60 protein-coding genes and 1 other RNA gene (1 of these 61 running past the window's edge) are annotated in these 57,671 nt (G+C 50.0%); 42 read left to right on the forward strand and 19 right to left on the reverse strand.

The genetic code is table 11. The annotated features are described in order from the left end of the window. Window positions 1–919 precede the first annotated feature (919 nt). From HPT30_RS26630 to HPT30_RS30520, 6 genes are all read left to right on the forward strand, one after another. Window positions 920–1,627, forward strand: a complete 708-nt coding sequence (locus tag HPT30_RS26630; RefSeq protein ID WP_175374318.1) for a metal ABC transporter ATP-binding protein — start codon at window positions 920–922, stop codon at window positions 1,625–1,627. Beyond that, entirely contained in the window at window positions 1,573–2,397 is an 825-nt protein-coding gene (locus tag HPT30_RS26635; protein WP_066371985.1) for a metal ABC transporter permease, read from the forward strand. Before HPT30_RS26630 ends, HPT30_RS26635 begins: the two co-directional genes overlap by 55 nt. A 77-nt stretch (window positions 2,398–2,474) precedes the next feature. Then, a complete protein-coding gene (locus HPT30_RS26640; protein ID WP_175374319.1) occupies window positions 2,475–3,509 on the forward strand; it encodes a metal ABC transporter substrate-binding protein in 1,035 nt (344 codons plus the stop codon). A 35-nt stretch (window positions 3,510–3,544) separates the two neighbouring features. Then, window positions 3,545–3,814, forward strand: a complete 270-nt coding sequence (gene rpsN / locus HPT30_RS26645; RefSeq protein WP_066371979.1) for a 30S ribosomal protein S14 — start codon at window positions 3,545–3,547, stop codon at window positions 3,812–3,814. Between the two features lie 151 nt (window positions 3,815–3,965). After that, on the forward strand, window positions 3,966–4,244 hold the full coding sequence (locus HPT30_RS30515; RefSeq protein ID WP_281364544.1) for a DUF6157 family protein: 279 nt from the start codon (window positions 3,966–3,968) through the stop codon (window positions 4,242–4,244). Beyond that, window positions 4,234–4,395, forward strand: coding sequence for a DUF6157 family protein (locus HPT30_RS30520; protein ID WP_281364545.1), 162 nt, complete (start codon window positions 4,234–4,236; stop codon window positions 4,393–4,395). The genes HPT30_RS30515 and HPT30_RS30520 overlap by 11 nt, the downstream gene beginning before the upstream one ends. Before the next feature lie 203 nt (window positions 4,396–4,598). On the opposite strand, the gene HPT30_RS26655 is transcribed toward HPT30_RS30520, so the two are convergent. Together HPT30_RS26655 and HPT30_RS26660 are read right to left on the reverse strand one after the other, a co-directional pair. After that, window positions 4,599–5,402 carry an MBL fold metallo-hydrolase gene (locus tag HPT30_RS26655; protein ID WP_175374320.1) on the reverse strand — a complete coding sequence of 268 codons (804 nt, stop codon included), beginning with the start codon at window positions 5,400–5,402 and terminating at the stop codon, window positions 4,599–4,601. A gap of 173 nt (window positions 5,403–5,575) precedes the next feature. Further along, window positions 5,576–6,160 (reverse strand): helix-turn-helix domain-containing protein, encoded by a 585-nt coding sequence (locus HPT30_RS26660; protein ID WP_175374321.1) that lies wholly within the window; start codon window positions 6,158–6,160, stop codon window positions 5,576–5,578. 372 nt (window positions 6,161–6,532) lie between these two features. Here HPT30_RS26660 and HPT30_RS26665 point away from each other — a divergent pair, with 372 nt between their 5' ends. From HPT30_RS26665 to HPT30_RS26710, 10 genes are all read left to right on the forward strand, one after another. Continuing rightward, window positions 6,533–6,820, forward strand: coding sequence for a Dabb family protein (locus HPT30_RS26665; protein ID WP_066371957.1), 288 nt, complete (start codon window positions 6,533–6,535; stop codon window positions 6,818–6,820). Between the two features lie 359 nt (window positions 6,821–7,179). Then, a complete protein-coding gene (locus tag HPT30_RS26670) occupies window positions 7,180–7,620 on the forward strand; it encodes a DUF86 domain-containing protein (protein ID WP_175374322.1) in 441 nt (146 codons plus the stop codon). A 97-nt stretch (window positions 7,621–7,717) separates the two neighbouring features. Beyond that, window positions 7,718–8,143, forward strand: coding sequence for a hypothetical protein (locus tag HPT30_RS26675; protein WP_175374323.1), 426 nt, complete (start codon window positions 7,718–7,720; stop codon window positions 8,141–8,143). Window positions 8,144–8,202: 59 nt separating this feature from the next. Next, window positions 8,203–8,793, forward strand: a complete 591-nt coding sequence (locus HPT30_RS26680) for a YtxH domain-containing protein (RefSeq protein ID WP_175374324.1) — start codon at window positions 8,203–8,205, stop codon at window positions 8,791–8,793. Window positions 8,794–9,047: 254 nt separating this feature from the next. Further along, entirely contained in the window at window positions 9,048–9,854 is an 807-nt protein-coding gene (gene racE, locus HPT30_RS26685) for a glutamate racemase (RefSeq protein ID WP_312876378.1), read from the forward strand. Window positions 9,855–10,124: 270 nt separating this feature from the next. Continuing rightward, entirely contained in the window at window positions 10,125–11,339 is a 1,215-nt protein-coding gene (locus tag HPT30_RS26690; protein WP_175374326.1) for a M14 family metallopeptidase, read from the forward strand. Between the two features lie 111 nt (window positions 11,340–11,450). After that, window positions 11,451–11,693, forward strand: coding sequence for a hypothetical protein (locus HPT30_RS26695; RefSeq protein WP_175374327.1), 243 nt, complete (start codon window positions 11,451–11,453; stop codon window positions 11,691–11,693). 137 nt (window positions 11,694–11,830) lie between these two features. Continuing rightward, window positions 11,831–12,133, forward strand: coding sequence for a HesB/IscA family protein (locus HPT30_RS26700; RefSeq protein ID WP_175374328.1), 303 nt, complete (start codon window positions 11,831–11,833; stop codon window positions 12,131–12,133). Window positions 12,134–12,174: 41 nt separating this feature from the next. Further along, a complete protein-coding gene (locus HPT30_RS26705) occupies window positions 12,175–12,414 on the forward strand; it encodes a YuzB family protein (RefSeq protein WP_066371926.1) in 240 nt (79 codons plus the stop codon). A gap of 219 nt (window positions 12,415–12,633) precedes the next feature. Continuing rightward, window positions 12,634–13,458: an aldo/keto reductase gene (locus tag HPT30_RS26710; protein WP_175374329.1), complete on the forward strand. Its 825-nt coding sequence runs from the start codon at window positions 12,634–12,636 to the stop codon at window positions 13,456–13,458. A gap of 156 nt (window positions 13,459–13,614) precedes the next feature. Here HPT30_RS26710 and HPT30_RS26715 read toward each other — a convergent pair whose 3' ends face one another. Then, the gene (locus tag HPT30_RS26715; RefSeq protein ID WP_175374330.1) at window positions 13,615–14,754 is read right to left on the reverse strand and encodes a THUMP domain-containing class I SAM-dependent RNA methyltransferase; all 1,140 of its coding nucleotides are present in this window, start codon (window positions 14,752–14,754) and stop codon (window positions 13,615–13,617) included. Between the two features lie 168 nt (window positions 14,755–14,922). Between HPT30_RS26715 and HPT30_RS26720 the strand changes: the two genes are divergently transcribed. Further along, entirely contained in the window at window positions 14,923–15,555 is a 633-nt protein-coding gene (locus tag HPT30_RS26720; RefSeq protein WP_175374331.1) for an O-methyltransferase, read from the forward strand. Between the two features lie 2 nt (window positions 15,556–15,557). On the opposite strand, the gene HPT30_RS26725 is transcribed toward HPT30_RS26720, so the two are convergent. Then, window positions 15,558–16,778, reverse strand: coding sequence for an MFS transporter (locus tag HPT30_RS26725; RefSeq protein ID WP_175374332.1), 1,221 nt, complete (start codon window positions 16,776–16,778; stop codon window positions 15,558–15,560). Window positions 16,779–17,004: 226 nt separating this feature from the next. Here HPT30_RS26725 and hemE point away from each other — a divergent pair, with 226 nt between their 5' ends. From hemE to HPT30_RS26775, 10 genes are all read left to right on the forward strand, one after another. Continuing rightward, a complete protein-coding gene (hemE, locus tag HPT30_RS26730; protein WP_175374333.1) occupies window positions 17,005–18,057 on the forward strand; it encodes a uroporphyrinogen decarboxylase in 1,053 nt (350 codons plus the stop codon). A gap of 47 nt (window positions 18,058–18,104) precedes the next feature. Further along, the gene (hemH, locus tag HPT30_RS26735) at window positions 18,105–19,061 is read left to right on the forward strand and encodes a ferrochelatase (RefSeq protein WP_175374334.1); all 957 of its coding nucleotides are present in this window, start codon (window positions 18,105–18,107) and stop codon (window positions 19,059–19,061) included. Then, on the forward strand, window positions 19,058–20,485 hold the full coding sequence (gene hemG / locus HPT30_RS26740; RefSeq protein ID WP_175374335.1) for a protoporphyrinogen oxidase: 1,428 nt from the start codon (window positions 19,058–19,060) through the stop codon (window positions 20,483–20,485). Before hemH ends, hemG begins: the two co-directional genes overlap by 4 nt. Before the next feature lie 654 nt (window positions 20,486–21,139). Next, on the forward strand, window positions 21,140–22,657 hold the full coding sequence (locus HPT30_RS26745; RefSeq protein ID WP_175374336.1) for a CapA family protein: 1,518 nt from the start codon (window positions 21,140–21,142) through the stop codon (window positions 22,655–22,657). A 78-nt stretch (window positions 22,658–22,735) separates the two neighbouring features. Beyond that, entirely contained in the window at window positions 22,736–23,467 is a 732-nt protein-coding gene (locus HPT30_RS26750) for a glycerophosphodiester phosphodiesterase (RefSeq protein WP_175374337.1), read from the forward strand. 41 nt (window positions 23,468–23,508) lie between these two features. Then, a complete protein-coding gene (locus HPT30_RS26755; RefSeq protein WP_175374338.1) occupies window positions 23,509–24,132 on the forward strand; it encodes a fumarylacetoacetate hydrolase family protein in 624 nt (207 codons plus the stop codon). Window positions 24,133–24,169: 37 nt separating this feature from the next. Next, on the forward strand, window positions 24,170–24,973 hold the full coding sequence (locus HPT30_RS26760) for a DUF92 domain-containing protein (protein ID WP_175374339.1): 804 nt from the start codon (window positions 24,170–24,172) through the stop codon (window positions 24,971–24,973). Between the two features lie 15 nt (window positions 24,974–24,988). After that, a complete protein-coding gene (locus tag HPT30_RS26765) occupies window positions 24,989–25,600 on the forward strand; it encodes a TetR/AcrR family transcriptional regulator (protein WP_312876379.1) in 612 nt (203 codons plus the stop codon). Window positions 25,601–25,726: 126 nt separating this feature from the next. Beyond that, window positions 25,727–27,679 (forward strand): ABC-F family ATP-binding cassette domain-containing protein, encoded by a 1,953-nt coding sequence (locus HPT30_RS26770; protein ID WP_175374340.1) that lies wholly within the window; start codon window positions 25,727–25,729, stop codon window positions 27,677–27,679. Window positions 27,680–27,732: 53 nt separating this feature from the next. After that, entirely contained in the window at window positions 27,733–28,221 is a 489-nt protein-coding gene (locus HPT30_RS26775) for a tetratricopeptide repeat protein (RefSeq protein ID WP_175374341.1), read from the forward strand. Window positions 28,222–28,891: 670 nt separating this feature from the next. On the opposite strand, the gene HPT30_RS26780 is transcribed toward HPT30_RS26775, so the two are convergent. The 6 genes from HPT30_RS26780 to HPT30_RS26805 all read right to left on the reverse strand — a co-directional run bounded on the left by HPT30_RS26780 (window position 28,892) and on the right by HPT30_RS26805 (window position 33,629). Continuing rightward, on the reverse strand, window positions 28,892–29,719 hold the full coding sequence (locus HPT30_RS26780) for a hypothetical protein (protein WP_175374342.1): 828 nt from the start codon (window positions 29,717–29,719) through the stop codon (window positions 28,892–28,894). Further along, window positions 29,703–30,746 carry a M42 family metallopeptidase gene (locus tag HPT30_RS26785; protein ID WP_175374343.1) on the reverse strand — a complete coding sequence of 348 codons (1,044 nt, stop codon included), beginning with the start codon at window positions 30,744–30,746 and terminating at the stop codon, window positions 29,703–29,705. Before HPT30_RS26785 ends, HPT30_RS26780 begins: the two co-directional genes overlap by 17 nt. A 64-nt stretch (window positions 30,747–30,810) precedes the next feature. Next, window positions 30,811–31,131, reverse strand: coding sequence for a LapA family protein (locus HPT30_RS26790; protein WP_175374344.1), 321 nt, complete (start codon window positions 31,129–31,131; stop codon window positions 30,811–30,813). Between the two features lie 85 nt (window positions 31,132–31,216). Next, the gene (gene pepF / locus HPT30_RS26795) at window positions 31,217–33,007 is read right to left on the reverse strand and encodes an oligoendopeptidase F (protein ID WP_175374345.1); all 1,791 of its coding nucleotides are present in this window, start codon (window positions 33,005–33,007) and stop codon (window positions 31,217–31,219) included. Window positions 33,008–33,219: 212 nt separating this feature from the next. Then, window positions 33,220–33,390: a hypothetical protein gene (locus HPT30_RS26800; protein ID WP_175374346.1), complete on the reverse strand. Its 171-nt coding sequence runs from the start codon at window positions 33,388–33,390 to the stop codon at window positions 33,220–33,222. Window positions 33,391–33,395: 5 nt separating this feature from the next. Then, the gene (locus tag HPT30_RS26805; RefSeq protein WP_066371860.1) at window positions 33,396–33,629 is read right to left on the reverse strand and encodes a hypothetical protein; all 234 of its coding nucleotides are present in this window, start codon (window positions 33,627–33,629) and stop codon (window positions 33,396–33,398) included. A gap of 172 nt (window positions 33,630–33,801) precedes the next feature. Between HPT30_RS26805 and HPT30_RS26810 the strand changes: the two genes are divergently transcribed. After that, on the forward strand, window positions 33,802–33,999 hold the full coding sequence (locus HPT30_RS26810) for a cold shock domain-containing protein (protein WP_019911834.1): 198 nt from the start codon (window positions 33,802–33,804) through the stop codon (window positions 33,997–33,999). Window positions 34,000–34,312: 313 nt separating this feature from the next. On the opposite strand, the gene HPT30_RS26815 is transcribed toward HPT30_RS26810, so the two are convergent. After that, complete coding sequence (locus HPT30_RS26815; protein WP_175374347.1) at window positions 34,313–35,605, reverse strand: MFS transporter; 1,293 nt, start codon at window positions 35,603–35,605, stop codon at window positions 34,313–34,315. Window positions 35,606–35,799: 194 nt separating this feature from the next. Between HPT30_RS26815 and HPT30_RS26820 the strand changes: the two genes are divergently transcribed. The 5 genes from HPT30_RS26820 to HPT30_RS26840 all read left to right on the forward strand — a co-directional run bounded on the left by HPT30_RS26820 (window position 35,800) and on the right by HPT30_RS26840 (window position 42,358). After that, the gene (locus HPT30_RS26820) at window positions 35,800–36,882 is read left to right on the forward strand and encodes a tetraprenyl-beta-curcumene synthase family protein (RefSeq protein WP_175374348.1); all 1,083 of its coding nucleotides are present in this window, start codon (window positions 35,800–35,802) and stop codon (window positions 36,880–36,882) included. Between the two features lie 67 nt (window positions 36,883–36,949). Next, entirely contained in the window at window positions 36,950–37,921 is a 972-nt protein-coding gene (gene pfkA / locus HPT30_RS26825; protein ID WP_175374349.1) for a 6-phosphofructokinase, read from the forward strand. Between the two features lie 264 nt (window positions 37,922–38,185). Beyond that, window positions 38,186–40,717, forward strand: coding sequence for a CoA-disulfide reductase (locus tag HPT30_RS26830; RefSeq protein WP_175374350.1), 2,532 nt, complete (start codon window positions 38,186–38,188; stop codon window positions 40,715–40,717). A 15-nt stretch (window positions 40,718–40,732) separates the two neighbouring features. Beyond that, window positions 40,733–40,993, forward strand: a complete 261-nt coding sequence (locus HPT30_RS26835; RefSeq protein WP_066371850.1) for a metal-sensitive transcriptional regulator — start codon at window positions 40,733–40,735, stop codon at window positions 40,991–40,993. Window positions 40,994–42,031: 1,038 nt separating this feature from the next. Next, entirely contained in the window at window positions 42,032–42,358 is a 327-nt protein-coding gene (locus HPT30_RS26840) for a hypothetical protein (protein ID WP_175374351.1), read from the forward strand. A gap of 80 nt (window positions 42,359–42,438) precedes the next feature. Here the strand turns inward: HPT30_RS26840 and HPT30_RS26845 are convergent, their stop codons facing one another. The 4 genes from HPT30_RS26845 to HPT30_RS26860 form a co-directional block, all read right to left on the reverse strand. Continuing rightward, complete coding sequence (locus HPT30_RS26845) at window positions 42,439–43,806, reverse strand: MATE family efflux transporter (RefSeq protein WP_175374352.1); 1,368 nt, start codon at window positions 43,804–43,806, stop codon at window positions 42,439–42,441. A 195-nt stretch (window positions 43,807–44,001) separates the two neighbouring features. Beyond that, window positions 44,002–45,237, reverse strand: a complete 1,236-nt coding sequence (locus tag HPT30_RS26850; protein ID WP_175374353.1) for a putative glycoside hydrolase — start codon at window positions 45,235–45,237, stop codon at window positions 44,002–44,004. A gap of 235 nt (window positions 45,238–45,472) precedes the next feature. Beyond that, on the reverse strand, window positions 45,473–45,661 hold the full coding sequence (locus HPT30_RS26855; RefSeq protein WP_175374354.1) for a hypothetical protein: 189 nt from the start codon (window positions 45,659–45,661) through the stop codon (window positions 45,473–45,475). 173 nt (window positions 45,662–45,834) lie between these two features. Further along, window positions 45,835–46,656 (reverse strand): YitT family protein, encoded by an 822-nt coding sequence (locus tag HPT30_RS26860; protein ID WP_175374355.1) that lies wholly within the window; start codon window positions 46,654–46,656, stop codon window positions 45,835–45,837. A gap of 318 nt (window positions 46,657–46,974) precedes the next feature. On the opposite strand from HPT30_RS26860, the gene cshA reads away from it, so the two are divergent. Continuing rightward, window positions 46,975–48,636 carry a degradosome RNA helicase CshA gene (cshA, locus tag HPT30_RS26865; RefSeq protein WP_175374356.1) on the forward strand — a complete coding sequence of 554 codons (1,662 nt, stop codon included), beginning with the start codon at window positions 46,975–46,977 and terminating at the stop codon, window positions 48,634–48,636. 184 nt (window positions 48,637–48,820) lie between these two features. Here the strand turns inward: cshA and HPT30_RS26870 are convergent, their stop codons facing one another. Further along, window positions 48,821–48,916, reverse strand: a complete 96-nt coding sequence (locus HPT30_RS26870; RefSeq protein ID WP_042186834.1) for a hypothetical protein — start codon at window positions 48,914–48,916, stop codon at window positions 48,821–48,823. A 178-nt stretch (window positions 48,917–49,094) separates the two neighbouring features. Here HPT30_RS26870 and HPT30_RS26875 point away from each other — a divergent pair, with 178 nt between their 5' ends. The 3 genes from HPT30_RS26875 to HPT30_RS26885 all read left to right on the forward strand — a co-directional run bounded on the left by HPT30_RS26875 (window position 49,095) and on the right by HPT30_RS26885 (window position 50,757). Then, window positions 49,095–49,913 carry a YesL family protein gene (locus HPT30_RS26875; protein ID WP_175374357.1) on the forward strand — a complete coding sequence of 273 codons (819 nt, stop codon included), beginning with the start codon at window positions 49,095–49,097 and terminating at the stop codon, window positions 49,911–49,913. A gap of 104 nt (window positions 49,914–50,017) precedes the next feature. Beyond that, a non-coding RNA gene (ssrS, locus tag HPT30_RS26880) (6S RNA) lies at window positions 50,018–50,210 on the forward strand. Window positions 50,211–50,367: 157 nt separating this feature from the next. Next, window positions 50,368–50,757, forward strand: a complete 390-nt coding sequence (locus HPT30_RS26885; RefSeq protein ID WP_066371822.1) for a DUF1499 domain-containing protein — start codon at window positions 50,368–50,370, stop codon at window positions 50,755–50,757. Window positions 50,758–50,907: 150 nt separating this feature from the next. On the opposite strand, the gene tpx is transcribed toward HPT30_RS26885, so the two are convergent. Then, window positions 50,908–51,426, reverse strand: a complete 519-nt coding sequence (gene tpx, locus HPT30_RS26890; RefSeq protein WP_175374358.1) for a thiol peroxidase — start codon at window positions 51,424–51,426, stop codon at window positions 50,908–50,910. Between the two features lie 113 nt (window positions 51,427–51,539). Here tpx and HPT30_RS26895 point away from each other — a divergent pair, with 113 nt between their 5' ends. Then, the gene (locus HPT30_RS26895; protein ID WP_175374359.1) at window positions 51,540–52,172 is read left to right on the forward strand and encodes a rhomboid family intramembrane serine protease; all 633 of its coding nucleotides are present in this window, start codon (window positions 51,540–51,542) and stop codon (window positions 52,170–52,172) included. Window positions 52,173–52,177: 5 nt separating this feature from the next. Then, window positions 52,178–53,089 carry a glutamate biosynthesis transcriptional regulator GltC gene (gltC, locus tag HPT30_RS26900; protein ID WP_175374360.1) on the forward strand — a complete coding sequence of 304 codons (912 nt, stop codon included), beginning with the start codon at window positions 52,178–52,180 and terminating at the stop codon, window positions 53,087–53,089. Window positions 53,090–53,262: 173 nt separating this feature from the next. On the opposite strand, the gene HPT30_RS26905 is transcribed toward gltC, so the two are convergent. Both HPT30_RS26905 and HPT30_RS26910 read right to left on the reverse strand, forming a co-directional pair. Further along, on the reverse strand, window positions 53,263–53,934 hold the full coding sequence (locus tag HPT30_RS26905; RefSeq protein ID WP_175374361.1) for a zinc metallopeptidase: 672 nt from the start codon (window positions 53,932–53,934) through the stop codon (window positions 53,263–53,265). A 36-nt stretch (window positions 53,935–53,970) separates the two neighbouring features. Continuing rightward, a complete protein-coding gene (locus tag HPT30_RS26910) occupies window positions 53,971–54,402 on the reverse strand; it encodes a MerR family transcriptional regulator (protein WP_175374362.1) in 432 nt (143 codons plus the stop codon). A 623-nt stretch (window positions 54,403–55,025) separates the two neighbouring features. Here HPT30_RS26910 and HPT30_RS26915 point away from each other — a divergent pair. The 3 genes in view from HPT30_RS26915 to HPT30_RS26925 are tightly spaced (at most 31 nt apart) and all read left to right on the forward strand, a layout consistent with a single transcriptional unit that may run on beyond the window. Next, complete coding sequence (locus HPT30_RS26915) at window positions 55,026–56,417, forward strand: ammonium transporter (RefSeq protein WP_175374363.1); 1,392 nt, start codon at window positions 55,026–55,028, stop codon at window positions 56,415–56,417. A 31-nt stretch (window positions 56,418–56,448) separates the two neighbouring features. Next, window positions 56,449–57,534 carry a DUF294 nucleotidyltransferase-like domain-containing protein gene (locus HPT30_RS26920; protein ID WP_376767067.1) on the forward strand — a complete coding sequence of 362 codons (1,086 nt, stop codon included), beginning with the start codon at window positions 56,449–56,451 and terminating at the stop codon, window positions 57,532–57,534. Continuing rightward, a protein-coding gene (locus tag HPT30_RS26925) for an exonuclease domain-containing protein (protein ID WP_175374364.1) crosses the window boundary here: on the forward strand, window positions 57,531–57,671 show its 5' end (the start). Its footprint extends 609 nt past the window's final position; the window shows 141 of its 750 coding nt (coding positions 1–141); the start codon lies at window positions 57,531–57,533; its stop codon lies beyond the right edge, outside the window. Before HPT30_RS26920 ends, HPT30_RS26925 begins: the two co-directional genes overlap by 4 nt.

Raw genomic sequence — 57,671 nt, forward strand, 5'->3', positions numbered from 1 at the left:
CCCGTAACCCGGTAACCCCGTAACCCCGTAACCCGGTAACCCCGTAACCCCGTAACCCCGTAACCCCGTAACCCCGTAACCCCGTAACCCCGTAACCCCGTAACCCCGTAACCCACCAACCCTGTCCCCGTCTTCGTAACCATGAGAAATAGCTATACCTCATCAATTAAGAGCATTTTTGTACCTTAATTTCCTTAAAAACAGGCAAATGAAGGAAATAAGAGCAATATTGTACCTTATTTTTGGAAAAGTGCCCTGAAAAGCCGATTTTGAGAGATTTAACATACAAAAATGCACTTAATTCCCATTCGCCGTTGATTGCAGAGTATTTAAGGTACAAAAATGCACTTAATTACACTTCGAAAACCCACCATTCTCCAAAATATCATCCTAATTGCATAAAACTCTCATTTTAGGCTTTGCTTTTAATATGTTCTTTAAGTTAAGGCATCATAGTGAGGGGTTAATCGTTGTTTTTACGACTTATTTTATAATAACGGTTTACAAATCGTAATTATTACGATATTATCGTAAAAGTTAAACGTAATAATTACGATTATGTCGGTACAATTGGTATTCAATTCGTTATTCAATTCGTTATTCAATTCGTCAGTTCGATTCGTCAGTTCGATTCGTAGTTCGATTCGTAGTTCGATTCGTAGTTCGATTCGTCAGTTCGATTCGTCAGTTCGATTCGTCAGTTCGATTCGTCAGTTCGATTCGTCAGTTCAATTCGTCAGTTCGATTCGTCAGTTCGATTCGTAGTTCGATTCGTCAGTTCGATTCGTCAGTTCGATTCGTCAGTTCGTTCGTTAGTTCGATTCGTTAGTTTGATTCGTCAGTTCGATTACGTTAGTCCAATATGTCGGCTGCATTTTATTGATTCAGAAAAGCAATTCAGAGGGGAAGTTGCACTACCATGATTTTGTCATCTATGCAGAATGTTGTGTTCGGCTATGGGAATGAGCCTGTGATCGACCATATTTCGCTAGACATTCATAGCGGAGAGTTCATTGGGATTACCGGGCCGAATGGTGCGGCCAAGACGACGCTGCTTAAACTAATGCTCGGTCTGCTCCGTCCCTGGAGCGGTACGGTGACGCTGAATAAAGAATGGGCCGGGAACAGGGGCTTGCGTATCGGCTATGTTCCCCAGCAGGTAGCCTCCTTTAATGCCGGGTTTCCGAGCAAGGTGATCGAACTGGTCCGTTCGGGCTGCTACCAACGATTGGGCCTGTTCCGGCGATTCACTGCTGAGCAGGAAGACATTGTGAAGCGCAGTCTGGAACAGGTGGACATGTGGGAGTATCGGAACCGCCGGATCGGCGAGCTGTCCGGAGGGCAGAAGCAGCGAATCTGCATCGCCCGCGCACTGGCCCAGGAACCACAGGTTCTGGTACTTGATGAACCGGCTACCGGTATGGATTTGGAGAGCCGCATAGGTCTGTACCGGCTCATGCGCCATTATGTCAGCAAGCATGGACGGACGGTGATCATGGTTACGCACGGTCTGGAAGAGACGAGCCCCTACCTGGACACTGTCATCAGCTTGGAGCGAAAGGAGAATGAGGGCTGGAAATGCTTGGTTACGAATTCATGCAGCGCGCATTTTGGGCCGGAGGCCTGATAGGCATCATCGGTCCGCTGCTCGGTGTTTACCTGATGCTCCGTCGTCAGGTGCTGATGGCGGACACGCTATCACATGTCTCCCTGGCGGGGGTTGCGCTGGGCTCAGTGTTACACCTTAATCCGGCACTTAGCGGCTTTGCCGTGGCCGTCATTGGCGGCCTTGTCATTGAGCAGCTCCGCCGCTCATACCGTACATACAGCGAGCTTCCGGTGGCCATTATTATGACCTCAGGTCTGGCGCTGGCAGTTGTACTAATGAGTCTGAAGCAGAATTTGAGCAAGAGCTTCAGCTCTTATCTATTCGGGTCCATTGTGGCCGTCAGTGACACTCAGCTGCGGATTATTGCGGTGGTGGCGGCTGTGGGTCTTGTATTCTTCATCGTGCTGCGCAGGCCGCTCTATAACCTGACCTTTGATGAGGAGACAGCGGCCATTGGCGGTGTGCATGTTGGTTTGTTATCCTTCTCTTTCGCTGTACTGACTGGAATGACGGTTGCTGCAGCGATGCCGGTGGTTGGCGTTCTGCTGGTCTCTGCATTGATCGTGCTTCCAGCTTCCATTGCGCTCAGAATTGCCTCCGGTTTCACTGCTGCGGTTCTAATTGCGATCGGCACGGGTCTGACCGGTGTTTTCAGCGGTTTGACGGCTTCCTATTATATCAACACTCCGCCCGGCGGCACGATTGCACTGATCTTGCTGGTCTTCCTTCTAATGGCGATTGCTATACAGAAGCTGATCCGGCGCCGGAATCGAAAGAAGCATTCATAGTTCATAGTTCATAGTTCAGAGTTCAGAGTTCATAAATCATAACAATCTTTGTTCAAGAAAAGGAGTCCACGTTCATTATGAAATTTAGTATCCGTCATCTAGCTGTTCTGTCTCTGTCCTCTCTGTTGATTGCTGCGGGCTGCGGCAATAACAATGCTTCTAACAATACAGGGTCTTCTGCTAATGCATCTGCCACGGCTACAGCTGAAGCGCCTACTGCGCCTGCATCCCATAAGCTGAACATTAAAGTCAGCTTCTATCCGATGTATGAGTTCACGAAAAATATTACAGGTGATCTCGCCGATGTAGAAGCCCTCATCCCGCCGGGTATTGAGCCGCATGACTGGGAGCCAACGGCACAGGATATGGCCCAAATCACAAAGGCCGATGTGTTGGTCTATAACGGTGCGGGCATGGAGAACTGGGTGGATCAGGTGCTGGACAGTGCTTCTGGCAGCAAGCTAGTAGCCGTCGAGGCCAGCAAGGGGCTTGATATTATGGAGGGGGCAGCAGAGGAAGAAGATGAGCATGAACATTCCCATGAGCATGCCAATAAAGAAGGAGAAGATCATCATCATGATCATGGCGGGCTAGATCCTCACGTTTGGCTGGACCCAGCTTTGGCGGTCAAAGAAGTGCGGAACATTGAAGCCGCGCTGGCAGCTGCTGCCCCGGAGCACGCGGAAGCTTTTAAAGCCAATGCCGATGTCTACATCTCTAAGCTGGAAGCCTTGGACCAGGAATTCCGGGAAGCTACCAAAGAGGTCAAGCGCAAGGACTTCATCACCCAGCATGCGGCCTTTGGTTATCTTGCTAAGGAATACGGCCTAACCCAGGTGCCGATTGCCGGACTGTCCCCTGAAGAAGAGCCTTCTGCGGCAAAAATGGCCGAGATCGTGGAATTTGCCAAAACGCATAACGTGAAGACGATCTTTTTTGAAACCTTAGTGTCCTCTAGTGTAGCAGATACCATTGCTAAAGAAATTGGAGCCAAAACTGCGGTGCTCAATCCGATTGAAGGTCTCACTGAAGAGGACCGCAGCCATAATCTCGATTATCTGGGCATCATGCGCCAGAACCTGGAAGCGCTGAAAATAGCGCTGAACGAATAAGGAAGATAAACAACTATTGAAAGGGTGAACGATACATGGCGAAAAAATCGAAAGTAGTTAAAGAGTTGAAACGACAGGAAATCGTGGCTAAATACGCGGAGAAACGAAGAGAGCTGAAGGCTAAAGGTGATTATCTGGGCCTGCAAAAGCTGCCGCGTGATTCCTCTGCCACCCGCCTCAAGAACAGATGTGAGGTCTCCGGCAGACCGCGTGGTTATTTGAGCAAATTCAAAGTCTCGCGGATTGTCTTCCGCGAACTGGCACTGAAGGGCCAAATCCCCGGCATAACCAAATCAAGTTGGTAACTAGTTGTTACCTCCGAAATTAAGGTATATTCTTATCAGAAATGGCGGTTCCCTGAAAGGGGGATGCGCCTTTTTGCTATGGTTTGAAGGAAGTGTGAATTATATAATAGAAGAAATATGATTGCATGTCATATTCAAAAGGCGTTCAAGTTTGAGCTATACCGATACGTTCATCTGTGTTGCCGAAGATTGTCCAGTGGAGACCGGCATTCCTCCCGTATCTTCCCGTCTGCTGCCGTCAGCGCATGTAATCCAGTACGAGCTTCTCTCCAGTGAGCCCTATGCCTATACTCATGAGGAGCTGCTTTATGAGGTTCACGTACGTCACGAACAGGTTCCTTTGGAAGATCGCACAGATCGTCGTGAAGAGATTTGGAAGGAGCTGTTTTCAAAAAAAACACCCATGCCTGCGAGCCTCCATGCTTCCTAAGAAATATGGCTGGGGCGTCCATTTCAATAGCGCGGGCAAAATCGCAATCTACGGCAAGGAATCTCCTGAATACGACGATTTCATCTCCGGCGGGCAGGATGTGAAGTTACTTCTAGCCATGCGCAGCAAACGTTCTTCGGTACGCACTTAAAATGAAGCTAAGCACGAACTTATGAACGAACATGAACACGAAGCTCGCTCCCGTGCCAGCTTGCGCGCGCCCGGCGTAGCCAAGGCCGCGGAGCTGTCACACGCGCTCACAGCTGCGGGCGAAACAAACATAGCCAAGAAAAAACAGGGCAGTCGCCGGCCACTACATAGCGGTCAGATCCTGCCCTGTTTTCTGTCATTCAACTAAACGTACTTCCCTTGCCCTGGCACGGCCAATTCCTTGAAGTAACGGCACAAGTGCGCTATCTGCTGAGAGAGTTCTATGCCATGCATAGGAGCTCCATGTCCGCTCAGCACGATCTGCGGGTCCAGCAGACCCAGTTGACGGACCGACTTCTCGGCGTCTTCCCAGTCTGTAGTGAAATAAGCAGGAGGGCCATGGACCTCCTGATCCTGCTTGATCACGTGAAACGCAGACTCTTGCTTAACAGTCAGAAAAGCATCTCCGGCGATCAGGACCTTGTCGTTGTCACGGAACAGGGAGATATGTCCCGGACTATGGCCGGGACTGTGTACCCATCTCCATTCGCTGGTACCGGGAATGCTGCCATCCGCCGGCAATGGAACCACACGGGTTCCAAGGTCAATGCCGCGGTAAGGATACAGCGGTGCAGCCATGGACATGAGGCCACCTCCAACGGCGGGATCGGCAGGGGGATAGTCCTCTTTTCCCGTCAGATAAGGAAGCTCCAGCGGGTGTGCATAGACCGGAACATCCCATACTTCGAGGAGTTCCTTGAGGCCCCCTACATGATCGAAATGCCCGTGCGTCAAAATAATGGCGCGCGGGGGCTTGCCGAAGCGTTCCATGGCGGTATTGTGAACACTCCCGGCATACATACCAAGGCCTGTATCCACCAGTATCCAGTCCGATGGGTTAAGCTCTATAAAAGCAACATTCACAAACAATGTACGGAGTCCAATAACCCGGGGAGCTACTTCCCAAAGCTCCGTGTGCCCGGAAGCCAGCATACCGCTAAAGTTCATAGTGCGCCTCCTGATTCTTTTTTTCGAGTTAGAGCCGGTACTTTGCCTTAGCATTGCCCTAATGTATCCAAAATAAAGAGAGAACGGCAAAAAAACCTTTCATTGTTCATGCAGGGCATGACAAGAAAGGTCCTGAGTTATTGGTTGTGTCCTTGCCTATGTAAACGGGTTGCTTATTCCGGTTCACAATCGGCGAATAAAATATTCCGGGGAATCCGGAAGAACGCTTCCGCCTTCTCCTGCAGGGCCGGGCTAGGCAGATGACTGAAATGCAGCCATTTGCGGAACGTGCCGGGATGGACACCGATCCAGATGCTGACGTCTGTGACGGAAAGATCATAGACCATGCAAAGTCCGGTCAGAATCGTGTTGCTGGAAGGGGAATGGGACGACGTTCGTTTCATGTACCGGGAAGGTGTTGGCTGGCATAGAATCGGACTTTGCCGCAGCAGAGCTTCGTTGAACAGGACATGGGGCGGATACCCTAGAAAACGGCAGACCTTCTCTAAGTTTTTGCGGGAAGGAATACGGCCTTCGTATACCCAAGCGCTAACGCTGCGCGAAGAAACGGGAAGCTCTTCCGCTAGACGTGACAGCTTGATGTCTTTAGCCATCAGGATGGCGAGCAGGACCCGGTTGCGGATCTGGCTGCGCTGAGGACGACGGAATCTTTTCACCCGAACGCCTTGTCCAAGATATTTGCGGTTGATCAGAGACCACGCCTGGATATTATGAGAGTCTGGTTGATTATTAGGCATACTTCCTCCGATGTTTAAGTTAGCTCCGAAACGCTTGGATTACATTGAAATATCACCGTGTCGGAGGCTATAAGAGTAGTAAAAAATGCATTGAATGGAATGACATACATTTAGCTGTTGAATAGGCCATGCATCGCAGTCCCGCCAAATAATTCCGCTTATGGAATGAACCATAGTGATTCAGCATCTGGAGAGCTTTTTAGCCTTCTATGACTTTAACATTTCAATAATGGTTTCGTCTAGATGAAATGAGGGCATGGAACTTTTTGACTTGATTCCTCTTATCATGACCTCTTTGCTTTCGGAACTACGGGTCTTATGATATATTTTTAATATTCAACGAACAATTAATAGAGACAGGGAGCGAATAGCATGATCAAGCATATTGTGTTTTTTAAATTGAAAGACCGGTCGGCAGAAAGTGTGGAGGCAACAGCTGTCGTATTACGGAATATGGAAGGAAAAATCCCACAGCTGCTTTCAATTGAGGTCGGCACCGATATCATTCATTCCGAACGCTCCTTTGATCTGGCGCTTGTAACGACTGTGGCTTCTCTGGAGGATTTGCAAGCCTATCAAGTTCATCCGGCGCACAAAGAGGTTATTGCCCATATCAATGAGGTTAAAGAACTGTCCATAGCTGTAGATTACGAGCTGTAAGATTAGCAGGTCTGTAAGTGTAACGTACACTACAATCTACCGGAAAGCGGTGAAGGCATGCGTGAGCTGGAATATCCGATGGAAGCGTTAACTTATTTGGTTGTATTTCTTGCGGCTTGCTTTATTATGTTCTTCTGGCTGAAACGCCGCGGCCGGCGGAGCAAGTAGAATACTTGGGGCGTAAGATCTCTGGAAAGACTCCGAAAGGAGTTTTTCTTTTAAAATGAATCAATTTCATCATGCGGATTTATATGTTCTACGCTATACATCATCCTTATATTTCTAGCTGAACGGATACCGTCCCTTAGAGGACGGCAAAGCCGTTTCTACTTGACTATAACCGATATGGAGGGCTTGCTGTGTATTATGTCAACCGAAAACAGATCGAAACCATTCTGGGGCAGATTCCCGATATTAACTTCGGCCTGCGCACGGCCGCAGATTCCTGGGACGGAGGAACACTGCTTGGTCTTGTACAGGAACGCAGTCTTCACCTGGCCATCGAGGTCGTCACAGATGTCGGAAGCTGCTTGATTGACGGATTCATTATGCGCGATGCAGGAAGCTATGAAGATATTATTTCCATTATCCATGAGGAGAAGGTTTTCGGTGAAGACGGGTTGTTCGACACGCTGATCCGGTTGGTTGGGCTGCGTAAACCGCTGGTTCAAGATTATTTTGCTTGGGAACGCAGTGAGCTACACCCGCTGACGCAAGAATTGCCTCAGGCGCTTGAACGGTTCGCAGCAGAGGTACACCAGTATCTGGACCAGGAACTGGGAGCCGAAGTATTGAAGTGAAAAAAAGTTGAGCCAGTCAGTCACAGGACGAACTCCCTCTGCTTATGATAAAGCAGAAATAGGCACTTGCCCGGTAGGGCGGGGAGGAGGAGAAGCCATGGACGGCTGGCTGGCTGCGGTTCTGGTGACTGGGATAGGTATTCTGGCCACTGCTGCCTTGCTATTGACCGTATCTGTCATGAAGACCTTGGTTGCGCTGCGTGAGACGGTGAGCCAACTTGCGCTTGTCGGCACCTCACTTGCTGCTGACACTGCGGAGACTCTGCAGCGTACAGCGGCTACAGCGGAGACTGCCGAAGCAAGACTAAGGGAATTGGAGCCGCTTGCGTCAGGGCTGGCTTGCGTCGGAGAATCTTTGAACGAGGCTGGGGAACAGTTGAAGACGCTCAGCCGCAAGACAGCAGCTTCTGCGAACCATGCACTAGAGCGGGCCCGGGAGCGTAATGAGCCAGGACTGGATCATGCTCTGCGTGCACTAGATGCGGGTCTGACCCTCTGGACAGCCTGGAACAAGCGCAAGTAGCCCGGACACATCTTGTTCGGAACCGGAGGACATCTTAAATTAAAAGGAGAGATCACACGATGAAAAAAGATTCGAAAAACTTGCTGTGGGGTATTGTTGCAGGAAGTGTCATCGGTTCGGTAACCGCCCTGCTCTTTGCCCCTAAGCCAGGGAAAGAGCTGCGGAAGGATATTGCTGATGGCGCATCGGCTACACTGGAGAAGAGTAAAGAACTGGCTACACAGGTAGGCGATAAAAGTACGGAATTGTACGGAAAAGCAAAAGATGCTGTAGGCAATGTGGTGCACGAGGTACGGGAATGGAGTAAACAGTATACCGAAGCGGATGAAGAGGAGAAACTTGCAGTCAGCGAAAGTATTACTGTTATTGAGGATACTAAAGAAGCTGCAGATGCTGTCGGTGGTGTAGATGCCGCAGACGCAATAATTGCTGAAGAAGCAGTAGAAGCAGTAGAAGCAGTAGAAGCAGTAGAAGCAGTAGAAGCAGTAGAAGCAGTAGAAGTTGAAGAGGCTGTAATCACGGCTGTTGTTGCCGATGAAGTTGCCGCAGCTTCAGAGACAGACAGTGTTGCTACAGAGGCTGAAGCTGTCTCCAAGGACGGTAGTGAGTCCACCGTTACCAATGAAACCGGAAACAACGAAGTGGTATAACTAAAGACGGCTTAATAACCTATAGATAGTCTGGAATCAAAAGGTTTATATCTTTAAGCAGAGCCGGTTTCCGCAGGGAGCGGAGAGCGGCTTTTCTGTGTCCGTAGCACGCAGGAATGATCGATTACTTCGATAAACTGTCTTGAACTACAGCAGGAAAAGGAGTAATATCTGCAATTGGGGTAACAGATAGGTACCTTTTGTTTTCGCCTTACATAAGCTACACAAAACAAGTAGAAGGAAGCGGTGTGTTCGTGCAGCAAGCTATTGCAATATTGGATTCAGGTGTGGGAGGATTGACGGTTGCCAAGGAAGTGATGAGACAGCTCCCAAGGGAGAAAATCATTTATTTCGGAGACACTGCCAGAGCCCCGTACGGACCCCGTTCGACCGAGCAAGTGAAGTTGTTCACCGAGCAAATCGTGGACTATTTGATTCAATTCAATCCTAAAATGATCGTCATCGCCTGTAACACAGCCACGGCGGCGGCACTTGATTATATCTCGGCCAAAGTTACCATTCCAGTGATCGGTGTCATTCATCCGGGTGCCCGGGCAGCGATCAGTGTCACCAAGAGCGGTCAGGTCGGTGTAATCGGTACCGTTGGAACGATTGGAAGCGGAGCGTACACGGCTGCGCTGCAGCAGTTGTCTCCGTATGTGCAGGTAGTCAGCCAAGCATGCCCGACTCTGGTCCCGCTTGTGGAGCAGGGGATGTTCCGTTCGAATGAAAGCCAGGAGGTTGTGGGCCAGGCGCTGGAAGGCATTAGGCACAGTAATATTGATACGTTGATTCTAGGCTGCACTCATTATCCTTTTTTAGTGGAACCTATCGGACGGACGATGGGAGCGGGCGTCAAGCTGATCAGCTCAGCCGATGAGACGGCCCGGGAAGTTAGCACCATTCTATATGACAAAGGCAAGCTGGCCAGTGGAGACGAGAGTCCCATCCACCAATTTTTTTGCAGCGGGGATGCAGAGATGTTCCAGAAAATCGCCCGTGACTGGCTGGGAGAGCAGATCAAGCGCACACCGGTCGTATGGCAGGTGTCCACGCTGTAGTTATGTTTGCTGCAGTTTGGAACAGGGACAACCTTCAGGAGGCATGAATCGGTCGACAACTAAAAACGGGTATCGCCTACTTGAGGTGATACCCGTTTTTTCATATCGTATGCCGAAGGCGGCTGCACGAAGTTTCCCGGTGTCCTCATGTGGGACAGCTGGGGCTGCATACAATAGAACAGAGGGCTGTGTCCTGCTGTTATCCAGGCTACGCGCCGGGTGAACACCTTCAGCGGGCAACGGCAAATGATGGCCGAAAGGATGAGGCATATGCAGCAATACATTGCACGCAGGGGAGATACCGTAAGCCGAATTGCCGCCATGCATGGACTAACGCCGGAACATGTCATTCAAGGTAACCCGTGGGCATCCAGACAGCCATACCTGTATCCCGGACAGATTCTGTTTCTCCCTTCCGCACCCCGCAGAAGGTATGCAGTACAGGAAGAGGATCATGAAGAGAAAATATCGACCTTGTTCGGAGTCAGCCCGGAGGCGCTGGAGCAGTTGAATCCCGGCTTCCTATCCGGGCGCTGTTGTATCCCGGGCAAAGTATTGGTGATTCCTGCACCGGAACCGCAGCGCATTGTCTATCTGCGCGGAGAGTACGGCCCAACCGAGTTAGGGGCAGATATTGACCGATTGGTGGAGCGTTATCCCTTCATCGTGAAGGAGACGATCGGTAGCAGTGTGCTGGGCAAGCCTCTGCAGCTGCTCCGGCTCGGAGCAGGGCCTCGCCATCTGCATGTCAATGCGGCACTGCATGCGAATGAATGGCTAACCTCGCCTTGTCTGATGGCATTTCTGGAGGAATATGCGGCCGCTTATGCCGAAGGACGGCAGTGGAACGGCCACCGTCCCGCTGAGTGGTTCAAAGAATGGACGATATGGGCGGTGCCCATGGCTAATCCGGACGGGGTTGAATTAGTGCAAGAGGGGGTCTTACCAAGTCATCCTTATTATGATCAGCTGATGGAATGGAATGGCGGACGGCGCAGCTTCCGCCATTGGAAGGCCAACATCCGGGGGGTGGATCTAGGCGATCAGTTTCCGGCCCACTGGGAAGAGGAAGCGGCGCGCCGGGGTACCTTGGGCCCGGGGCCACGCGATTATGGTGGCAGCGCCCCACTCAGCGAGCCAGAAGCTGTGGCACTGGTGACAGTAGCAGAGCAGGTGCCAGGGCATGCTGCGGTGTCACTCCACAGTCAGGGAGCGGAGATCTACTGGAACTACCGGGGCTATGAGCCCCCGGCCAGCAAGGCCCTCGCAGCTAAGCTGGCTGCAGCCAGCGGTTATCGGGCCGTGCATTTGACGGGCAGCGATGCTGGCTACAAGGACTGGTTCATTCAGCGATTCCGCCGGCCGGGCTTTACGGTGGAACTGGGCATCGGCAAGAATCCGCTGCCGCTGGGTGATTTTGAGGATATGGCACTGGAAACCGGGCTGATCCTGGGAAGTATTTTGTCAGATGTGAAATCATACTGAAACATTTTCAGCAAATTTGAGTAATATATGTTGTAGGGTATGGCCGCTGTTCAAACTACCTGCGGCTGTATCCTTTTTATATGGGATTTGGACAACATGGAGGGACATCCGATGAAATGGAGAAGATGGTTTTCGCTTAAGATGTGGTCCCAGATCTTCCGTGCTTCCTGGCGATACATTGTATCTTCTCGGGTCACATTGGGGGACAAGCTGTTATTTACGATTCCTGTGCTGTTGTATTGGGTGCTACCGGATGTTATGCCATTTGTGCCTATCGATGATATCGGGGTAACGATGCTGCTGGCCGGCTGGTTCGTATCCAGAATGGATCGCAAATATCCTGAACTCCGGTAGCGGAAGATGAATGTTCAGACTATTTCAGCATCCGGAAGACGTGTCTATTTTGTCAATATGGTTGCTTTTAGCAGCTTAGTTCCTTTAAAATAGATTATTGAGTATTTAAACTATAGATGCTGGGAGATGGATTGCAGATGAACGTCAAAATTACCCGCAATGCGGCTAAAGTCATAAAGAAGCAGATTGAGCTGGAAGGCAACAGTGAACTGAAACTGCGCGTTGCGATTACGCATGCCCATGGCGACCATGCCCACTACGGCCTGGATTTGGACACGCCTAAAGAAAATGATGTTGTGGTTTCTACAGACAAGGAAATTGACGTGATTCTGGAAGCAGGACAGCCGCTACTTGACGGCGTTAAGATTGACTATCTGTATTTCCCGGAAGAAGGCTTTGTCATCACTAATCCGTCTAAAGGAAATCACGGCGATCACTAAGCATTCGCCCCGGATTTTCAGACATAAAGAAGGGTTGCTCCATGGCTAACGATATACGAGTATGCGACAAGTGTAATTTTACCAGTCTCAAAAGCATTGTGCCTAAGCTGCAGAAGATGGCGCCAGATGCCGAGATAAAGATCGGCTGCAAGTCCTACTGCGGACCTTGCGGCAAACGGGCATTCGTCTTTATTAACGGACGCTATATCAGCGCTCCGACAGAAGATGAAGTACTGAAGAAAGTGGAATCTTTCGTCAAGCGGCCCGTTGCCCAGCAATAATAATATGACGCACATCCGGCCGCCGCTGCATTTTGCAGGGCGGTTTTTGTGAAAATATAAGAGTGTATATGTTTTACGCTATAAATCATCCTTATTTTCTCGTTGAAACGGATACCGCCCCTTGGAGGGCGGTAAAGCCGTTTCTACTTGAGTGAGATTATGATGCTATAATAGCAGCGTTGTTAGAAATCCGACTATTTCAGAGGGGGGAAGACCGGTATGAAGCATATTACTGATGTAACGATATTGAACAATGGAATAGCGATGCCTTGGTTTGGAATTGGCACTTACAAAGCAGAAGGTGAAGAGGTCGCCAAGGCGGTGACTGCGGCGCTGGAGCTGGGTTACCGGAGTATTGATACCGCTGCGGTCTATGGAAATGAGGAAGAGGTCGGACGGGCCATTGCGTCAAGCGGTGTATCGCGTGACAGTCTTTTTGTAACAACAAAGGTATGGAACACAGATCAGGGCTACGATACTACACTGAAAGCCTTTGATCTAAGCAGTCGCAAGCTGGGGCTGGAGATTATTGATCTTTATCTGATACACTGGCCGGGCCAAGATAAATATAAAGATACATGGCGTGCGCTGGAACGGCTCTACGAGGAAGGGCGGGTACGGGCGATCGGGGTAAGCAATTTTCAGATTCACCATCTGCAGGAATTGATGAAAGAGAGCTCAATTGTACCTGCTGTTAATCAGGTGGAACTGCATCCTCGCTTCATACAGAAGGAACTGCATGATTTCTGCAAGCTTCAGCAGATACAGATCGAAGCCTGGGCGCCGTTGATGAAAGGCAGACTTCAGGACAATGAACTGCTCGCGGAGATTGCGGCAAGACATGGGAAAACAGTGCCGCAGGTGATTTTGCGCTGGGGTCTGCAAAATGAAATTGTCATTATTCCTAAGTCGGTGACGGTATCCAGAATTAAGGAAAATAGTGAAATCTTCAATTTTGAATTGTCCCGGGAAGAACTGAACGCGATTACTGGGTTGGATGCCGACGAACGAATCGGAACGAACCCGGATAAGCTCTTTTTCTAGATCGCTTCTACAGAACAAGTATAAACAAACAGCCTTAATACGTGTGATTTACACGCCTTTAAGGCTGTTTTATTGCGGTGGAGAATGCAGGAAAATGAGCAGAACCATTAAAAAACGGACATTCTCCTTGGCAGGAGAGTGTCCGTTGCTCGTTATTTACTGTGGCTTGCGCGGCGGCAATGGGCCTAGATATTGATAATACTGGCATTCAATGCGCCCGTTATAGAGCTTGCGGCGTTTATCGGCTTTACGGCCGTAATATTGCTCGAATTCTTTGTAAGGGCTGATGGCGAAGAAGGACCAGGTTGGCAGATAGACCATCATCTCGCCGAATTGGCGGGTCAGCTTCTCTACTTCCTTATCACTGCTTATCCGTTCACCGTAAGGCGGGTTGGTGATAATACAGCCGTACTCTCCGTGTGGTCTGACCTTTGCGGCAGCCTGAACGGTAAAAGTAATCTCACCGGACAGTCCCGCACTTTTGGCCGCAGCTTCGGCAATCTCAATGGCCTCAGGATCAATATCGCTACCGAACAGCTGCAGCGGGTAATCATCACGCACTGCGTCGAAGGCTTCCTCGCGGGCTTCTTCCCAGAGGGACTTCGGAATGACCGGCCAATGCTCGGAAGGGAAAGAGCGGCGTAGGCCCGGGGCGATGTTCCAAGCGATCATCGCGGCTTCAATCAGAATGGTACCGGAACCGCAGCACGGATCATATAGCGGACGACTGCCGTTCCAGCGGCTGAGCTGCAGCAGCGCTGCCGCCATCGTCTCCTTGATCGGAGCTTCGGTAGCATGTCTGCGGTAGCCGCGCTTATGTAGCGCCGGTCCTGTCGTATCCAGCGTGATTAAGGCGATATCGTTCAGCAGAATCACCTCAATGACATAACGTGGCCCATTTTCTGGGAACCAATCGGTCTCGTACGACTGCTTCATTTTCTCGACAATCGCTTTCTTGACGATACCCTGGCAAGCAGGGACACTTGTCAGCTGTGATTTATGGGAACGGCCTTCCACAGGGAATTCTCCATGTTCGGGGATCCAGTCGGCCCAAGGCAGTGCCTTGACGCCTTCGAACAACTGATCGAAGGTGGACGCCGGGAACTGACCCATCTTGACCAGAACACGGTCGGAGGTGCGTAGCCACAAATTGCAGCGGCAGATGTCGATGTAATCTCCGCTGAACAGGACTCGTCCGTTCTCGATTGTGGTCTCATAGCCCAGTTGGTTCAGTTCGCGGGCCACGACGGCCTCCAGGCCCATCGGTGCCGTAGCGATTAATTGTAATTTGCTCAAAAAGGTCTCAACTCCATTTAACTTGTAGATAAATACATAAAGCCAGTACAATCAAGTATAGGGGAATGCGCGGCAGTTCACAATGACCGTCACTCCGTAAAAAATAAACAATACACTTACCGGACTCTCTTAAGGAGATATCGGCAAGTCGATCAAAGGAGATTATACATGCTTAATCAGGAAGAATACAGTGAACAGCTATATACAGAAGATCAATTGCTGCTGGATGTCAAAACAGCGATCGTCGCCGCAGGGATGCCGGAGGTTTCCATTGCTCCGGGTTATGGACGGCTGCTGGGCATGCTCGTTAGCATCTCCCGGTCATCGCGGATTCTGGAGATCGGCGCACTTGGCGGTTACAGCGGGATCTGCCTGTCCCGCGGGCTGGCGCCTGGCGGCAAGCTGACTTCGCTGGAACTAAAGGCCGAATATGCCGAGCTGGCGCGTGGTCATCTGGAACAGGCCGGTTTCGGGTCCGAAGCAGTAGAGTACAGAGTAGGACCGGCCCTTGACAGTCTCAAGCAGCTGGAGGCTGAGGGGGCCACATTCGATTTCTTTTTCATCGATGCGGATAAGGAGAATTACCCGAACTATCTGGAATATGCCATCCGGCTGGCACAGCCGGGAGCAATTATTGCCGGGGATAACATCTTCCTGCGCGGTCGTACGCTGAACACCGAGAAGAACGGACCTGCCGTGCAGGCCATGCGTCGTTTCAATGAAATGATCGCCAGTGATGACCGGCTGACCAGCACACTGCTGCCTGCTTACGACGGGTTGGCCCTGGCAGTCGTTAAATAGCGTCAACGGAACAGCCGCGGGGTGGTATGTTTATACAATCTAATCCGCACCCAGAACATATTGATCAGGAGCAGACTGCCTGAAATGATGAAAAGTCCCTCGATCCCGATATACCCGGACAGGAAGCCGCCGATCATAGCACCCAGCATATTGCCAAGGGCTAGAGTGCTGCTGTTGAAGCCAAAGGCGCGGCTTTCCTTGCCGTCAGGCGTGTACGTACGGATAAGAGCGTTGACACTGGGCAGCAGTCCGCCCATGAACACACCCATCAGAAAGCGGATGATGATCAGTTGCCATACAGTCGTTACAAAAGCCTGCGGGATCAGGAACACAGCGGCTCCGATCAAGGCATAAGTTAGAATGCGATGCGCTCCAATTTTGTCACTTAGCTTGCCCAGGACAGGAGACGCCAGCATATTCGATACGCCAGTGACCGCGCTGACCATACCGGCCCAAAAGGCGATGTTGACGGCAGTTCCATTCAGCTTCTCTACATACAAAGGCAGCAGCGTCATGGGACTGATCATGGCGAACTGCAGCAGGAACGTAATACCGAACAAAGCAGGCAATTGAGGAACCTTCGTGAGCTCCTTCAAGCCAGCCAGCACCGAAATCTGCGGTACATGTGCGGCTTCCTGCCGGTCGAACTTTTCTTTAACAAGGAAGAGTGCCAGTAATGAGGCGATAAAGAGCAATGCGCCTACGACATAAAAAATCGGGCGGAATCCAATCCAGTCGGCCAGCAGACCACCGATCAGCGGCCCCAGAATAGTACCCGCCACCGAACCGGACTGCATGAGGCCCATCGCAAAGCCCATGCGGTTCTTCGGCGTTGTGCCGGAGACGAGAGCGATGGAGGCGGGATTGAACCCGGAAATCGTACCGTTCAACAGGCGCAGTAGCAGCAGCTGCATTGGGGTCTGGGCAAAGCCCATCAGCACGATGACAATCGCCATGCCGAAGCTGGAGCGCAGCAGCATGATTTTGCGTCCGTATTTGTCGGCCAGCTTGCCCCAAAGGGGCTGAAACAGAAACGAGGTCAGGAAATTGGCGGCAAAAATAAGGCCGGCCCAGATTCCGATCGAATGTTCGCCCTGCACGCCAAGATCCTTGGCAAGGTACAGTGTCAGAAATGGTGTGATCATCGTCATGCCTGCGTTGACCAGAAATTGTCCAAACCAAAGCACCATGAGATTGACTTTCCAAGTCTCCCAATTCTTCAAAGTGCTTCACTTCCTTTCAGGGAAATCATAGGAATAAAAATTCACGAAAAATTGACATTCTATCAGTATATCACATTTTTCGACATCTCCGGTGCAACACTTGTCATAGTAATGTCATAGGATTGTCATTCGGCTGGGGGTGTGGCGGTTGTTACATCCCTGCAAAAAGGGCATAATAGGTAATATGTGAATTTTTGATTTTATTAAATCTTATGGAGATATTATCATGACCTACAATGATACTTTTATCCGTGCCTGCAGGAAGCAGAACACGGAACACGTTCCCGTATGGTACATGCGGCAGGCCGGTCGTTATGATCCCGACTACCGTAAAATCAAGGAGAAATATTCGCTCCTCGAGATCTGCAGACAGCCCGAGCTGGCCGCGGAAGTTACTATGATGCCTGTGAAGAAGCTGGGTGTGGACGCAGCGATTTTATATTCGGATATTATGAATCCTGTGGCTTCCATCGGGGTGGACTTTGACATTGTCAAAAACATCGGGCCGGTGATCGAGAATCCGATCCGCAGCGCAGCTGATGTGGACAAGCTGAAGCCGATTGACATTGAGGGCGACCTAAGCCACATTTTGGAAACGATCTCTATTTTGGAGAAGGAACTGGATGTGCCTTTGATCACGTTTGCTGGTGCACCTTTTACGATTGCCAGTTATTTAATTGAAGGCAGACCGTCCAAGAGCTATATCCGTACTAAAGAGATGATGTACAGTGAGCCCCAGGTATGGGAAAAGCTGATGAACAAACTGGGCGATATGGTCATTGCTTATTTGCGCAGTCATGTCCGTAGCGGTGGCAAGGCGTTCCAGTTGTTTGACAGCTGGGTAGGCTCCTTGGCGCCTCGGGATTTCGAGATCTATGTGCTGCCGACGATTCAGCGCATTTTTGCCGAGTTGTCCGATTTGGACGTACCGAAAATTTATTTCCCGGGCGTGAGCTCGGGTGAATTGCTGCCAAGCCTTCAAGGCCTTCAAGCTGATGTCATCGGCCTGGACTGGCGGGTAAGTCTGACCGAAGGACGGCGTAGACTGGGCGGCAAGTTCTCAGTACAAGGTAATCTGGACCCTTACCTGCTGACCGCGCCAATGGATCTGCTCAAGGAGCGGGCCAAAGACCTGATTGATGAAGGTGTGCTGGAGCCGGGTTATGTATTCAACCTGGGTCATGGCTTATTCCCCGAGGCTTCACTGGACAAGCTAAGGGAATTGACAGAATATATTCACGAGTATTCGGCCGGTGTATTGGCGGGAGCTGGCAAATAACGTTCCCGAACAACCGGATCTAAAACTTACTAAAGGGGATGGAAAACGTGACAACAAAAATTGGTGTTTTAGTCATGTCGTACGGCACTCCTGAAAGCCTGGATAATGTAGAAGCTTACTATACGCATATTCGTCGCGGCAATGCTCCGTCAGCAGAACAGCTCAAAGAACTGAAGGATCGTTACGAAGCGATTGTCGGTGGTGTATTTCCACTGAGAGAGAACACGGACCGTCAGGTTGAGGCGTTGGAGGCCAAGTTGAACGAGGATAAAGGCGGGCGCGATCTGGAATTCGTCTGTTACCAGGGTTTGAAGCATGCCCGTCCGTTTATTGAGGATGGCGTGGAAGCGATGGCGAAGGCAGGCATTACACAAGCTGTAGGGATTGTGCTGGCGCCCCACTATTCGGTTATGAGTGTAGGTACCTATATCAAGCGGGCACAGGCTAAGGCTGAGGAATGCGGCGTTAACATGTCGTTCGTCGAGAGTTACCATATGCATCCTGAACTTATAGATGTGCTGAGCCGGAGAGTGACAGCCAAGATGGATCAGTATGTGGAGGCGGGGGCGGCACGTGACGAGATCCGTGTTCTGTTCAGCGCTCATAGCTTGCCGGAACGCATCCTGGCCATGGGTGATCCGTATGTTGACCAGTTGATGGAGACATCCAAGGCCATCGCGGACAAAGCAGGTGTGGCTTCATGGCAATTCACATGGCAAAGTGCAGGGCGCACGGCTGAGCCTTGGCTGGGCCCGGATATCCTTGACACATTACGCGATCTCAGCAAGGAACAGGTGGAATACGTGCTGTCTGCACCAATCGGTTTCGTGTCTGATCATTTGGAGGTCTTGTATGACCTTGATATCGAAGCAACGGCAATCGCTGCCGAGCTGGATATGCGTTTTACGCGGACTGAATCGCTGAACAGCGATCCGGCTTACATGTCTGTTCTGAGCGATGTCGTATTAAGCCAGGTGAACCAGATGAAGGTGACCCAGCCATGACCGCTTCCCCCAGGAAGATCGTCATTATCGGCGGAGGCCTGAGCGGCCTCAGCGCCGCTTTTTATGTGCGCAAGTTCTATAAAGAGGCTGGGGTAATCCCCGATATCGTATTGATCGAAAAGGATAAGACGTTAGGCGGCAAGATTGAGACCTTGCACCGGGATGGCTTCGTCATCGAGAAAGGCCCGGATTCCTTCCTGGCCCGCAAAACGGCGATGAGCGATCTGGCAAAGGAACTGGAGCTTGACCATGAACTGGTTACCACCAATCCCAATGCCAAGAAAACCTACATCTTGCAACGTGGCAAGCTTCATCCAATGCCGGCGGGCCTGGTGCTCGGTATTCCTACAGAGATTGGACCGTTTCTGAAAAGCGGGCTCGTATCCTTCAGCGGTAAGGCTCGGGCAATGATGGACTTTATCCTCCCGCCAAAGCGCAGCAAAGAGGATGAATCCCTTGGGTCGCTAATTGAGCGCCGGCTTGGAACAGAGGTCCTGGAGAACATGACCGAGCCACTGCTTGCCGGGATTTATGCGGGGGACATGCGCAAGATCAGCCTGCAGGCGACCTTTCCGCAGTTCGGCGATGTGGAGCGGCAGTACGGCAGCCTGATTCGCGGGATGACCACTGGGCGCAAGCCGGCTGAGACGCATACCGGAACTAAGAAAAGTGCCTTTTTGACCTTCACCAAGGGACTACAGAGCCTCGTGCACGGATTGATTCATGAACTGCATGATGTGGAGCAGCGCACAGAAGTTGCAGCAGCTTCCATTAAAGTACATAGTGGGTCTGATCGTACTCACCGCTATGAAATTGTGTTAGATAACGGTGAGAGTTTGCAAGCGGATGATATATACGTAACGACGCAAAATTTTGCCGCTGCAGAACTGCTGCGTCCGCATGTCGATGTATCAGCACTGGATGCAGTGAACTATGTCTCCGTGGCAAATGTGGTCATGGCATTCAATAAGCAAGATACAGTCGGCGAGTATGATGGTTCCGGCTTTCTCGTTCCGCGTAAGGAAGGTCGTAACATTACGGCGTGTACCTGGACTTCATCCAAATGGCTGCATACCAGCCCTGATGACAAGGTTCTGCTGCGGTGCTATGTCGGACGTTCCGGTGATGAACAGAATGTAGAGCTGCCCGACGACGCATTGGCAGAACTGGTACGCAAGGATCTGCGTGAGATCATGGGCATTACTGCGAAGCCTCTGTTTACAGAAATCACCCGTCTGCGGCATTCGATGCCGCAATACCCGGTAGGCCATCCGGCCGCGATTGCCCGGCTTCGTAGTGAGATGGCAGAGAGTCTACCCGGGGTGTATGCTTTCGGTGCTGGATATGACGGTATTGGCATGCCGGACTGCATCAAGCAGGCCAAGCTTTTGGCCGAAGCCGCTGCGGGTGCTTTGAAGGAATAGTTGGTTTGCCTGCCCGACTAACAGCATTTTTGTATCCTATATTTCCTTAGAATAGGCAAATAAGAGGAATAAAAACATTTTTGTATCTTATTTTCCGAAAAATACGCTTAAAGGGGTTATTCTGCAGGATTTAAGGTACAATATTGTCCTTAATTTCCATCAACCCCTTGTAGCAGCGTGTTTAAGGTACAAAAATGTCGTTAATCACATTTTGTTGGTATAACCTATCTTTTTTCTTTATTTGTTATTTTGATAAATTCTATATTTATATAGAATTTGAGAAAGGTGAGGCGTACTTCTAACGCCTCACCTTTTTTTTGAACCTTAATTAAGCTCCTCTCTAAAAATCAGATGTTGACATTACGCGGGCGTTTGAGCGGAGGATCGGAGGGATTCTGGAGAAACGTTAGTGTTCACCTTTAAAGCCGGATTTCAACCTAGGTTTGTTTATGCAATCAAGAAATCGGGCTTTAACAGTGATCGTAAGAACCCACCGCACTGTAGCGATCGATTGAAGCATCAACCGCTGATTTTGGTTTTGAGCTTCAAAGCAGCCCTATTAAATGCAATTGGCAATTCTACCATTTGCGGGGACAAGCCCGTGATATGGTATAATAGAAACAATTTTAAACACAAAGGAGAACCATTGTACCCATGTATTCGCCGCGATCAAGCGCCAGACGTAAAGATAAACCGAACAGACGTCGTCGTAGAACCATCTGGGCTTGGATTAATGTAATTTTACTATTGATGATTACCGCCGCATTGACTTATGGTTTTACCAGCGAACATGGTTATAGATCTTCCTCACCGCCTCTAGTGGCACAGGCTACTGACTCCCCTTCCCCGGATCCGGCGGTGCAGGAGAGTGACCCGCCGGCCTCGCCGAACAATGAAGACGAAGCGGCAGTCACACCCGAAGTTACGGCAACACCAGAAGTAACGCCAGAACCTGAAGTAACAGCAACACCTGAGGTAACGGCAATAGTGGCACCAACGGCAACACCGATACCGGGCAGCACCCCGGAAGACGCTTCAGGTGCCGGGGATACCAACGGTAAGGCTGGAGGGCAGGCTTCCACAGGGGACAGTTCCTCACCTACTGACACCGGAGGGAAGAACGGAACTGACAGTAAGACCCCTTCTGACAACAAGACGGGAGATGCGCAGGGCAAAGACAGTAATTTCATTGCAGGACTGCCTGAAGGCCTGGCAGGGGAACGTACGGTTAAGATGAGTTTTGCCGGGGATGTGATCTTCTCCGGCAAAGCTGGAGAACTGCTCAAGCAGAAAGGTTATGATTATTCGTATTCCGCGCTCGGCGGAATGTTCAAGAAGGATGATCTTACCGTGGTGAACCTGGAGACACCGATCACGACCAGGGGAGTTGGCGCTCAGAATAAACAATTTGTATTCAAAGGTGCGCCTGAAGCACTGGACGCTCTGAAGGCAGCTGGCATTGACGCTGTGAATCTCGCTAATAACCATACCCTGGATCAGGGACAGGAGGGCCTTAGAGATACAATGGCTCACCTGGATAAGCGAGGTATTCCCCATGTCGGTGCAGGCCTCAATAGCAAGGAGGCGTATAGCGCGCAATATTTTGAACGCAATGGTATCAAGATCGCGCTGCTGGGATTCACACGGGTGATGCCGGTCATGGATTGGAAGGCGGGGCCGAACACTCCGGGTGTCGCCTCTGTCTACGATAGTGCAGAAGGACTTCAAGCAATTGCTGCTGCCAAGAAGAAGGCGGACCTGGTGGTTGTAGTTGTGCACTGGGGTAAGGAACGTGTGGATCAATATGACAGTGTTCAGCAGAAGCTGGGCCATAGCTTTATAGATGCGGGAGCGGATCTCGTCATTGGCGGACATCCCCATGTGCTGCAGGGCATAGAGCCTTACAAAGGCAAATGGATTGCCTACAGCACGGGTAATTTTATTTTCACCAAAGGCTCCATCCCCACTACCTGGGAGACAGCGGTTTTTCAGGCTGAGTGTAATATCAAAGGGCAATGCTCGATGCAACTCAAACCGATGGATGCTGAGCTGGCCCGCCCTGTCCCAATGAATGATGTGGCAGGAGGTATTCTCCTGAAGCGAATCGAGTCCTTGTCTTCCGGTCTTGTGCGGATTGGTGCTGACGGCAAAGTGACTCAGAAGGTAAAATAATAAATGCTAAGCGCGGAACTGGAAAAATTGCATAAATAGCGGTCGCTTGCAGATGTGAATGGTTAGAGGGGGATAAGGATGAAGAACCCTTGTGTGGCGCACCGGGGATTTTCCGGTAAGGCACCGGAGAATACGCTGGCCGCTGTTCGGATGGCGCTAGAGCTCCCCTTTGTGCGCTGGATGGAGATTGATGTTCAGCTATCACGGGACGGCGTACCGGTGGTCATTCATGATTACACTCTGGATCGGACCACCAACGGGCACGGTAAGGTCAGGGAGATGAACTGGGAGGGGATTCGTCGGCTGGATGCTGGCGGCTGGAAAGGAAGGGCTTTTCGTGGCGAGAAAGTACCTTCGCTGGATGAAGTGCTGGCGCTGGTGTCGGGCAAGCTACGCCTGAACATTGAGCTCAAAACCGTAAACGATATGTACCCCGGTCTTGAGCAGGCGGTCATCGATCAGGTTAACGCCCGCAATATGCGCGATGAGGTTGTCCTGACTTCGTTTGATCATGGGGCATTGCAGAGAATCAAGGCGCTGGACCCCCGTTTCAGAACGGGGCTGATCTATGATTCCAGGTCGGGTGACCCGGTCTCGAAGTTGCAGGAGCTGCAATGTTCCTTCCTTTCCATCCGCTTTTCACGACTGAATCCGCTTATGGCCAGCCTGCTGGCGGAGCAAGGTATCCAGGTGATGGCCTGGACAGTGAATAAAGCACGGGAGATGCGTCGCTTGGCAGCCATGCATTCTGATATAATGATTTGTACGAACCGTCCTGATCTATGGGGCGATACGTTCATTGGAAAATAAATGAATTTAACAATCAACAGGAAAGAGAGCTGAATTTATCCATGTGCGCGGCTATAAATAATCTGTATTGTGTCGGACGAAATTACTTGCTACATGCAGAAGAACTGGGCAACAAGGTCCCGGCTGAGCCGCTGATCTTTCTGAAGCCCTCTCATGCGGCAGTTCCTCTTGATAAAGCCATTATCCAGCTTCCGAAGGATGCCGGTCAGGTTCATTTTGAAGGCGAGCTTGTCCTGCGTATCGCACGTGATTATGTGCCGGGAATGAGTGTGGAGGAACTGGTGGATGTGATGGCCTTGGGACTGGACTTCACGTTGCGTGATGTGCAGAATGACCTGAAGAAGAAAGGTCTGCCGTGGACTGCAGCCAAGGGCTTCAAGAATTCGGCTCCATTGACCCCGTATATTGCTTTTCCCGACCAGGATGAGCTGGAGGCTACGGATTTTGTGATTTTGAAAAATGGTGATGAAGTGCAGCGCGGCAACGTGAAGGATATGATTTTCTCCCTCCAGAAAATCGTTGACTTTATTGCTGCCCGCTACGGGCTGGGCAAAAATGATCTAATCTTCACCGGAACCCCTGCGGGTGTAGGACCAGCAGTCACTGGTGATTCCTTTGAATTATATTGGGGAGAAAGGCTGCTCGGCACCTGCCTGATCGGCTAGTGCGGGAAGCAACCCTATCGTGGCAGGAGTTGAAATCATGCAGCTTATAATCGGGGCCTGTGGTGCTCTGCTGGTCGCCGGAGCCGCGTATTGGAGACAGTCGCTGAGCCTCTCGGGTATGCTGGCGGCAGTGCTGATGGGCACGATTTATTTTGGAGCAGGCAACGCATTCTGGTTTGGCGTTCTGCTGTTATTCTTTATTACCTCAAGCTTGCTGTCCAAGCTTAAGCACGATAACAAGGCAGAGCTGGAAGAGACGTATGCCAAGACGGGCCGCCGCGATGCCGGGCAGGTATTCGCCAATGGCGGGATCGGCATGCTGGTTGTGCTGCTGAATGCCTTGTATCCGCTGGAACTGTGGAGCTTTCTGTTCATCGGCGTAATGGCTACCGTAACCTCGGATACTTGGGCTACAGAGATTGGCACGCTTAGCAAAAAGCAGCCACGCTCCGTGCTCACGGGCAAAGTGCTGCCTGCAGGTGCCTCTGGCGGAGTGTCGCTCTTGGGAACACTGGCGGCTGGTGCCGGGGGTGTCCTGATCGGTGCAGGCTCATGGCTGCTTCAGAAGGGTGCCGGAATGGCGGATCAGGCTTTCTGGACGCTGGTGCTAGCCGGGCTGTTAGGCGGGCTTGCAGGAGCTTTTGCCGACTCGTTCCTCGGTGCAACTGTACAGCAGATGAATCGCTGCACAGTCTGCGGCCGTGAGGTAGAGAGTCCGCAGCACTGCGGCGTTCCTGCCGTACACGCCCGTGGTTGGCGCTGGATGACCAATGATGCAGTTAATGCCATCAGCTCGGCGGTTGGCGGGATCGTGGCTCTGCTGGTTGGACTTGCCTGGTGAATATACAGTAAGGGGGTGGACTGCCTGGGCAGCGCATCCAATGATAAACATACGTCCATTCTCGATGCTGCTTACGGACTTTTCGGCTCCGCCGGTTTCTACGAGACGAAGATGTCGCAGGTAGCGGAGCAGGCGGGAATTGCCAAAGGAACGATATATCTCTATTTCAAGAACAAAGAAGAACTGTTCATGGCTGTCACACAGCGTGACTGCGAAGGCTTTCTGAAGCAACTGGAAGAGAAGCTGGGTGCCGAGAACAACCTGAACGGCAAGCTGGCGGTTATAGCGGATCATCACTTGTTCTATTATTATGATCGCAAGCAGCACACGAAACTGTTCTTTCGGGCGCCTAACAATAATCCGGAGCTCGTGGCGTACATGACTCAATTCATAGAGCAGTACACGCAGGCAGTCATGAAGGTGCTGCTGGAAGGCGGAGCTACGGAGCCGGAATTAATGGCGCAGTCCTACATTGGCATGCTGGACAGACTTAAGATGGACATTCTGTTCCACCCGGATTTCACGGCTGACGATGCCCGCAAGCGGTCGCTATTTGCCGCAGGTCTGTTCATTAACGGGGCGATGAACGCTCTACATATACCAGAAGCAGAAGCACCACCGAGCTGAGGGGCGTTGGGAGTGTACCCGCTGGAAATTACGAAGCGCCAGAAGATAAGGCCGTCCGGGTTCCGGGCGGTTTTCTCCAGATTGTAATCAGCTTCAAATATAAACTAAGGCAAGCGAGGATAAAGCATGAATATTATGACCGTGGAGCATCTCTCCAAAAGCTATGGCGAAAAAATTCTGTTCAAAGACGCTTCATTCGGGATGGATGACCGGGATAAGATCGGTATTGTCGGTGTAAACGGTACGGGGAAATCGACATTTTTACGTATCATTGCCGGTCTGGATACACCGGATGAAGGACAAGTCGCCATCGGTAACGATGTGCGGGTACAATTTCTGGCCCAAAATCCGCCTTACGAGCCCGGTAATACGGTTCTTCAGCAGGTCTTTGCCGGGGAGGACCCGGCGCTAGTTGCGACCCGTGAGTATATGGATGTCGTGGCGCAACTGGAAGCTGATCCTGGGAATACTGCGCTAGAGCGCAAGCTGGCCGTAATAGGCCAAGCTATTGACGCTGCTGATGCCTGGCATCTTGAAAGTGAAGCGAAGAGTGTTCTGACCAAGCTCGGTATTACTCGCTTCGATGCTCTTATGGAGAATCTGTCCGGCGGACAGCGCAAGCGTGTAGCCCTTGCCGCAGCGCTAATCACGCCGTCAGAGCTGCTGATTCTAGATGAGCCTACCAACCATATCGATACGGATTCCGTAGCCTGGCTGGAGCAGTATCTGCAGAAACGGCGCGGCGCGCTGCTTATGATTACGCATGATCGGTACTTCCTGGACCGGGTTGCCAGCGTAATGCTGGAGCTGGATGGTGGACGGCTGTTCCGCTATGAAGCGAATTATTCCCGCTTCCTGGAGCTGAAGGCTGACCGTGAAGAGCGGGAGGCGTCAGAGGAGCAGAAGCGTAAAAATCTGCTGCGCACGGAATTGGCCTGGATTCGCCGCGGGGCGAAGGCGCGTACTACGAAGCAGAAGGCCAGAATCGATCGCTTCGAGAAGCTCAAGGAGGCCACGGGCAATGCCTCCAGCGGTACACTTGACCTGTCAGTAGCTTCGACCCGGCTGGGGCGTAAAATCATTGAAATTCAAGAGCTGTCCAAATCACTGGATGGACGGCAGCTGATTAGCGATCTGACCTACATCGCTGTTCCGCAGGACCGAGTGGGGATTGTCGGGCCGAACGGTAGCGGTAAGTCCACGCTGCTGAACCTGATCGCCGGGAAATTGCAGCCGGACAGCGGTGAAGTTCAATTGGGCGTTACAGTAAAGCTCGGCTATTTCACGCAAGAGCATCAGGATATGGATCTTAGCTTACGAGCCATCGAGTATGTGAAGGAAGAGGCTGAGGTGGTCCGCACAGCGGATGGTAGCGTCATTACGGCTTCCCAGATGATGGAACGCTTCCTGTTCCCTCCGGCAGCGCAGTGGACCCCGATCTCCAAGCTCTCCGGTGGGGAGAAGAGACGGCTATATCTTCTGCGTGTCTTGATGGGAGCTCCGAATGTGCTGCTGCTGGACGAGCCAACCAATGATCTTGATATTGGTACATTGGCGGTTCTGGAAGACTATCTGGATGAATTCCCGGGTGTAGTCTTCACAGTATCCCATGACCGGTACTTTCTGGACCGGACGATCGACAAGCTTATCGCCTTTGAGAATGGCAAGATCCGGATTCATGTTGGCGACTACAGTGAATATGAAGAGTGGCTTGCCAAGAATATCGCTCCGGGGAGTGGGGCAGGGAGCAAAGGTGATGCTGGTGCCGGTGCCGGTGGTGCAAAACGCAGTGCTCCCCAAGCCTCCGCAGCGGAAAATCCAGCACCGCCTCAAGCCAAGGAAAAACTCAAATTCACGTTCAAGGAACAACGTGAGTTTGAAGGCATTGACGAGCAGATTGAGCTGGCAGAGCAGCATTTGGCCGATATCAGTGTGAAGATGGAAGCAGCCTTCGCCGACTCTGTGCTTCTGCAGGAGCTGGTGGAACAGCAGCGCCAAGGCGAGGCTGAATTGGAGCGTCTAATGGAACGCTGGACGTATCTTAACGAGCTGGCAGAGAAGATAGCAGGCAAAGTTTAATGTTGTATGCTTCATCCTAGAGCGGATTATGCAACTGGAAAGGATGAGGGCTAGTGGTAGAGGCGATCATAGAAGCCGCTGTGGCCCTCAGGAATGCTGGGCAGGCAGAGCAGGCCAGGACGCTGCTGTTAGAGCAGCTTGAAGGTCACCCGCAGCATGCCAGGCTGCATTATCAGCTGGCCTGGACACATGATGTACTGGGCCTGGAACGAGCGGCAGTACCTTATTACGAGAAAAGCCTAGCGCTAGGTCTCCCGCCAGAGGACCAGGCGGGTGCGCTGCTTGGGCTGGGAAGCACCTACAGAACGCTCGGCGAATACGAGCGTGCTAAGGCCATTCTGGCCCAAGGCATGGCTGAATTCCCGGATCGCCGGGAATTTCCGGTATTCTACGCGATGGCGCTGCATAATCTGGGGGACCATAGCGAGGCGATGGGCATCCTTCTGGAGCAGCTCGCGGACACCTCAGCTGACGAGGGAATCCGCAGCTACAGCAAGGCTATTGCCTTTTATGCCGATAAGCTGGAGCAGATTTGGGATTGAGCTCCTGTATAGTTTGGATTCCGTGATTAGAGATTGCATGGATAAGATTAATGCACAGCACAAAGAAGCTGACGCCGGTGACGGACGTCAGCTTCTTTTCATGTTGCTGAAGGCCTCACTCAGTGAGGCTCAGAGGTGCACATTTTAACTTTTAACTTATATGAAGTGAGAGTAAGATTCACACAGAAAAGCAGGCGTTTTCCTATGAACTTAGGGTTTTTAGGACGCAAACCTCTCATCCCCTTCACTAGTCGTTTTATAGTGAGAAAGAGGGTTCGTCTCCTCAACTAAAGGCATTTTTGTACCTTAATTTTATTAAAAAGAGGAACAAAAGGGGAATAAGAGCATTTTTGTATCTTAATTTCTCTAGAAAGCTCACTTGGCGGGTATTCTGGAAGATTTAAGGTACAATATTGCACTTAATTCCCGCTAACCCCTAGTTCCAACGTATTTAGGGTACAAAAATGCTGTTAATTTCACTTCGGGAATCCCTATGACGTGTGTATAGCTATACGGAGAGTGGAGTTGTCTTGTTGAGTCCCTTTTATAGGCTCTTTCCCTGTTCTCGGCCAACATAACTCTTTAAAATGTGCTCTTCAGATACGCTCATAAAATCAACTCATAAAACAACTCTTAAATACACCCGTTAAATCCATTCTATAAAGACTTTCTATTCCCGCGACACGGCGATCATCTGCACGACCGCTCGTTGATCACCGGTCAAGACAACCTCGTCGGCATTCATCTGCGACGAGCCGTCCCCGTCGAGAAAGATGCCTTCCCAGCCTTCTCCGGGTACGCTCTCCAGAATCGCTGTCCGGAACGCCTCTGCTGTACAAAGTGTCGGGGTAACGATCAGCCATAGCGCTCCATTCTTGTTGTAAATCATACCTGAGCGCATCCGCTGTTCATCGGCATACGGCAAATGTTCGTTTTGCGCCGTCACTGCCCAATGCTCCTCGTGCTCCAGGTTCATGCTAATGCCGCCTTGGGCAAAATAATGATTGCGATCGCTGACGACCAGTTCATCACCGCTGGATACCACCTGGATTGAGAACTGGCGCTTCGCACCATCCCAGACCAAGGTGCCACGGGCATACTTGGCATTGAACCAGCCTGAGCCGTAATCATGCCTGGCGCCGCTGACCGGATTGTCATTCATAATGGCAATAGACAACAGATCCTTGCCATAGAAGAAGCCACCGTTGATTCCATAGGCGGCAATCTGCCGCAGCGGCACACCGGCGGAACGGAGAACTACACGTTCAGGGGAGAGGGACATCATGTGCAAAGCCACTTTGCCTGAACTTTCGGTCTCCCGGTACGTGTAGGAATGGGGGAGGCCGTTAAAGACCTCCCGTTTTTCCTCTTTGTCCAGCAAGATCCAGGTAATGGCGATCAGAGCGATTGATAACGTAAGGACGGTAAAGAACAGCCGGGGCCGGCGTTTCCATAACCGTTCCTCACGGACGACAAGGCTCTCAGTTGGCTCCGACATAAGCAGCAAGAAGCTTCGTCGTATTCAAGACAGCCTGCTTATGTGTACGTTCCATGGAGTGAGAAGCATGTACGCCCGGACCGATCAGGGCTGCACGGATATTGTTGCCACCTTTTAGCGCGGCGGAGGCATCAGAGCCATACATCGGATAGATGTCTACGGCATAAGGGATGGCCAAAGCCTGAGACAGCTCGATCAAGCGGCCGGTCATAGCATAATCGTAAGGGCCAGAAGAATCCTTCGCACAGATGGAGACATCCGTCTCTTTACAGCTCAGATCATCGCCCATGGCGCCCATATCTACAGCGATCATCTCGTTGATCTCGCCAGGAATCCAGGAGGCGCCGTGTCCAACCTCTTCATAGTTGGAGATCAGCAGGGAGAGATTATGCAGGGGCTTCCAGCCATCGCGTTTGATGCTTTCCAGCAGACCAAGCAGAGCGGCTACACTGGCCTTGTCATCGAGGTGACGGGATTTGATATAGCCGCTAGGCGTAATCACCGCACGGGCATCAAAGGAAATGAAATCTCCCACGGAGATGCCGAGCTTAAGCACATCATCCTTGGAAGACACCAGTTCATCAATACGGACCTCCATGTTCTCTTCCTGGCGCTTGAAGTCGCGTGCATCGGCATAGACATGGACGGAAGGGTGACTCGTCAGGATCGTGCCTGTATAGGTCTTGCCGCTGCGGGTGTGAATAATGCAGTATTCGTTCTCGATACTATTCATCGTAAAGCCGCCTACAGAAGTTAAGCGCAAGGTGCCGTTGGATTTAATGGAGCGGACCATCGCGCCCAGAGTGTCCACATGTGCGCTAATGCCTACCGTACGGGAAGGATCGAGGCCGGGAACGGTCAGGACCACGCCGCCCTTCTCATTCCAGGACAACGGGATATCCAGCGCAGCTGCCTCTTCGGCTACAAGGTTCATCACCTCAGCGGTAAAGCCGCTGGGGCTGGGAGTATCGAGTAATTTTTTAAGAATGGATAGAATGTATTCTTCATTAGGTTGAATCGTAAGCATGGATTAAAGCCTCCAGTTCATGGGAAAATAGGGCCCTCGGCAGAAGCCGATGCCCTTATGTATTTTACACCTGTGTAGAGCTGTCTGCTGACACACTCTTATCGCTCAGCGTGAAGCTATCCAGCGACGTGCTGTTTTCACGCAGCTTGGCCAGTTCGGCGGTCAGCTGTTTAATCTGCTTCTGCAGCTTGTACTGACGGAAAATGCCATAGGACCCGACGATAATCCCGCCGATCAGGGCGCAGCCCAAGATGACGAGAATCAGCGGCATGCTGACGACAGTGAAGAAGAAATTGACCTGTACCGGATCGACATTAATCACCGCAAAAACTGCGGTAAGCAGCGCGAAGATCAGACCCGCGATCAATGACCATTGTAATTTCATGAGGGTATTCCTCCTTAAAGGGCTACAGTATAAATCCCCTGCCCGCGACCGGGCAAGGGATTAACTTTATACTAAACGTTCTTTTTTACTTGGTCAACTGTTCCATCTGCTCAATCACGCTTTCGAACACGCTCATCGCTTCACGGATCGGTGCAGGGGAGGACATATCAACACCGGCTTTGGACAGAATGTTGATAGAGTAATCGCTGCCCCCGCTCTTCAGGAAGCCGAGGTAACGGTCCACCGCCGGTTTGCCTTCCTCCAGAATCTGTTTCGCAAAGCTCGTGGCTGCCGAGAAGCCTGTGGCATATTTGTAAACGTAGAAGCTGTTGTAGAAATGGGGAATACGTGCCCATTCCATCTCGATATCCTTGTCAACGACCATGTCCTTGCCGTAGTATTTCACGTTCAGGTCATAGTAGATAGCGGACAGATCCTGCGGAGTCAGGGACTCACCGGCTTCTGCGCGTTCATGGACAATCTTCTCGAATTCGGCAAACATCGTCTGCCGGAATACAGTCGTACGGAACTGGTCGGCATAGTAGGTGAGCAGGTACATTTTTTCCTTCGGATCTGTGGACTTATTAAGCAAATAATCCATCAGCAGCGCTTCGTTGGTAGTGGAAGCAACCTCCGCCAGGAAAATGGTGTACTGTGCATCCCGATACTTCAGCGCATTGTCCGAATAGTAGGAATGAAGGGCGTGACCCATCTCATGTGCCAGCGTGAACATACTGTTCAAGTTGTCGTTATGGTTCAGCAGCACGTAAGGGTGAGTGCCGTAAGCTCCCCAGCTGTACGCACCTGTACGTTTGTTCTCATTCTCGTAGACATCGATCCAGCCGTTGTCATAGCCTTCTTGAAGAACCTTCAGATAGTCCTCGCCTAGCGGCTTAAGGCCTTCTTTGGTAATTTTCTTCGCTTCATCGAAGGTAATGTCCAGCTTGTATTCGTCCACGAGTGGAGCAAACAAGTCATACATATGTAGCTCGTCAACCCCAAGCAGCTTCTGGCGAAGCTTCATATAGCGGTGCATCAGCGGCAGACTCTCATGGATCGTATCGATCAGATTGGTGTATACCTCTTTTTGGATATTGTCACCGTAGAGGGACATTTCCAGCACCGATGGATATTTGCGCACGCGTGAGTAGAACACATTTTTGTTCACATTGGCACTCAGCGTGGCTGCAATTGTATTTTTCTGTTTGGCGTAAGTCTCGTACACGGCTTTAAAAGCGTTCTTACGGACCTCACGGTCTGGGCTTTCCAGGAACTTAATATAGCTGCCATGCGTCAACTCTACTTCTTTGCCGGTCTCGTCCTTAATCTTCGGGAACTTAAGATCGGCGTTGTTCAGCATGCCAAAAATGTTTTGCGGCGCCTGGGACAGGTTCCCCACTTGGGCCAGCAGTGCTTCCTCGGCTTTGGTGAGAATATGCGCTTTCTGGCGCTTCATCTCCGTGAGCGTGAAGGTGTAATCGGACAACTCGGAATCAGCGATGAACTGGTCGAGCTTCTCGACTGGCAGAGCCAGAATTTCCGGTGTGATAAAAGAAAGCGCCTCGCCGGCTTCTACACTAAGCTTCTTTGCTTTTTGGGAAAGGGCTTGATAGACCGGATCAGCTGTGTCTTCATCCTGACGCATATGTGCATAGACATAGAGTCTTTCAGTGAGCAGGGAGAGCTTGTCATCCAGTTCGAAGCAATCCTTCAGTGCTCCAGGAGTGTCGAGCTTGCCCTGAAAGTCGGCAGCCTTTTTAATGAGACCTTTGGTTTCGGTGTAAGCGTCATCCCAGTCTTTCTGCGAAGCAAACATATCTTCAAGCTTCCAGCGGTTCTCCGCAGGCACTTCACTTCTTTTTAGTAATTGTTCCATGGAAATCCTCCTCGAATGATGGGATGATGCAGGTGCTGATTCCTGCGGCAGCATGGCGGATGATAAATCACCCGGCAAAATAGAGAGCGCAAGCAGTAACGAGAGAGTATGGGTCCAAACAGGCAATGCGGAAGCCTCCTTATAATAAAAGGTGTTCCTAATATGCCCAGCTGGACCATGATTATGTAATCTCGGCGTCGCTTATGCGCAGGTTATGCCAGGAAGCTGTAAATAATGAAGACAAAAGCCAGGAAAATCATAATGGCGGCTGTCAGGGCCATCCCCCGCTTCAATCGCTGCGGTACCCGGTCCCTGGACATAATCAGCACGGCGCCGAGACATAGAACAACGATTGTATAAATCGTGAGATTCTCTGTGTTCATCCGCGTTATACCTGCTTGAAAGCTTCCATGATTTTCTTATACTCTTCTTCGTTGTCTTTATAGGATTCTTTGTTGAAGCGGTTGCCCACCCACTGCATCATGGCCGGACGGCTCATGAAGGTATGAGTTTCCTCACCCCATTGATCGGAAATTTCCCGAAGGATGATATAGCGGCCTTGGACCTCAACCGTCATCATGTTCCATTTGTCTGTTTTGTATATTTCGTGTTTTTTGATCATTTTCATTACCACCCTGGCGATTTTTGGCTTTTGGGTCAATGATAACGCACCCGGGAAGGGAAAAGCAAATTAATTCAGGGATACGAGGGAAAGATGGATTGCACTGGACAATAAAATGGAGTATACTGTAAGCATACGCCATATATGGCGCTATTTTTAGGAGGTTGTTCATTTGAAAGGTACAGTAAAATGGTTTAACGCAGAAAAAGGTTACGGTTTTCTTCAAGTAGAAGGCGGCGAAGACGTATTCGTTCACTTCTCAGCAATCCAAGGCGACGGCTTCAAGACTTTGGATGAAGGTCAAGCTGTTGAGTTTGACATCACTGACGGCAACCGTGGTCCACAAGCAGCTAACGTAGTAAAACTATAAGAATCGGTTCTGACAGCCTTGCTGTCTGCTGAGAAATATATATCTATTTGGCTAGCTCTTGTAAAAGTGGTAACCAACGAATTACACAACACACAGTTCTCTCGGGGACTGTGTTTTTTTGTTATATATCCTGACAAGTAGAAACGGCTTTGCCGTCCGCTAAGGGGCGGTATCCGTTTCAGCGAGAAATATAAGGATAATTTATAGCGTAGAACATATAAATTCTTATATTTTGTTAAAAACCCTGCGCCCTTCATGGAAGGACACAGGGTATGGTTGTTTGTCGATAGGCGGTTCCTCACTAGGAACGCCCCTATAGTGTGGAATTCTCCGCAGGAGCGGTTCCTGGTGGTTGCGAGTCCTGAGTTTGAACAGCCTGCTTCTTGAGGGAAGCTTCCGATGCAAACTTTGTGTTGGAGGACAGCAGGTATTTTACCAAAAATCCGCCAAACGCAAGGATCGAGAAGAGTGCTGCAACCATGTAGAAGGTAGAGCGCCCGGCATTTTCATAGATGATTCCACCGAAAGCTCCACTGAGCAGCCCGGAAGCACTCGACCAGACGATGGTGAAGAGCGCCATGCCCGTGGCCCGCAGATGATCGGGTATCATCCGTGTGATGTAACGAACCGAGGTGACATAAAATACACCAAAAGTTACACTGTGCATGGCCTGGATTGCTACCATCGCCAGCGGAGCATGAGCGTAGGACATGAGCAGGAAGCGCAGAGCATACATGAGACTGGCAAAGACAAGCAGAGGCAGTTCCTTGAACCGCTCTCCATATTTGCTAAGAAGAAAGAAAACTGGAATTTCACTTAACGCGGAAGCAAGCAGCGCCCAGCCGATAATCTCCTCACCAGCTCCAAGCTGCTTCAGGCTAATGGTCAGAAAAGCCTCGTTCATCCGATGTCCCAGGGCAAGTATAAAGACGATACCAAAGAACGACAGCACTTCTTTTTGCAGCAGAATTTCTTTCAATCCACTGCCTTTTCCGCCCTTATGACTCTTCTCAGGCTTGTTCTTCAGTGCTGCCGGGTCCCGCTTAGCATCTTTTAAGGGAATGGTGATCAACAGGGCAGCGATGACTATAGCAATACAGACAGCCATGCTCCAGGAAGAGCCTACAGCCCGGAGTACGTAGCCTACTGTCAATGCGAAAAAGGCATAGCCGAGAGAACCGAATACCCGAATTGTGATGAAATTTCGTCCATAGCGGGTTGCGGTTTTGATAGCCATCGTATCTGCAAGTGGAAAAACAGGGTAATAGAAGAAATAGAAAAGGGATAAAATAATCATAACCGATGAAAATTCCGTTGCCCTCGCCAAAAGAAGCGCCAGAACAAGTTGACCTGCCAGCAGGATGACCATGATCTTCTTGATGGTGCCCAGCCGGTCGCTGATCATGCTCCAGAATAGATTGGAGAGAATTGAAATAAGCGGTCCGAGAGAGTACAGGTATCCTACCTGCGAACTACTGAAGCCGAGATGGGTATAGAACAATGGGAAATAAGATACAACCAGGACGCTGGTGCCGAAAACCGTAAACATAAAGGATCGCAGCCAGTTCTGCTCACCGGAACCGCTGCCGCTCCGTTCTGAAAACATGATGTTTTGCACTCCTCCGAATATCAAATACGAGTAGTATAGCACAAAGGAAGGAAGCCATGTTTACGAAAATAGCGGTATTTCTGAATCTTGCAAGGATTTGTGAAAGTGATTTTGTTGTTTGTACAAATACGGTGATCATATTATAATAATGATGATTTGGATAAGGAGACAACAATGTGGAGGCACTGTCATTGAATGAATTTGAGCAAGGCCGTTACCTAAGCCCGAAAGGTCCTATAGGACTTATGAAGAGGGTCTACAAGTACGTGCTGCCGGAAGTTAGGTCATGCCTGGGCTTCTGGCGTCAAGATGCGGAAGGGATTCCCGATCCCGAGCTCCGGAAGCAAGCGCTGGCCAGCATTGAGACTAAACAGTTTCACTGCGAGGGCGGCGGTATTTATGCGGCCGGTAATTTATCGATGAGACATATACTTATTCCGCTTATTGTTGCTTATCAAACGATCAGCGATTATCTGGACAACTTATGTGACCGTAGTACCTCACTGGATCCTGCCGATTTCAGGCTGCTGCATCAGTCGATGCTGGATGCTATCAATCCTCAAGCGGAGCTTGTTAATTATTATGCGCTTCGCACCGAACAGAATGATGGCGGTTATCTGCACAGGCTGGTCCGCAAATGCCAGGAGATGATTTCCCTGCTGCCGGGTTATGCGGCTGCAGCGGATGAGATTGCCGACTTGGCTAAATTGTATACAGACCTGCAGGTGTACAAGCACATCCGTCCGGAACTCAGGGAAGCTGCCCTGAAGGAATGGTGGGAGGAGCATGGCAGCCGCGCACCTCATTTGTATTGGAATGAGTTTGCGGCGGCTACAGGATCTACCCTGGGTGTATTTATGCTTTTTCTGGCCTCATGTGATCCCAAGCTGAGCAAGGCACAGTCGGCGTCCATTCGTGCGGCGTATTTCCCGCATGTGTGCGGTCTGCACATTATGCTGGATTACCTCATCGATCAGGATGAAGACAGGGCCGGCGGTGATCTCAATTTCTGCAATTATTATGACGACACTGATACCATGTTGAATCGGATCGCTTCCATCGTGGAGTGGGCCCGCAAGGATGTCCGGAATCTTCCCGAGACCTCGATGCATCGCATGGTCATCGAAGGTTTGCTGGCATTGTATTTATCCGATCCGAAAGTTAGCGAACAGCGGGAAGTTCGCTCAGTATCGAAACGGCTGATGAAGGGAAGCCCGCTAACGAGGCTCTTCTTCTTCGTGAACAGCCGCTGGATACGCAAGCACATGTATTAGGAATGCTTGTGGAGCAGTTTCTCGCAAGAGAGACGGCCTTCGCACAATTTTAAGGAGGAACATCAGAATGGCAACAGTTAAAAAGATCGCAGTCTTGACCAGCGGCGGGGATTCGCAAGGGATGAATGCCGCAGTTCGTTCAGTAGTGCGCAGCGCACTTTATTTCGGTATTGAAGTATTTGGGATTCAACGCGGATACCAAGGGCTTCTGAACCGGGATATCTTCCCGATGGATCTGCGCAGCGTCGGCGATATCATCCAGCGCGGGGGTACCATCCTGCAGTCGGCCAGATGTCTGGAGTTCGTGAAGCCGGAAGGCCAGCAAAAGGGAGCGGATATCCTTAACGAGATGGGGATTGACGGCCTGGTGGTTATTGGCGGCGACGGTTCTTATCAAGGTGCCAACAAACTGAGCAAGCTTGGGATCAAGACGATGGCCCTGCCGGGAACCATCGACAATGATATTTCTTACACAGACTACACCATTGGTTTTGACACTGCAGTAGGTGTAGTTGTGGATGCGATCAATAAGCTCCGCGATACAATGTCCTCTCACGAACGTTCTTCTGTCGTTGAAGTTATGGGTCGTCACTGCGGCGATATCGCGTTGCATGCGGGTCTTGCTTCCGGTGCGGAGACTATTCTTGTCCCTGAAATGCCTTACGATCTGAATGAAGTCGCTGATCGTATGCGCGATAACTTTGTCAACGGTAAGAGACACAGTATTGTGATCGTAGCTGAAGGCGTAGGCAAGGGCGAAGATGTTGCTCAGGCACTGAAGGACCGTCACTCCTCTTTGGATGCGCGTGTTACTGTGCTTGGACATATTCAACGTGGCGGTACACCGACACCAGCGGACCGCAACCTGGCAAGCCGCCTGGGTGATTTCGCTGTGCGTAAACTGCTGGATGGCGAATCCGGTAAAGCATGCGGTATCATCAAAGGTGAGCTTGTTCTGACTGACATTGACACGGTGGTCAATAGCAAGAAGGACTTCAATGTTGAGTTGTATGAATTAGCTTCCCGTCTTTCTCAATAAGAACGGCAATGATTGTGTATTGAAATTATGAAGTTTATGAGCCCTGCGGTGATCGCAGGGCTTTTTATGTTGGGAAATCTGCTGATTTCTAGAGCGGACGCTTGAAGTTGTTAGATTCGGCGATGTTTGGTGAGGCCCTTAAGGATGTTAGATTCGGTGATTTCTGGTGAGAACGCTTGAAGAGGACTGGATATTTTACGTTTGACAATATACCCCCACCCGTATAGTATATACCCCATAGGGTATATACTAGGAGGATGAGAGATGAATAGAAGAATTGTAATCATTGGGGGCGTGGCCGGAGGGGCTTCCGCTGCAGCGAGGCTTCGGCGTTTGAATGAGCAAGACGAGATTGTGATGTTCGAGCGGGGCGAGCATGTTTCTTTTGCTAACTGCGGATTGCCTTACTATATTGGGGGCAGCATTAATTCCCGGGAGAAATTGTTCCTACAGACCCCTAAGGGGATTAAAGACCGTTTCAACATTGATGTACGCGTGCTGACCGAGGTGACGTCAATAGACCGCGAACAGAGGCTTATTCGCTTCCGCAATACAGTCACGGGTGAAGAAGGGACACAGGCTTACGATCTCGTTGTGCTATCACCGGGTGCAAGGCCTATAATGCCAGAGATTCCGGGAATCGAAAATGCCGCTAACTTGTTCACGCTAAGAAATGTTCAGGATACGGATAGGATTAAAGGCTTTGTAGATGAGCGTCACCCTAGACATGCGACGGTTATCGGCGGAGGGTTCATTGGGCTGGAAATGGCCGAGAATCTGCGCGAACGCGGTGTTGAGGTTACACTTCTTGATCGGGGGGAACAACTGCTGAATCCGCTAGATCCTGAAATGGCGATCCTTGTGGAGCAACACATGAGCCTTAATGGGGTGGATATCCGGCTGAAGGAAGGTGTGAAGGAATTCAAGTCTGCAGGTCGTGAATTGCATCTGACCTCTGGAGATTTGCTGCACACGGACATGGTTATTATGGCAATCGGGGTAAGTCCAGAGAACGATCTTGCTCAATCCTGTGGGCTTGAGCTTGGATTCCGTGGGGCGGTCAAGGTGAATGCCCAGCTTCAAACCAGCGACCCTGCCATTTACGCAGTGGGCGATGCCATCGAGGTCAAAGACTGGAATCATGGATTCGCTTCGATGGTGTCACTCGCCTGGGGAGCGAATCGCCAAGGAAGACTGGTAGCTGATCATATCAACGGTAAGCCCATAGCGTATGAGGGTGCGCTTGGTACGGCAATCATCAAGACCTTTGCGCTGACAGCGGCTTCGACGGGCAACAACGAGAAAACGCTGCGCCGGCTTAACGTTCCGTACAAGGCGGTTCATCTGCACCCGAACTCCCACGCAGGGTACTATCCTGGAAGCTCGCCAATCTCTATGAAATTGTTGTTCAATCCAGAGACGGGGGAAATTTATGGCGCACAGGCCGTCGGAGCGGAGGGAGTGGATAAAAGAATCGACGTTATCGCCACAGCCATCCGCGGCAAACTGAATGTGCAGGAACTAGCCGACATAGAACTGGCTTATGCGCCACCATACTCATCGGCCAAGGACCCTGTCAATATGGCGGGTTATATCGCCTCCAACCTGATGGATGGCCTCGTAGATACGCTGCAGTGGCATGAGGTGGATGCTTTTCACAGGAATGGCGGGCTGATCATTGATGTCAGAGATGCGGCTGAACTGCTGGCGGGGGCTATTTCAGGGTCCATTCATATTCCACTTGGTCAGCTACGCGGCCGGTTGGCTGAGATTCCGCGCGAGCAGGAGATCGCGGTCTCTTGTCAGGTTGGACTGCGTGGATATATCGCGGCACGCTTGTTAAGCCAACATGGTTATCGCGTTCGTAATGTAGATGGCGGCTACAAGACCTATGCTTCAATGCTGCGAGCCGGGCGGCTGACCCAATCCCCAGAAGTAGGTAGTAGCCCGACTGGCGGTGGTCCGACTCAAGCAAAGAGCAAACAGCTAGGACCCGAGCACCCCTCTGAGGTTCCAGTAACCCATAATCCAATAGGGACGAATACGCAGTTGACCTTGCTGGATACTTGCGGATTGCAATGCCCGGGGCCTATACTCAAGGTATATGAAACGGTACAATCACTGGAAGAAGGCAGCCAGCTGGAGGTTACCTCAACAGACTTTGGTTTTGCCGCAGATATTGAGCAGTGGTGCCACAAAACAGGCAATACACTGGAAGCGCTGGATGTGTCTCAGGGGAAGGTAACTGCCGTGCTGCGCAAAGGCCGGGATACTTCTCAGAATCCAGATGGACGGTTAATGATCCCTGAATCAGGTTCTGGGAACAAGAATGGTTCTACCATGGTTGTGTTCAGCGGTGATTTGGACAAAGCTATCGCCTCCTTCATTATCGCAACCGGAGCTGTGGCTATGGGCAAGCAAGTGACAATGTTCTTTACCTTTTGGGGCTTAAACATTTTACGAAAAATACAGGCGCCTGCGGTAGAGAAGAGCGGCATGGAGCGGATGTTCGGACTCATGATGCCACAGGGCAGCAAATCCCTGCCGCTGTCCAAGATGAATATGGGCGGGCTGGGGCCGAAGATGATCCGCCATGCGATGGAACAGAAGAATGTAGACTCTTTGGAGCAACTGATGCAGGGAGCTATGAATGCGGGAGTGCGGATGATTGCCTGTACGATGAGTATGGATATTATGGGGATTAAGAAGGAAGAGCTGCTGGACGGTGTGGATTTTGGAGGTGTAGCCAGTTATCTCGGCGCTGCCGACGATGCAGGCGTTAACTTGTTTATTTAAAGGATGTGTGAAGTAATGGAGTATGATAACGCGATTAAAAACAGACTGAAGCGGATCGAGGGCCAGGTTCGCGGTGTATTGGGGATGTTGGAGGAAGGCAAGGACTGCCGCGAAATTGTTACCCAACTGACGGCCATCCGTACAGCGGTCGACCGTACTGTAGGGACCGTGATCGGTTCCAATCTGCAGCATTGTATTCAAGAAGAACTGGAGCAGGGCCATTCGCCTGACAAGGTGATTAAGGAAGCGGTAGAGCTGCTTGTTAAGAGCAGATAAGGGACCAGGGCGAGCGTTAAGGAACTTAGAGGTTAGAGATCAAGCAATTAGAAGCTAAGCAGCAAAGGAGTTAAGGGTTAGAAGCTAAGTAGTTCGGTAGCGAAGGAGCAAGGGCTAGAAGCTAAGCAGTTAGGTAGCCAGGTAGTTAAGTGTTAGAAGCTAAGCAGCTAGTAGCCAGGTAGTTAAGTGTTAGAAGTTAGGCAGCTAGGTAGCGAAGGAGTTATGGGTTAGAAGCTAAGCAGCCAGGTAGCGAAGGAGTTATGGGTTAGAATCTAAGCAGCCAGGTAGCGAAGGAGTTATGGGTTAGAAGCTAAGCAGCTAGGTAGCAAAGAAGCAAAGAGTTTAAACGAAGGGGATAGCAGTCATGCTGTTCCTTTTTTCAAAGTATAAGGAATTATTTGTTTGTGGGGTGAGCGAAGCTCGCCCTTTTTTTATTGGTTTAGGAAACCACACCATGTAAAAAAATGTGGATCACTCCGATGGAAAAGACTAAGCTATGTCCGTAGAGCTGAAAGGAGGGCGGCGGCTGATATAGGTAGTGGGATCTGATGGCTAGAACTAGTGTTGTGTGGCTGATAACTAAGTCATACTCCAAAGTATGTGCCCTATCTTAAAAGTGCCGATGGAAGATGATTGTAGTTTGTGTTCCAATAGCTGGCGATAGGTGGCAGACTGCTGATAGCTGGCTGGAGCACGAATGCATCGAAATAAGGGCAATTCTGTACCTTAATTTCCTGCGAAATCATATTATTTTGCAAATAAGCGCAATATTGCATGTTAATTTCATAGGTGCAGCCTCTTTTCGGACAAAAGTATAGAATTAACATACATTTCTGCCCTTATTTCCTGTTTTGTGTGTTTACATCTAAAATTAAGATACAGTTTTGCTCTTAATATTTTTGTGTACCCTGCGAGATGAGTTTGTCTACTATACTATACCCAAGGTGGAGGCAAGGGGCTGAAGTTGAGCATATAGGGGTATGGGGATGAATTAGACTACATTTATCAACAACTTCTCCTCCCCGAGTTAACTATCTATTGCGAAAGGGGAAAGCTCCTCAGCCCTTCGAATTTGCACTCGAACTTGCACTCGAACTTGCATTCGAACTTGCATTCGAACTTGCATTCGAACTTGCATTCGAACTTGCACTCGAACTTGCACTCGAACTTGCACTCGAACTTGCATTCGAACTTGCATTCGAACTTGCATTCGAACTCGCATTCGAACTTGCACTCGAACTTGCACTCGAACTAGCACTCGAACTTGCATTCAAGCTTGCATTCGAACTTGTATTTGAACTTGCTTTCTATTTTGCTTTTAAACTAATCTTATTCCTGTACTTAGCAACCAATCAGGTTATGTAAGTTACTATCATCATACACGAAAAAGCAGCGATCACGCTATCAACGTGTATCGCTGCTTTGTACATTCATTTCCAGCAGGCTTATACTTCGCCTGCTTCCAGTTTGGCAGCAAAACGGCGCTGCACAATAACCAGTCTTGACATCAGCAGTATGGCTCCGATAGCCAAACCGGTGATCAGTCCGATCCAGTAGCCATAAGCACCCAAATTGGTATAAGTCGCCAGCACATAGCCTACTGGTAGGCCAATCACCCAGTAAGCGATAAAGCAGATGATAAAGGCGGGATTCACATCTTTATAGCCACGCAGCACGCCTTGGGTCGGAGTGGCGATTGCATCCGAGATCTGGAAGAAGATCGCATAGATCAGGAAATGCTGGATCAACGAGATAACCGCCGGCTCATCAGAGTAGAGTCCAGCGACATGATTGCCAGCGAATAGCAGCACCAGTGCCGTTGCGAATGAAAGTATCGCCGCTGTGCCGATGCCGATAATCCCGTACTGACGAGCGTCCTTGAGCCGCCCGGAGCCAGTCTCGAAGCCAACAAGGATTGTAAGGCTCATGCAGATGCTGAGCGGGATCATATACAGGGTCGAAGCGAAATTGATCGCTGCCTGATGGGCGGCGATGGTCATCGTATCGAATCGGCTCATCAGCAGGGTCACTGCTGAGAAGACCGCAGTTTCGAAGAAAATCGAGAAGCCAATAGGAACACCAATTTTAAGCAATTCCTTGAAGGTAGACAGCGACATGAAATGGAACTTGCGGAACAATCTAAGCCCGACAAACGGCTCAGCCCGGTAGATAAAGACCAGCGCAACAAGGAATATCACCCAGTATGTGATCGCAGATGCAACACCGGCCCCGACACCGCCCATTTGCGGAAAGCCGAATTTTCCGAAGATCAGAAGATAGTTAAGGCCTACATTAACTGGCAGAGCAATTAGTGTGATGAACATGGACACTCGTGTCTGACCGAGCGCATCAATACAGCTCCGCAGGACGGTGTAACCGAAGAGAGGAATCACGCCAAAAGAAATGGCTCCCAGGAAGCGGGCCGCGATATCTCTAACGGCAGGCTCCAGATTCATGAAGTTCAGAATTGGTGACAGCGATAAGAAGCCGATAAGTAAGACAAGAAGAGAGACAATTAGGGATAGCCAAATGCCCTGTGTAACTTTATAGGCGACTTCGTTGTCTCTTTTGCTGCCGACAAGATGTGAAACGATGGGGGTGATCCCCATCAGAATACCGTTCAATCCGGTCTGGATCGGAATCCAGAGGCTGGTGCCGATAGCAACGCCTGCCAGGTCGGCTGTGCCGAACTTGCCGGACATGTTAGTGTCAAAGAAGGTAATGGCGGACAACGCAATCTGGGTGACCAGAATCGGAAACAGAATGTGCAGGAATTGTCCCATTTTTTGCTTAATAGAATGACTTTGGATCATTGTTTTTGCCTCGGGTTCTATAATTTTTTCGGTTGATTTTTGCCAAACTTCCCGGCAAAAGACCCGGCGGATGCCGGGTCCTTAATAAGAATATACTATCAGATTGAGTCAATTTCATAAATCCATTTCGGATTGAAATCCACATTATAAAATAAATTGATTCAGATTCCGTATAAAAAAATAATGGCCGTAAGCTTATTTTCCGTAATTTACATCAGCGGTGTAGCGGTTGTTGGCATTCCAGAGCAGGAACTCATCAACATTCTGATCTTTTAAGGCACGTACCTGATCCTCTACCTGCTGCTTGCCGTACTTCACATAGTGGCCGCTTCCAAGCCAGCTGGCTGTGAAATCCTGAATCCACGGCCGGATCACAGGTTTGTAGCTGCCCAGCGGATCCAGCTTCTTGTGTGTGTCCACCATAGAACCCTTGATAGTTGCATAAGGGTCTTTGTCCGGGTCCTTAACACTGAACCAGCCGGTTGTATAATGGCTTGGGTAGACCATCGGACTGATAACATCGACATTCTTGGAGATCTTCACAAAGTCCTGACCGATGCCTTCCGCAGCAGGGACGGAAGCGGCGTAGCCGAAGATATCAACAGAGACGCGAACACCGAGCGGATTAAGTTCTGCCTTGGCATATTTTACGAAATCCGCAATGATATCAATGCGCGCCTTGTCGCTCTTGGTGTATTTCAGCGTGTCGGCACGCTTCTCAAAGCCTTCGGGGAAACGGACATAGTCGAACTGGATTTCCTTGAAGCCTAGCTTAACTGCTTCCTTCGCAATATCCACGTTGTATTTCCATACGTTTTCATTGTAAGGGTTAACGAAGCTGTCGCCGCCCTTGTTCTTCCAGATGGTACCGTCCGGATTCACAAAAGACAGTTCCGGATGCTTCTTGGCGAGCACGGTATCCTTGAATACAACGATTCGCGCGATCGGATAGACCTGGTGCTGCTTCAGCCGCTCCATGAGTTTGTTGATATCTCCGATGAATGGCTTAGGCTCACCCATTTGCTGAAGCTCCGGGTTGTCCGTCTTGTAAGTGATATACCCGGCATCATCCTTGATATCAATAACCATGGAATTAAGCTCCGTGGAATCAATCAGGTTAAGCAACTGCTCCATACGGGCGCCGCCCGCACTGTAAGCAGTGACATATATGCCTTTCACCTTAGGCGCATCCGGTTGAGGATCAGCAAGGGGGGCGCTATTCAGGCCACCGGTCTGTGGTGCTGGCGTAGCCGACGCGGCAACGCTTTCTCCGCCTGTGGTATTCTGGCCCGGATTGGTGCTGTTTTGTGCAATGATGGCAGGATTCTTAGCTGCGGCCTGCAAAGCGGCTGTCACATTGGCTGAATGCTGGTCCTGCTGAATGCCTACGCTTCCCAGTGTCATCATCAATAGAGCCCAGGTGATGTTCATTCTTCATTCTCTCCCTTTATGTACGTTCCTTAGAATTATACAGGAACAGCTGCTCCCAAAAAGAACAGACTTGTCATAAACTTGCTGACAATGTGTTCCTGTGCAGCGGCCCTTTTCTGTTTATAAACGGGATGCATTGATTTTAAACGGATTATTAAAAAGTAAATGCCGCCCGGGTTCAGCACATGGCCAAATCCAGAGCGGCAACAATCAAGAAAATGTTCTTGCGGCTTGCTTAGTGAAGATACGCAGAGTTCTGATGCTCACAGATGCTGTAATGGATGATGTCCATGGCATCTGCCGGTTCCAAAATACTTAGTCCGTCGCGCAGCACGATCACCGAATTCAGTTCGTCCTGCTTGAGAAACGGCATCATATCGGGATACCATCTCATGACGATTGCTGACAATTTTACCGTTTCCATTTCCACAAGAATCACCCTTCCTTTTTCGAATGGTACTGAACTTGAATTCAGGGTTCACCCAGAAAAACGAGATGCTTGGAATAAGAAGGTAAAGCACAATCTTCATGAAATTATAAAGGGTCCTGCGTGACTATAATATACCACAGATTTAAAGCATGTGCATTGTTTCTCATTTACCTTTTGCGGAATGAACCAATGACGCCTACAGTCTCCACGATATTGACAAAAGCTTGCGGGTCCGTTGTTTTGATGATGCGTTTCAGCTCTGCAAGTTCATACCGTGTAGTTACTGTCATTAGCATGTCCTTTTCCACGTGAGAATAAGCGCCTTCGGTGCGAATCTTCGTAACTCCTCGCTGCAGAACGAGCAATTGCTTGAGTAGCTCTTCTGTACGATTGGTTACAATATATACAGTTACCTTGATATGGCTGATGTGAATCATGTCGACCACCTTACCGGTAACATAGATCGAAACCATGGATGCCAAAGCAAGGTTCCAATTGTTGTCAAAATAAGCGGCGGCCAGAATGACCAGACCGTTCATTCCCGCGATAATAGTGCCTACCGGAAAATCACGGTAGCGGGTAATGATGGAGCCCAGAATATCGAAGCCGCCGGACGAGCCGCCAGCGCGGAAGGAAATCCCGCTCCCGATGCCCACTATCACGCCGCCAAATACAGAAGCAAGCAGCATATCCGAAGGTACCACTCTTACTGGAATCAGTGTCATCATCCATGTGGTGGAGGCGACAGAGAGGATGCTGAGAACGATGAATCGTCGTCCGAGCTGAAACCATCCTGCTACAAGCAGCGGAATGTTGAACAAAAGATACAGCAGACTGATGTTCAATGGGGTGAAATACCCCACGAGCATTGACAGACCTGACACGCCGCCACTTAGCAAACGGTGCGGTATCAAAAAAAGATTGAAGCCGCTGGCGATCAATGCAGATCCAAATATGACTGTTGCATAACTCCCAATACGTTTTAACAAGCAAATTCACCTCTGGTGTGTATTGTAAACCATGAAAGAAAGGAATACACTGGTATTCCCCTTTATGTTTGTGATATAATGTATAGGATATTCTTGAGTAGGACGTTACAATGGTACTTTTGCATTGCTTCGGATGTGAAGCTACAATTGCTCAGGCGATTTTGAAGCGCTTGATGATAGGACGGCTTTTCGTCCCAGGTACGCGTTAACCATGCAGAGATTCTGGCATGATTGGACAGCCTATAAATGTGTTTACCGCTACTTAAGAATACAGACAAGCATGTGGAATGTCCACTGTATAGAAGGAGCATGAATAATTTGAAAACATTCGCAGAATTCGGCCTGGAGCCAAAAGTTCTCCAGGCAATCACAGAGCTAGGATTTGAGGAAGCAACACCTATTCAAGCACAGTCGATTCCCCTGGCATTGACCGGATCGGACCTAATTGGTCAAGCACAAACAGGTACTGGTAAGACTGCTGCATTTGGTATTCCCCTCATTTCCAAAATCAACCGTGAAGATGAGAAAATTCTCGCACTTGTAATGACCCCGACGCGGGAATTGGCTATCCAGGTAGCTGAGGAAATCGGCAAACTGACCCGCTTCAAAGGACTTCGTTCCCTGGCGATCTATGGCGGACAAGATATCGGCCGTCAAATCCGCGGGCTGAAGAAGAAACCTCAGATCATTATCGGTACCCCAGGACGTCTCCTGGACCACATTAACCGCAAAACCATCCGTCTGGACGATGTACAGACTGTTGTCCTTGACGAAGCAGATGAAATGCTGGACATGGGCTTCATGGAGGACATCCAGTCCATCCTCAAGCTTGTTCCGGAAGAGCGTCAAACTATGTTGTTCTCTGCTACTATGCCCCCGAACATCCAACGTCTTGCTCAGCAATTCCTGAAGAACCCGCAGCACGTGTCGGTTATTCCTAAGCAAATCAGCGCACCGCTGATCGACCAGGCCTACATCGAAGTTCCTGAACGTCAAAAGTTCGAAGCGCTAAGCCGCTTGATCGATATGGAGTCTCCGGACCTTGCTATCGTATTCGGACGCACTAAGCGCCGGGTTGATGAATTGGCTGAAGCTCTCCAGAAGCGCGGATATTCCGCTGATGGACTTCACGGTGACCTTTCCCAGAATCAACGTGATGCCGTTATGCGTAAGTTCCGTGACGGAAGCATTGATGTACTGGTAGCTACAGACGTGGCAGCACGTGGTCTTGATGTATCCGGCGTAACCCATGTAATCAACTTTGACCTTCCACAAGATCCTGAGAGCTATGTACACCGTATCGGCCGTACTGGTCGCGCAGGTAAGGAAGGTACAGCATGGTCTTTCGTGACTCCACGCGAAATGGATCACCTGCACCTGATTGAGCGTGTTACTCGTCACCGTATTACCCGCAAGCCATTGCCAACTATGGCTGAGGCAATTGAAGGTAAGCAACGCATTACTGCAGAGCGTCTTCTTCATATGGTGGAGAATGGCGAGCTGAATGAATATAAAGGCATTGCCATTCAATTGTTGGAACAATACGATTCCGTACAATTGCTGTCTGCGGCAATGAAGCTTCTGACTGGAGAGAAGAAGGATTCCGAAATCGAATTGACTCCGGAAGATCCGATCCGCGTGAAACGTCGCGGTGGCAAGAACGATATTCGCAGCGGACGCAAGCCTAACGGTGGCTACGGCAACCGTGGCGGCTATGGTGGTGGTTCCGGCGGCGGCGGTGGATACCGTGGCAACCGTGACAACAACGGCGGCGGAAGCAGCCGTGGTGGCTACAGCAGCAACTACGGAAGTGGCAATGGCGGCTACGGCGGCGGCTACAAAGGTAACCGCGACAACGCAGCAGGCCGTGATTCCTCGGCATCCCGCAGCGGTGAGCGCAGACCTTCTACTCGCCCAAGCAGCAGCACTACCAGCACACGTCCAGCTGTAAAACGTGAGGATTCTTCCTTCGACGCTTAAGCTGACCAGGTCAGCAGCAACCGCTGATGACTGAATATATGAAGAAGACGGGACACCGCTACGCGGGTCCCGTCTTTTTTGTATAAGCAAGAGTTTTGTGGTAATAAATTGCTTATCGTTGTCAGGAGAACGGCTATTTGTCCGCAGGACGATATAGACGCTCCAAGTAATCAACTGGCACAGGTTAGATGAATGTGCGAGTGATGATAACGAGCAGAATGAACAAAACTAGAATTGTGCCGGTGGAAGTCCAGCCTCCGTAGCCAACAGGTGAGGACATAGGAATACCTCCTTTAAAATGTTGATTAAATTGGTTACGTCTCTAATATATGGTCTTATTACCTTGACGGTATAGACCATAACCTATCACTCAAAAACTTGGGCGCTGGAAAAGAACGGGGCAAATAGGGTATAGTTAAGATACGCAGTATGCGCGAGACAGACAGGAGGAAGGGAAATTGGAGTTTAAAGGAGCAATGGGTGGTTTATACCGCATCACAGAATGGATTTCACGGATTGCGTTCAGTAATATTTTATGGGCGTTCTGTTCAATTCCGTTTCTGTTTGCAGCTGTTATGAAAATTATTATGTTGGGTACTGGCACAGGCGGTCCCAATGAACAGCTGACCTTGAATTGGGCAATGGGCATTTTCGCACCGTTTACTGTGTTTCCGGCTACGGCCGCATTATTCACGGTTGTGCGCAAATGGGTAATGGGAAATACGGATGTCAGCACTTTCCGTACGTTCTTCCAGGGTTATAAAGAGAATTATGTAAAAAGCATGCTTGGCGGCCTGATCTATACGCTGCTGATCGTCATTATGTACGTTGATGTGACCGTATACATGACGCAAATGTCCAACTTCAAAATTGTGGGCATTTTGATGCTGGTGCTGATGATTATTTTATTCGTGTCCATGTTTAATTTCTTCTCGATCGTAGTTCACTATCAAATGACCTTCAAACAAGTTGTCATCAACTCGTTTTTGCTGACCGTCGCTCGTCCGATTCGTGTTTTCATGACCTTGATCGGAGCGGGGCTACTGGCGTATATAGGTCTGAAGTATCCTGCCTTGTACTTTATTGCTATTCCTACGCTGATAGCCATGCTTGCTTTCTTTAACTTCTATGCCACCTATAACAAGCTGCAAATGCAAGTTGAGAAAAGTAAGCTGAAGGAGCAAGAAGCGGAAGAAGCCCGTAAGCTTGAAGAAGAGGGCGAATCGGGGGCAGATAAGCTTGATGACGAAAACGATAGAGATACGAAACGGATATAAGTCAATATCGCTTAACGCTGCGGAAAACTGGCGAAATTTCTAAACCGTTATAATTTAAAGCGCATACAGGTTTACATTTTCGTCAAAACGCAATATAATAGTTCTAAATCCTGCGATGTACGTTATGGCTGCTCGTTGTTTTGAACCAATGACAATGTCTCGGGAGATCAAAATTGAAACGTGGCTGAAAGGCCCCGCCTATATGGCCTGGGGAATTCAAAAGCGAGTTCTGCGATCACCCACCTGCTCTAGCAGGTTCAGAAGACACTGTGGCCGGACGGCATAGGCGGGTTTTCCAATGGTTATGACAGGCGCCCTATTTTCCGTATTTTGCGGATAGGGCGCTTTCTTGTCTTGTGCGAACATTCAGAAAGTGAGTATTGCTCTTTTGTTCCTGAGGCAAGAGTGTTACACTTATACTAATGAACATGGGACTTGAAGAGGGGGAAGTATTTTGTCGTTGAAAAGAACCTTGGTCGGCTTGTTCCGCAGCCATGATGGAACAAGCGACCGCGCAAAAGATCCGGCATTGAAGACGCGTTACTACAATTTGCAGAAGGACAAGGCTTGGGAAGAAGTATCCGCAACACTAAAAAAAATTCCGGGTTATAAAGTGCTGCATGAGGTGGAGTCAGTCGGAGAAATTATTTTAGAGAAAAAAACAGCTTTAGGCCGTACGCTTGATATCACCGTCTCGGTACTCAATACGACGCCGGTGCGCTGTGCAGTTGATATATATTCCGCTTCCAGAGGTTCTCTGGGTGACCTCGGCGGCAATTACCGCGTAATTCAGCGCCTATATGGTTCGCTGGACAAGAAGCTTGGCAAATATAAAGTGGATTGAGAACAGCGGCATAGCCGAATAACAATTCCATTTGGGGATTGTATGCGTTTTCGAGAGATACTCGCATAAGAAAAGCGGAAGAAGGGAGGCCTTCTGCCGCTTTTTTCACAAATAATAAAGTGCATACGTGCGTTTGTCCTGCGCTAAGCTTTACAGAAGCTCTTTAACAGCGGCGATAGCAGCTTCATAGTTTGGATGCTCGCCCATTTCGCTCAGGTATTCTACATAAGTTAACTTATCGTTCTGGTCGATCACGAAGATGGAACGCATGTCCAAACGGAGTTCCTTAATGAGAACGCCATAGGCTTCACCAAATGAAGCAGTCTTGTGATCGGAAAGTGTGATTACACGATCAATGCCAGCAGCGCCGCACCAGCGGGCTTGGGCAAATGGCAGATCTACGCTGACAGTGAGAATGACTACATCATCGCCAAGTTCAGCAGCTTCAGTATTGAACCGGCGAGTCTGTGCATCGCACACACCAGTGTCCAGAGAAGGGACAACGCTGATTAGCTTGATTTTTCCAGCATAATCACTGAGGGATACCTCTTCTACAAGATTCTTGCTGAGTACAAAGTCCGGTGCTTGGTCGCCGGCTTTCAGTGCGGGTCCGATAAGTGTGATGGGGCTGCCCTTTAAAGTGGCCACGCCTGTTCTTTCTTGCGTCATATCCTTGTTTCCTCCTCGAATGGGCATATTGGAATGTTACTGCCACAATAAATTATAATCTTTTTAAAGGGAGAATGTCCAACAGGATAACTTGTATAAAAGGATGGATGATTATGATTTTCATACGGTATGAGAATTGGCGAAGCTATGTCCGGTATTATCCGGTGACTACGCTTTTGCTTCTGGCGAATGTGGTCATGTTCGTAGTTTTAACAGCTAATGGGGGATCAACGAATCTGGATACCCTGGTGCATTACGGAGCAATCGTGGATAATGGACCTTACAGGGAAGAGTGGTGGCGTTACGGAGCTGCGGTTTTCCTGCACAACGGTTTTTCTCATTTATTCTTTAACAGTTTTGCATTGCTGGTGTTTGCTCCTCCATTGGAACGGCTACTCGGCTGGTGGCGGTATGCGCTGCTGTATTTAGGCGGGGGTGTGTTGGCTAATGTAATGTCAATCGTGCTAAGCACTCCCGATGTCAACGTGTGGCGGGTCTCGGTAGGTGCCTCAGGCGCAATCTACGCTGTATATGGGGCGTTTCTATACATTGCCCTTATGCAGAGAACAATGATGGATGAAGGATCGCGTAAGACCCTCTATGGGCTTCTGCTGACGGGTCTTATTATGACGTTTGCAGTTCCTAAGATAGATTGGGTGGCGCATATCGGCGGTTTGGTCGCCGGCTTTTTCCTCTATGGACTGATTATTCGCGTATTTAAAAGAAGCCGAAGACAGGAGAGATGACAAGCGTGGAGCTAAGACAGCTGCAATATTTTCTCAAGGTTGCTCAAAAGGAGCACGTCACCCGCGCGGCGGAAGAGCTACATGTGGCTCAATCTGCGGTCAGCCGCCAGATTCATCAGCTGGAGCAGGAATTGGGTGTGGACTTGTTCATGCAGAAAGGGCGCAACCTGCAGCTAACGCCGGTGGGCCAGTTATTCTGTAAGAGGGTAGAGGTCGTACTCAAGGAGCTGGAGCGTTCGGTGGCGGAGGTGCACGAGTTTTTGGATCCGGAGCGGGGCGAGATTCGTATAGGATTTCCACATAGCCTGGGCACGCATCTTATCCCGAGTATTGTAGCAGAGTTCCGCAAGCATTATCCCCATGTCAAGTTTCGTTTTAAACAGGGGACCTACCCGTCGCTAATCAAGGATGTGCTGATGGGTGAAGTAGATCTGGCCTTTATCTCGCCTTTCCCGGAGAGCAATGACCATCTGGCAGGAGATATCGTGATGACGGAGGAGTTGTTCGCAATTCTTCCGCAGAATCATCCACTTGCCGGGGAATCGGTCATTCGGCTGGATCAGCTGAAGGATGATAAGTTCGTTCTATTCAGTCAGGGGTACTCTCTACGGCCAATTGTCTGGCAGGCATGCCTTCAGGCAGGGTTCAAGCCGCAGATTGCCTTTGAGGGCGGTGAGACGGACACCATACGCGGTCTTGTTGCGGCTGGAATGGGTGTGAGTCTGCTTCCGGAGATGGCGCTTTTCCAGACGAACCCGCTTCAGCCGGCACAGGTGAAGGTGGTTGAACCTGTTGTTACTAGAACGGTTGGCCTGATTCACCGGACTGACGGCAAGCTGCCGCTTGTGGCTCGCTCCTTCCGTACCTTCTTGCTATCGTATTTTAGGCTGAAGCATTCGGGAGCTCCAGTAGGCTGATTTTGTATCTTGAGTAGATAGAAGAGTTAAAGAAACCTCTCTTTAGAAATGGTTGATGACGCACCATTTTAACAAGAGAGGTTTTTTTGTGTGTTGATAAACATAAATAAGGGATGTCCCCTCCCGCGAATGCGGGATTTGGGACATCCCTTAAAAGGATGGCAGATCAGATCTTAGTCACGATTGCCGAGGTAGATAGCGATCAAGCGGAACAATTCAAGCAGGGATACCAGTGCTGCTGCCACATACGTTAAAGCTGCGGCATTTAGAACCTTAGCAACACCATGTTCCTCATCGTTACGGATGTAGCCTTGCTCAACCATGACTTGACGGGCACGGTTGCTGGCGTTGAACTCGACCGGCAAGGTGATCAATTGAAAAGCTACGGAAGCTGAGAAGAAAATGATGCCCAGTCCGATCAGATTGAAAGAGCTGAAGAGGAATCCGGCGATCAGCATGAAAGGAGCGATGCCGGAAGCAAAGTTAACTACCGGGAATATCCGGTGACGCAAGGCCAGCATCGGATAGTGCACTTTATGCTGGATCGCATGGCCAACCTCGTGGCAAGCCACCGATACGGCGGAAATAGAGCTTTCATAGTATACAGGTTCCGACAGACGCACAACGCGGTTGATCGGATCATAGTGGTCGGATAGAGCGCCGCGAACAGGTTCGATAGGAACATCGCTGAGTCCATTGGAATCCAGCATGTGACGCGCGGCATCGTATCCTGTCATTCCGTTGGCGGTAGCCACCTTAGACCATTTGTTGAACGTGCCTTTGACCCTGAACTGGGCCCATAACGAGAATAGAAAAGCAACAATTACTAATAAGTACATCATCATATGTCATTCCTCCAGAGTGTTGTGTGAACAAGCTACTTACATTGGCGGTCCGTGGGTCAGGAGAAGTCGTATTGCTTCAATACAGGCCACGCCCTGAGGGAGAAGTGCGGACAAAGCTCTGTTCGCCTGCCCGGGCTTCAATCCACTGATCATTGGTTCAAGGGCTTTGACTTCGCGTTCTAGCCGCTGCATGTGAAGCTCCAGCTCTACAAGCTTATCGGATACATCCGCTTCTGGAGCGGCCGTTTTCCATTTGCTCATCATGATCTTGATCTCTTCCAATGTATACTTGTCATGCTTCAATTGATTAATACGTTCCAAAGCGGCCAAGGTTTCATGACTGTATAAACGATAATTCTTCATGCTCCGCGACTCCGGAGAAATAAGCCCTAACTTGGTGTAATAATCAATCGTACGTTCACTAATGCCGGCAAATTTGGCCAACTCTCCAATTCGATACAGGGTCATATCCCCAATGTTAACTCACCTCGCTGCTGGGAATCAGACAACCGTGTTGTGGCAGTCATTCCTTATATTTGGCAATCTCAAACCTGTCTCTACAATGATAACAAACTGTAAACCGTACAGTCAAACGTGATGCTTACCTAAAGTATATGCGTGCCATGAGACGAAAATACCTGACATGAATTAAGCGGTGATCTGTTCAATACTTCTTATGTCAGCTTTGTAGGAAGAGGAGGGAGTCATCGCTTACTTCTATAGAAATGTATAGAAAAAGCGTTAACCTAACATATAATGTTAGGTCTAAGATATCATAGATGGTGGCTATATAAACACGAACAATGCGGATTTATTAATTGTGATAATCATTAAAAACACTTAAATTGTTGATCGGATACAGCAATTTACTGGATACGGTTACATTAAAGACGAATGTATGTTTCGCGTTATTCTAAAACGTTATTGGTTTCGCGATCTCCATATCTTAAGTTCGTGCATTAAAAGCCGGTTATAAAATAAATGATGAAAAGTTTAAAAATACCCTTGTCAATTTACCTCACTCCTGCTTATAATGACATTAAGAGTTTCACAACTTGTTAGAAAATATAACATTAGGGGAGTGGGGAACAATGAGAAAGAAATGGCTGGTTATGGTGTTAGCCATGATAACACTGATGATTTATCCGGTAAGTGCGTTTGCAGCAGATGGTCCGACTAGTCCGCAATTGCAAATCGGGCTCGACACAGCATTTACCTTCTTGGCTTTTATTCTGGTATTCTTTATGCAAGCCGGTTTTGCACTGCTGGAGGCTGGTTCGGTAAGAATGAAGAACGCGGGTCACGTTGCTGGTAAAACAGTATTGACGCTGGCGATCGCAAGCCTTTGCTTCTGGGCTGTTGGCTTCGGACTCGGCTTCGGAAATGGTAACGGGTTCTTCGGTACAACAGGCTTCCTTTATGGAGGAGACAGCACAGCAGCTTCCTTTGATTCCCTGGCTGGCTCTGATGTAACTCTGAATATTAAATTCCTGTTCCAAATGGCCTTTGCAGCGGTATCGCTAGCCATCGTATCTGGTGGTATGGCTGAACGTGCTAAACTTAGCGTATATATTATCTTCGGTATTATTTTCTCAGTAGTCATTTATCCGGTAGTTGCCCACTGGGTATGGGGCGGTGGCTGGTTGTCCTCCCTGGGAATGCAAGATTATGCAGGTTCCACTGTAGTCCATCTGACGGGCGCAACTGCGGCATTAGTGGCTACAATATTGCTGAAGCCGCGACTTGGCAAATTCAATAAAGAAGGCAAACCGGTCATTATCCCGGGCCATAACCAAGTCTTTACTGTCCTGGGCGTTATTATTCTCTGGTTCGGCTGGTTCGGCTTTAACCCTGGTAGTGCTCTGTCACCAATGGGTGGTTTCTTCGGACACGTAGCAGTGACTACCAACATTGCAGCCGCAGCCGGCGGCTTGGCAGCACTGATCGCTTCCTGGCTGTATTTCGGTAAATCGGATATCCCGGCAATGCTGAACGGTGTGCTGGCGGCATTGGTAGCTATTACAGGAGCTTGTGCCTTCGTTGAGCCTTGGGCTGCAATTCTGATCGGTTTTGTAGCAGGCGCCTTCACTTTCATGACAGCACAATGGCTGGAGCGTGCAGGTCTGGATGATCCGATCTATGCATTCTCTGTTCACGGCCTTGCCGGAGTGTGGGGTGCGGTATCCACTGGTTTGTTCGCAACACCTGAATTGGCTGAGACGGTGGGTGTTGGTCAAGCGGGCTTGTTCTACGGCGGTGGCTTCCATCAGCTCGGTGTTCAAATCCTTGGCGTAGTTGGTACATTCGTCTTCGTAGCGGTACTGTCCTTCATCATCTTGTATGTTATGAAATTGGTGAATGGAATCCGCGTAACGGAAGAGGAAGAGTTGATGGGACTGGATATCAGTGAGCATGGTACCTATGGCTACCCTGAGCAAATGAAGTTGATTACAGATTCGGAATCCAATACTGCCAAGCATTAATATAACTTCACTTATAAGGGAGGCGAACCGAGTGGCTTCGATGGAGTCTGCAGGATGGGTCAATGAGAACTACTATACTTCCATCGCAACGGCCGGTTCGCCGCATGAGCTTAAGATAAGGCGCATCGCCTGTCAAAATGAGCTTCTCCAGCAGTTGAACATGATTCCGATTGGGGAATGGCTGTCACGCGTGAATGCCATGCATGACCTCATTGCCAAGACCGCAGTGCAAATATGCGAGGCGCAGATGAGAGAGGCGGGCTACGGCCCGCCTCCCTGCGCTTATTCTTTTATCGTATTCGGCAGTGCGGGCCGACAGGAAGCTACTTTATGGAGCGACCAGGACAACGGTTTAATTGTGGATGGGGAACCGGATGGAGCCAAGAACCGGTATTTTGAAGTCTTCGGTACGCAGCTATCCGATGTGCTGGAGGAAGCAGGGTATGAGAAATGTGAAGGCAAGGTCATGTGTTCCGAGCCAATGTGGCGCAAGACACTCCAGGAATGGAAGGAACAGCTCGAAGGATGGAGAAGCCAGCTGGAATGGGAGCCAGTCCGCTATCTCATCATTGCTTCAGATATGCGTCATGTTGCTGGGAACGCTGAATTGTCGGCACAATGGCTGAAGGCCTATCATGAAGGATTCATTGACAATGAGAAACTTAGCACTGCCGTGCTGCGCAACACAGTCCGTCACAAGGCGACGCTTAATCTGCTGGGGCAAGTGCTTACTGAACGTTTCGGGGATTACGCCGGAGGATTCGACATCAAATACGGCATGTATATCCCGCTGGTTAACAGTGTAAGACATTTGTCCTTGTCGCACGGAATTCAGGAGAGTGCTACTTTGAATCGGCTTACGGAACTGGAGCAACTTGGGCAGTATGATTATCTTGTTGATATCCGTACAGCCTTTCTGACAGCGCTACGAATGCGTTCGAATACACCTTATATCACCCAACAGAATGGGTTGTTGCTTAGTAGTGATTATATTTCGGAGCAGGACCTGAAGAACAAGCAGTTAATGTCAGAGCTGCGTGGAAGACTGCTATTGGTCAGGCGTATTCACCGTGCCTTGCAAAGACAGCTTAGAGCAGCGGAGAGGAGACAGTCATGAAGGAGCCGAATAAGGGCGGCGGATTCTGGAGCAACTTGAGACAGGGTGGAATGCCGTCCGCGATTGCTTCCATGCGGGGCGGTGAAACGGCGCAGCAGACCGCCCAGCAGATGGCTTTTATCCGCTCGCTGATGCGG

Origin of the sequence: Paenibacillus agri (genome assembly GCF_013359945.1) — a bacterium.
Taxonomy (GTDB): domain Bacteria; phylum Bacillota; class Bacilli; order Paenibacillales; family Paenibacillaceae; genus Paenibacillus_AQ; species Paenibacillus_AQ agri.

Excerpts from the sequence above, each read along its gene's own strand:
- HPT30_RS26910 (WP_175374362.1), bottom strand. The coding sequence starts at position 54,402 with ATGACCCTGTATCGAATTGGAGAGTTGGCCAAATTTGCCGGCATTAGT.
- HPT30_RS26845 (WP_175374352.1), bottom strand. The coding sequence starts at position 43,806 with ATGATCCAAAGTCATTCTATTAAGCAAAAAATGGGACAATTCCTGCAC.
- tpx (WP_175374358.1), bottom strand. The coding sequence starts at position 51,426 with ATGACGCAAGAAAGAACAGGCGTGGCCACTTTAAAGGGCAGCCCCATC.
- HPT30_RS26700 (WP_175374328.1), top strand. The coding sequence starts at position 11,831 with ATGAACGTCAAAATTACCCGCAATGCGGCTAAAGTCATAAAGAAGCAG.
- HPT30_RS26705 (WP_066371926.1), top strand. The coding sequence starts at position 12,175 with ATGGCTAACGATATACGAGTATGCGACAAGTGTAATTTTACCAGTCTC.
- HPT30_RS26905 (WP_175374361.1), bottom strand. The coding sequence starts at position 53,934 with ATGATGATGTACTTATTAGTAATTGTTGCTTTTCTATTCTCGTTATGG.
- HPT30_RS26770 (WP_175374340.1), top strand. The coding sequence starts at position 25,727 with ATGAATATTATGACCGTGGAGCATCTCTCCAAAAGCTATGGCGAAAAA.
- hemE (WP_175374333.1), top strand. The coding sequence starts at position 17,005 with ATGACCTACAATGATACTTTTATCCGTGCCTGCAGGAAGCAGAACACG.
- HPT30_RS26760 (WP_175374339.1), top strand. The coding sequence starts at position 24,170 with ATGCAGCTTATAATCGGGGCCTGTGGTGCTCTGCTGGTCGCCGGAGCC.
- HPT30_RS26915 (WP_175374363.1), top strand. The coding sequence starts at position 55,026 with ATGAGAAAGAAATGGCTGGTTATGGTGTTAGCCATGATAACACTGATG.
- HPT30_RS26630 (WP_175374318.1), top strand. The coding sequence starts at position 920 with ATGATTTTGTCATCTATGCAGAATGTTGTGTTCGGCTATGGGAATGAG.
- HPT30_RS26675 (WP_175374323.1), top strand. The coding sequence starts at position 7,718 with ATGGACGGCTGGCTGGCTGCGGTTCTGGTGACTGGGATAGGTATTCTG.
- HPT30_RS26640 (WP_175374319.1), top strand. The coding sequence starts at position 2,475 with ATGAAATTTAGTATCCGTCATCTAGCTGTTCTGTCTCTGTCCTCTCTG.
- pfkA (WP_175374349.1), top strand. The coding sequence starts at position 36,950 with ATGGCAACAGTTAAAAAGATCGCAGTCTTGACCAGCGGCGGGGATTCG.
- HPT30_RS26665 (WP_066371957.1), top strand. The coding sequence starts at position 6,533 with ATGATCAAGCATATTGTGTTTTTTAAATTGAAAGACCGGTCGGCAGAA.
- HPT30_RS30520 (WP_281364545.1), top strand. The coding sequence starts at position 4,234 with ATGCTTCCTAAGAAATATGGCTGGGGCGTCCATTTCAATAGCGCGGGC.
- HPT30_RS26790 (WP_175374344.1), bottom strand. The coding sequence starts at position 31,131 with ATGAAATTACAATGGTCATTGATCGCGGGTCTGATCTTCGCGCTGCTT.
- HPT30_RS26800 (WP_175374346.1), bottom strand. The coding sequence starts at position 33,390 with ATGAACACAGAGAATCTCACGATTTATACAATCGTTGTTCTATGTCTC.
- hemG (WP_175374335.1), top strand. The coding sequence starts at position 19,058 with ATGACCGCTTCCCCCAGGAAGATCGTCATTATCGGCGGAGGCCTGAGC.
- HPT30_RS26780 (WP_175374342.1), bottom strand. The coding sequence starts at position 29,719 with ATGTCGGAGCCAACTGAGAGCCTTGTCGTCCGTGAGGAACGGTTATGG.
- HPT30_RS26855 (WP_175374354.1), bottom strand. The coding sequence starts at position 45,661 with ATGGAAACGGTAAAATTGTCAGCAATCGTCATGAGATGGTATCCCGAT.
- HPT30_RS26805 (WP_066371860.1), bottom strand. The coding sequence starts at position 33,629 with ATGATCAAAAAACACGAAATATACAAAACAGACAAATGGAACATGATG.
- HPT30_RS26660 (WP_175374321.1), bottom strand. The coding sequence starts at position 6,160 with ATGCCTAATAATCAACCAGACTCTCATAATATCCAGGCGTGGTCTCTG.
- HPT30_RS26710 (WP_175374329.1), top strand. The coding sequence starts at position 12,634 with ATGAAGCATATTACTGATGTAACGATATTGAACAATGGAATAGCGATG.
- rpsN (WP_066371979.1), top strand. The coding sequence starts at position 3,545 with ATGGCGAAAAAATCGAAAGTAGTTAAAGAGTTGAAACGACAGGAAATC.
- HPT30_RS26690 (WP_175374326.1), top strand. The coding sequence starts at position 10,125 with ATGCAGCAATACATTGCACGCAGGGGAGATACCGTAAGCCGAATTGCC.
- HPT30_RS26850 (WP_175374353.1), bottom strand. The coding sequence starts at position 45,237 with ATGAACATCACCTGGGCTCTATTGATGATGACACTGGGAAGCGTAGGC.
- HPT30_RS26655 (WP_175374320.1), bottom strand. The coding sequence starts at position 5,402 with ATGAACTTTAGCGGTATGCTGGCTTCCGGGCACACGGAGCTTTGGGAA.
- HPT30_RS26895 (WP_175374359.1), top strand. The coding sequence starts at position 51,540 with ATGATTTTCATACGGTATGAGAATTGGCGAAGCTATGTCCGGTATTAT.
- HPT30_RS26750 (WP_175374337.1), top strand. The coding sequence starts at position 22,736 with ATGAAGAACCCTTGTGTGGCGCACCGGGGATTTTCCGGTAAGGCACCG.
- HPT30_RS26870 (WP_042186834.1), bottom strand. The coding sequence starts at position 48,916 with ATGTCCTCACCTGTTGGCTACGGAGGCTGGACTTCCACCGGCACAATT.
- HPT30_RS26720 (WP_175374331.1), top strand. The coding sequence starts at position 14,923 with ATGCTTAATCAGGAAGAATACAGTGAACAGCTATATACAGAAGATCAA.
- HPT30_RS26815 (WP_175374347.1), bottom strand. The coding sequence starts at position 35,605 with ATGTTTTCAGAACGGAGCGGCAGCGGTTCCGGTGAGCAGAACTGGCTG.
- HPT30_RS26835 (WP_066371850.1), top strand. The coding sequence starts at position 40,733 with ATGGAGTATGATAACGCGATTAAAAACAGACTGAAGCGGATCGAGGGC.
- HPT30_RS26755 (WP_175374338.1), top strand. The coding sequence starts at position 23,509 with ATGTGCGCGGCTATAAATAATCTGTATTGTGTCGGACGAAATTACTTG.
- HPT30_RS26695 (WP_175374327.1), top strand. The coding sequence starts at position 11,451 with ATGAAATGGAGAAGATGGTTTTCGCTTAAGATGTGGTCCCAGATCTTC.
- HPT30_RS26745 (WP_175374336.1), top strand. The coding sequence starts at position 21,140 with ATGTATTCGCCGCGATCAAGCGCCAGACGTAAAGATAAACCGAACAGA.
- pepF (WP_175374345.1), bottom strand. The coding sequence starts at position 33,007 with ATGGAACAATTACTAAAAAGAAGTGAAGTGCCTGCGGAGAACCGCTGG.
- HPT30_RS26785 (WP_175374343.1), bottom strand. The coding sequence starts at position 30,746 with ATGCTTACGATTCAACCTAATGAAGAATACATTCTATCCATTCTTAAA.
- HPT30_RS26830 (WP_175374350.1), top strand. The coding sequence starts at position 38,186 with ATGAATAGAAGAATTGTAATCATTGGGGGCGTGGCCGGAGGGGCTTCC.
- HPT30_RS26680 (WP_175374324.1), top strand. The coding sequence starts at position 8,203 with ATGAAAAAAGATTCGAAAAACTTGCTGTGGGGTATTGTTGCAGGAAGT.